The organism is Bacillus pacificus (assembly GCF_020861345.1).
GTDB classification, from domain to species: Bacteria; Bacillota; Bacilli; order Bacillales; family Bacillaceae_G; genus Bacillus_A; species Bacillus_A pacificus.
Window position 1 is genome coordinate 3,742,187 of record NZ_CP086328.1, and the last position, 57,240, is coordinate 3,799,426.

General features: G+C 34.7%; 67 protein-coding genes, 6 pseudogenes and 1 riboswitch (2 of these 74 only partly in view). Of the genes and pseudogenes, 21 read left to right on the forward strand and 52 right to left on the reverse strand.

All coding sequences use genetic code 11. The features are described 5' to 3' along the window. Positions 1–751, forward strand: partial view of a dicarboxylate/amino acid:cation symporter gene (locus LMD38_RS19400; RefSeq protein ID WP_061182641.1) — the 3' portion only. It extends 485 nt beyond the left edge of the window; 751 of the gene's 1,236 nt are visible here — the last part of the coding sequence; the start codon falls outside the window, past its left edge; the stop codon is at positions 749–751. Between the two features lie 22 nt (positions 752–773). Here the strand turns inward: LMD38_RS19400 and LMD38_RS19405 are convergent, their stop codons facing one another. Together LMD38_RS19405 and LMD38_RS19410 are read right to left on the reverse strand one after the other, a co-directional pair. Continuing rightward, positions 774–929 carry a hypothetical protein gene (locus tag LMD38_RS19405; protein WP_000184931.1) on the reverse strand — a complete coding sequence of 52 codons (156 nt, stop codon included), beginning with the start codon at positions 927–929 and terminating at the stop codon, positions 774–776. A 135-nt stretch (positions 930–1,064) separates the two neighbouring features. Further along, positions 1,065–1,484 carry a MarR family winged helix-turn-helix transcriptional regulator gene (locus LMD38_RS19410; protein ID WP_000081439.1) on the reverse strand — a complete coding sequence of 140 codons (420 nt, stop codon included), beginning with the start codon at positions 1,482–1,484 and terminating at the stop codon, positions 1,065–1,067. A 162-nt stretch (positions 1,485–1,646) separates the two neighbouring features. Between LMD38_RS19410 and LMD38_RS19415 the strand changes: the two genes are divergently transcribed. Next, on the forward strand, positions 1,647–2,078 hold the full coding sequence (locus LMD38_RS19415) for a YrvL family regulatory protein (protein WP_062821850.1): 432 nt from the start codon (positions 1,647–1,649) through the stop codon (positions 2,076–2,078). Between the two features lie 33 nt (positions 2,079–2,111). Further along, positions 2,112–2,699 carry a thioredoxin family protein gene (locus LMD38_RS19420; protein WP_153019373.1) on the forward strand — a complete coding sequence of 196 codons (588 nt, stop codon included), beginning with the start codon at positions 2,112–2,114 and terminating at the stop codon, positions 2,697–2,699. Positions 2,700–2,728: 29 nt separating this feature from the next. Here the strand turns inward: LMD38_RS19420 and uppP are convergent, their stop codons facing one another. Further along, a complete protein-coding gene (gene uppP, locus LMD38_RS19425; protein ID WP_000796248.1) occupies positions 2,729–3,520 on the reverse strand; it encodes a bacitracin resistance undecaprenyl-diphosphatase in 792 nt (263 codons plus the stop codon). Between the two features lie 187 nt (positions 3,521–3,707). Between uppP and LMD38_RS19430 the strand changes: the two genes are divergently transcribed. The 3 genes from LMD38_RS19430 (at position 3,708) to LMD38_RS19440 (ending at position 5,483) form a co-directional block, all read left to right on the forward strand. Beyond that, positions 3,708–5,072: an MATE family efflux transporter gene (locus tag LMD38_RS19430; RefSeq protein ID WP_062821852.1), complete on the forward strand. Its 1,365-nt coding sequence runs from the start codon at positions 3,708–3,710 to the stop codon at positions 5,070–5,072. Between the two features lie 69 nt (positions 5,073–5,141). Further along, positions 5,142–5,315, forward strand: coding sequence for a hypothetical protein (locus LMD38_RS19435; protein WP_000343559.1), 174 nt, complete (start codon positions 5,142–5,144; stop codon positions 5,313–5,315). 18 nt (positions 5,316–5,333) lie between these two features. After that, the gene (locus tag LMD38_RS19440; protein ID WP_000744619.1) at positions 5,334–5,483 is read left to right on the forward strand and encodes a hypothetical protein; all 150 of its coding nucleotides are present in this window, start codon (positions 5,334–5,336) and stop codon (positions 5,481–5,483) included. A 64-nt stretch (positions 5,484–5,547) separates the two neighbouring features. On the opposite strand, the gene LMD38_RS19445 is transcribed toward LMD38_RS19440, so the two are convergent. After that, positions 5,548–6,066 (reverse strand): hypothetical protein, encoded by a 519-nt coding sequence (locus tag LMD38_RS19445; protein ID WP_061182644.1) that lies wholly within the window; start codon positions 6,064–6,066, stop codon positions 5,548–5,550. A gap of 83 nt (positions 6,067–6,149) precedes the next feature. On the opposite strand from LMD38_RS19445, the gene LMD38_RS19450 reads away from it, so the two are divergent. Beyond that, positions 6,150–7,052 carry an aminoglycoside phosphotransferase family protein gene (locus LMD38_RS19450; protein ID WP_000379001.1) on the forward strand — a complete coding sequence of 301 codons (903 nt, stop codon included), beginning with the start codon at positions 6,150–6,152 and terminating at the stop codon, positions 7,050–7,052. Positions 7,053–7,054: 2 nt separating this feature from the next. On the opposite strand, the gene LMD38_RS19455 is transcribed toward LMD38_RS19450, so the two are convergent. The 5 genes from LMD38_RS19455 to LMD38_RS19475 form a co-directional block, all read right to left on the reverse strand. Further along, on the reverse strand, positions 7,055–7,216 hold the full coding sequence (locus tag LMD38_RS19455; protein ID WP_049110980.1) for a hypothetical protein: 162 nt from the start codon (positions 7,214–7,216) through the stop codon (positions 7,055–7,057). A 98-nt stretch (positions 7,217–7,314) separates the two neighbouring features. Beyond that, positions 7,315–8,088 (reverse strand): hypothetical protein, encoded by a 774-nt coding sequence (locus LMD38_RS19460; RefSeq protein WP_062821854.1) that lies wholly within the window; start codon positions 8,086–8,088, stop codon positions 7,315–7,317. A gap of 24 nt (positions 8,089–8,112) precedes the next feature. Beyond that, entirely contained in the window at positions 8,113–8,559 is a 447-nt protein-coding gene (locus LMD38_RS19465; protein ID WP_000041158.1) for a flavodoxin, read from the reverse strand. Next, entirely contained in the window at positions 8,552–8,728 is a 177-nt protein-coding gene (locus LMD38_RS19470) for a hypothetical protein (protein WP_000929013.1), read from the reverse strand. The genes LMD38_RS19465 and LMD38_RS19470 overlap by 8 nt, the downstream gene beginning before the upstream one ends. Before the next feature lie 275 nt (positions 8,729–9,003). After that, positions 9,004–10,173: an amidohydrolase gene (locus tag LMD38_RS19475; protein ID WP_062821855.1), complete on the reverse strand. Its 1,170-nt coding sequence runs from the start codon at positions 10,171–10,173 to the stop codon at positions 9,004–9,006. Positions 10,174–10,509: 336 nt separating this feature from the next. Between LMD38_RS19475 and LMD38_RS19480 the strand changes: the two genes are divergently transcribed. The 5 genes from LMD38_RS19480 (at position 10,510) to dltD (ending at position 14,826) form a co-directional block, all read left to right on the forward strand. Continuing rightward, complete coding sequence (locus LMD38_RS19480) at positions 10,510–10,656, forward strand: teichoic acid D-Ala incorporation-associated protein DltX (protein ID WP_000440293.1); 147 nt, start codon at positions 10,510–10,512, stop codon at positions 10,654–10,656. A 12-nt stretch (positions 10,657–10,668) separates the two neighbouring features. Then, a complete protein-coding gene (gene dltA / locus LMD38_RS19485) occupies positions 10,669–12,183 on the forward strand; it encodes a D-alanine--poly(phosphoribitol) ligase subunit DltA (RefSeq protein WP_000770525.1) in 1,515 nt (504 codons plus the stop codon). Then, positions 12,180–13,346 carry a D-alanyl-lipoteichoic acid biosynthesis protein DltB gene (dltB, locus tag LMD38_RS19490; RefSeq protein WP_000127924.1) on the forward strand — a complete coding sequence of 389 codons (1,167 nt, stop codon included), beginning with the start codon at positions 12,180–12,182 and terminating at the stop codon, positions 13,344–13,346. The genes dltA and dltB overlap by 4 nt, the downstream gene beginning before the upstream one ends. Positions 13,347–13,414: 68 nt before the next feature. Continuing rightward, complete coding sequence (gene dltC / locus LMD38_RS19495; RefSeq protein WP_000807310.1) at positions 13,415–13,654, forward strand: D-alanine--poly(phosphoribitol) ligase subunit DltC; 240 nt, start codon at positions 13,415–13,417, stop codon at positions 13,652–13,654. Then, positions 13,651–14,826 (forward strand): D-alanyl-lipoteichoic acid biosynthesis protein DltD, encoded by a 1,176-nt coding sequence (gene dltD / locus LMD38_RS19500; RefSeq protein WP_228919929.1) that lies wholly within the window; start codon positions 13,651–13,653, stop codon positions 14,824–14,826. The genes dltC and dltD overlap by 4 nt, the downstream gene beginning before the upstream one ends. A 17-nt stretch (positions 14,827–14,843) precedes the next feature. On the opposite strand, the gene LMD38_RS19505 is transcribed toward dltD, so the two are convergent. Next, positions 14,844–15,938, reverse strand: a complete 1,095-nt coding sequence (locus LMD38_RS19505) for an NAD(P)H-dependent flavin oxidoreductase (protein ID WP_000495255.1) — start codon at positions 15,936–15,938, stop codon at positions 14,844–14,846. A gap of 115 nt (positions 15,939–16,053) precedes the next feature. On the opposite strand from LMD38_RS19505, the gene LMD38_RS19510 reads away from it, so the two are divergent. Beyond that, on the forward strand, positions 16,054–16,974 hold the full coding sequence (locus tag LMD38_RS19510; RefSeq protein WP_062821856.1) for a S66 peptidase family protein: 921 nt from the start codon (positions 16,054–16,056) through the stop codon (positions 16,972–16,974). A gap of 179 nt (positions 16,975–17,153) precedes the next feature. On the opposite strand, the gene LMD38_RS19515 is transcribed toward LMD38_RS19510, so the two are convergent. Together LMD38_RS19515 and LMD38_RS19520 are read right to left on the reverse strand one after the other, a co-directional pair. Further along, positions 17,154–17,552 carry an SseB family protein gene (locus LMD38_RS19515; protein WP_000435209.1) on the reverse strand — a complete coding sequence of 133 codons (399 nt, stop codon included), beginning with the start codon at positions 17,550–17,552 and terminating at the stop codon, positions 17,154–17,156. A gap of 86 nt (positions 17,553–17,638) precedes the next feature. Continuing rightward, positions 17,639–18,130: a carboxymuconolactone decarboxylase family protein gene (locus LMD38_RS19520; RefSeq protein WP_153019374.1), complete on the reverse strand. Its 492-nt coding sequence runs from the start codon at positions 18,128–18,130 to the stop codon at positions 17,639–17,641. A 63-nt stretch (positions 18,131–18,193) separates the two neighbouring features. On the opposite strand from LMD38_RS19520, the gene LMD38_RS19525 reads away from it, so the two are divergent. Further along, positions 18,194–18,646, forward strand: coding sequence for an Lrp/AsnC family transcriptional regulator (locus LMD38_RS19525; RefSeq protein WP_001175495.1), 453 nt, complete (start codon positions 18,194–18,196; stop codon positions 18,644–18,646). Positions 18,647–18,746: 100 nt separating this feature from the next. Next, entirely contained in the window at positions 18,747–18,929 is a 183-nt protein-coding gene (locus tag LMD38_RS19530) for a DUF3913 family protein (RefSeq protein ID WP_000708112.1), read from the forward strand. A 29-nt stretch (positions 18,930–18,958) separates the two neighbouring features. On the opposite strand, the gene LMD38_RS19535 is transcribed toward LMD38_RS19530, so the two are convergent. From LMD38_RS19535 to LMD38_RS19610, 17 genes and pseudogenes are all read right to left on the reverse strand, one after another. After that, complete coding sequence (locus LMD38_RS19535) at positions 18,959–19,972, reverse strand: CPBP family intramembrane glutamic endopeptidase (protein WP_061182676.1); 1,014 nt, start codon at positions 19,970–19,972, stop codon at positions 18,959–18,961. A 195-nt stretch (positions 19,973–20,167) separates the two neighbouring features. After that, complete coding sequence (locus LMD38_RS19540) at positions 20,168–20,944, reverse strand: ABC transporter permease (RefSeq protein ID WP_000475446.1); 777 nt, start codon at positions 20,942–20,944, stop codon at positions 20,168–20,170. After that, entirely contained in the window at positions 20,944–21,846 is a 903-nt protein-coding gene (locus LMD38_RS19545; protein ID WP_062821858.1) for an ABC transporter ATP-binding protein, read from the reverse strand. Before LMD38_RS19545 ends, LMD38_RS19540 begins: the two co-directional genes overlap by 1 nt. A 14-nt stretch (positions 21,847–21,860) precedes the next feature. Further along, positions 21,861–22,649 carry an ABC transporter permease gene (locus tag LMD38_RS19550; RefSeq protein WP_000804802.1) on the reverse strand — a complete coding sequence of 263 codons (789 nt, stop codon included), beginning with the start codon at positions 22,647–22,649 and terminating at the stop codon, positions 21,861–21,863. Next, positions 22,646–23,344 (reverse strand): ABC transporter ATP-binding protein, encoded by a 699-nt coding sequence (locus LMD38_RS19555; RefSeq protein ID WP_062821859.1) that lies wholly within the window; start codon positions 23,342–23,344, stop codon positions 22,646–22,648. The genes LMD38_RS19550 and LMD38_RS19555 overlap by 4 nt, the downstream gene beginning before the upstream one ends. Then, on the reverse strand, positions 23,341–23,721 hold the full coding sequence (locus LMD38_RS19560; RefSeq protein WP_000687504.1) for a GntR family transcriptional regulator: 381 nt from the start codon (positions 23,719–23,721) through the stop codon (positions 23,341–23,343). Before LMD38_RS19560 ends, LMD38_RS19555 begins: the two co-directional genes overlap by 4 nt. Positions 23,722–23,938: 217 nt before the next feature. After that, a pseudogene (locus LMD38_RS19565) lies at positions 23,939–24,334 on the reverse strand (ribonucleotide-diphosphate reductase subunit beta); the annotation flags it as partial. Positions 24,335–24,469: 135 nt separating this feature from the next. Further along, positions 24,470–24,565, reverse strand: a pseudogene (locus tag LMD38_RS28740) (nuclease); the annotation flags it as partial. Between the two features lie 201 nt (positions 24,566–24,766). Then, positions 24,767–25,345: pseudogene (locus LMD38_RS19570) on the reverse strand (ribonucleotide-diphosphate reductase subunit beta); the annotation flags it as partial. A gap of 154 nt (positions 25,346–25,499) precedes the next feature. After that, complete coding sequence (locus tag LMD38_RS19575; RefSeq protein WP_311043283.1) at positions 25,500–26,396, reverse strand: ribonucleotide reductase large subunit; 897 nt, start codon at positions 26,394–26,396, stop codon at positions 25,500–25,502. A gap of 236 nt (positions 26,397–26,632) precedes the next feature. Next, the gene (locus tag LMD38_RS19580; RefSeq protein WP_062821860.1) at positions 26,633–27,376 is read right to left on the reverse strand and encodes an NUMOD1 domain-containing DNA-binding protein; all 744 of its coding nucleotides are present in this window, start codon (positions 27,374–27,376) and stop codon (positions 26,633–26,635) included. 162 nt (positions 27,377–27,538) lie between these two features. Then, positions 27,539–27,901 (reverse strand): annotated as a pseudogene (locus tag LMD38_RS19585) (ribonucleotide-diphosphate reductase subunit alpha); the annotation flags it as partial. A 163-nt stretch (positions 27,902–28,064) separates the two neighbouring features. After that, positions 28,065–28,136, reverse strand: a pseudogene (locus tag LMD38_RS19590) (GIY-YIG nuclease family protein); the annotation flags it as partial. Between the two features lie 243 nt (positions 28,137–28,379). After that, positions 28,380–29,144: pseudogene (locus LMD38_RS19595) on the reverse strand (ribonucleoside-diphosphate reductase subunit alpha); the annotation flags it as partial. Next, positions 29,131–29,490 carry a class Ib ribonucleoside-diphosphate reductase assembly flavoprotein NrdI gene (gene nrdI, locus LMD38_RS19600; protein WP_000959450.1) on the reverse strand — a complete coding sequence of 120 codons (360 nt, stop codon included), beginning with the start codon at positions 29,488–29,490 and terminating at the stop codon, positions 29,131–29,133. The pseudogene LMD38_RS19595 and the gene nrdI, both read right to left, overlap by 14 nt. Before the next feature lie 476 nt (positions 29,491–29,966). Further along, entirely contained in the window at positions 29,967–30,284 is a 318-nt protein-coding gene (locus tag LMD38_RS19605) for a hypothetical protein (RefSeq protein ID WP_016716954.1), read from the reverse strand. A 25-nt stretch (positions 30,285–30,309) separates the two neighbouring features. Then, on the reverse strand, positions 30,310–30,504 hold the full coding sequence (locus tag LMD38_RS19610) for a hypothetical protein (protein ID WP_000356683.1): 195 nt from the start codon (positions 30,502–30,504) through the stop codon (positions 30,310–30,312). Positions 30,505–30,749: 245 nt separating this feature from the next. Between LMD38_RS19610 and LMD38_RS19615 the strand changes: the two genes are divergently transcribed. After that, the gene (locus LMD38_RS19615; RefSeq protein ID WP_062821861.1) at positions 30,750–31,328 is read left to right on the forward strand and encodes a GNAT family N-acetyltransferase; all 579 of its coding nucleotides are present in this window, start codon (positions 30,750–30,752) and stop codon (positions 31,326–31,328) included. 33 nt (positions 31,329–31,361) lie between these two features. Here LMD38_RS19615 and LMD38_RS19620 read toward each other — a convergent pair whose 3' ends face one another. Beyond that, on the reverse strand, positions 31,362–31,964 hold the full coding sequence (locus LMD38_RS19620; protein ID WP_062821862.1) for a hypothetical protein: 603 nt from the start codon (positions 31,962–31,964) through the stop codon (positions 31,362–31,364). Between the two features lie 88 nt (positions 31,965–32,052). After that, positions 32,053–32,235, reverse strand: coding sequence for a hypothetical protein (locus tag LMD38_RS19625; protein ID WP_016716951.1), 183 nt, complete (start codon positions 32,233–32,235; stop codon positions 32,053–32,055). A gap of 233 nt (positions 32,236–32,468) precedes the next feature. Here LMD38_RS19625 and LMD38_RS19630 point away from each other — a divergent pair, with 233 nt between their 5' ends. Further along, the gene (locus LMD38_RS19630) at positions 32,469–32,654 is read left to right on the forward strand and encodes a YkvS family protein (RefSeq protein WP_001165081.1); all 186 of its coding nucleotides are present in this window, start codon (positions 32,469–32,471) and stop codon (positions 32,652–32,654) included. Positions 32,655–32,709: 55 nt separating this feature from the next. Here LMD38_RS19630 and queF read toward each other — a convergent pair whose 3' ends face one another. The 4 genes from queF to queC are packed head-to-tail and all read right to left on the reverse strand — an operon-like array spanning position 32,710 to position 35,088. Beyond that, entirely contained in the window at positions 32,710–33,207 is a 498-nt protein-coding gene (gene queF, locus LMD38_RS19635) for a preQ(1) synthase (protein WP_000918895.1), read from the reverse strand. 18 nt (positions 33,208–33,225) lie between these two features. After that, positions 33,226–33,942 carry a 7-carboxy-7-deazaguanine synthase QueE gene (queE, locus tag LMD38_RS19640; protein WP_000036279.1) on the reverse strand — a complete coding sequence of 239 codons (717 nt, stop codon included), beginning with the start codon at positions 33,940–33,942 and terminating at the stop codon, positions 33,226–33,228. Next, the gene (gene queD, locus LMD38_RS19645; protein WP_000368418.1) at positions 33,935–34,426 is read right to left on the reverse strand and encodes a 6-carboxytetrahydropterin synthase QueD; all 492 of its coding nucleotides are present in this window, start codon (positions 34,424–34,426) and stop codon (positions 33,935–33,937) included. The genes queE and queD overlap by 8 nt, the downstream gene beginning before the upstream one ends. Next, positions 34,426–35,088: a 7-cyano-7-deazaguanine synthase QueC gene (gene queC, locus LMD38_RS19650; RefSeq protein WP_000711596.1), complete on the reverse strand. Its 663-nt coding sequence runs from the start codon at positions 35,086–35,088 to the stop codon at positions 34,426–34,428. The genes queD and queC overlap by 1 nt, the downstream gene beginning before the upstream one ends. Before the next feature lie 93 nt (positions 35,089–35,181). Further along, positions 35,182–35,225, reverse strand: a riboswitch (PreQ1 riboswitch). A 207-nt stretch (positions 35,226–35,432) separates the two neighbouring features. Here queC and kinB point away from each other — a divergent pair. Further along, positions 35,433–36,641 carry a sporulation sensor histidine kinase KinB gene (gene kinB, locus LMD38_RS19655; protein WP_048553797.1) on the forward strand — a complete coding sequence of 403 codons (1,209 nt, stop codon included), beginning with the start codon at positions 35,433–35,435 and terminating at the stop codon, positions 36,639–36,641. Between the two features lie 11 nt (positions 36,642–36,652). On the opposite strand, the gene LMD38_RS19660 is transcribed toward kinB, so the two are convergent. The 4 genes from LMD38_RS19660 to LMD38_RS19675 all read right to left on the reverse strand — a co-directional run bounded on the left by LMD38_RS19660 (position 36,653) and on the right by LMD38_RS19675 (position 39,842). After that, positions 36,653–36,769: a DUF6254 family protein gene (locus tag LMD38_RS19660; protein WP_000038254.1), complete on the reverse strand. Its 117-nt coding sequence runs from the start codon at positions 36,767–36,769 to the stop codon at positions 36,653–36,655. A gap of 99 nt (positions 36,770–36,868) precedes the next feature. Further along, positions 36,869–37,402 carry a DinB family protein gene (locus LMD38_RS19665; RefSeq protein WP_228919932.1) on the reverse strand — a complete coding sequence of 178 codons (534 nt, stop codon included), beginning with the start codon at positions 37,400–37,402 and terminating at the stop codon, positions 36,869–36,871. A 138-nt stretch (positions 37,403–37,540) separates the two neighbouring features. After that, entirely contained in the window at positions 37,541–39,235 is a 1,695-nt protein-coding gene (locus tag LMD38_RS19670) for a M3 family oligoendopeptidase (protein WP_000008561.1), read from the reverse strand. A gap of 160 nt (positions 39,236–39,395) precedes the next feature. Then, positions 39,396–39,842 (reverse strand): MarR family winged helix-turn-helix transcriptional regulator, encoded by a 447-nt coding sequence (locus tag LMD38_RS19675; RefSeq protein ID WP_000203340.1) that lies wholly within the window; start codon positions 39,840–39,842, stop codon positions 39,396–39,398. A gap of 190 nt (positions 39,843–40,032) precedes the next feature. Between LMD38_RS19675 and LMD38_RS19680 the strand changes: the two genes are divergently transcribed. Then, positions 40,033–41,529 carry a DUF3149 domain-containing protein gene (locus LMD38_RS19680; RefSeq protein ID WP_062821865.1) on the forward strand — a complete coding sequence of 499 codons (1,497 nt, stop codon included), beginning with the start codon at positions 40,033–40,035 and terminating at the stop codon, positions 41,527–41,529. Between the two features lie 29 nt (positions 41,530–41,558). On the opposite strand, the gene LMD38_RS19685 is transcribed toward LMD38_RS19680, so the two are convergent. Further along, the gene (locus LMD38_RS19685) at positions 41,559–41,840 is read right to left on the reverse strand and encodes an aspartyl-phosphate phosphatase Spo0E family protein (protein ID WP_000495540.1); all 282 of its coding nucleotides are present in this window, start codon (positions 41,838–41,840) and stop codon (positions 41,559–41,561) included. 336 nt (positions 41,841–42,176) lie between these two features. Here LMD38_RS19685 and LMD38_RS19690 point away from each other — a divergent pair, with 336 nt between their 5' ends. Continuing rightward, on the forward strand, positions 42,177–42,947 hold the full coding sequence (locus LMD38_RS19690) for a divergent polysaccharide deacetylase family protein (RefSeq protein ID WP_016716945.1): 771 nt from the start codon (positions 42,177–42,179) through the stop codon (positions 42,945–42,947). Between the two features lie 67 nt (positions 42,948–43,014). On the opposite strand, the gene cbpA is transcribed toward LMD38_RS19690, so the two are convergent. The 11 genes from cbpA to LMD38_RS19745 form a co-directional block, all read right to left on the reverse strand. Then, positions 43,015–43,638 carry a cyclic di-AMP binding protein CbpA gene (gene cbpA, locus LMD38_RS19695; protein ID WP_001264217.1) on the reverse strand — a complete coding sequence of 208 codons (624 nt, stop codon included), beginning with the start codon at positions 43,636–43,638 and terminating at the stop codon, positions 43,015–43,017. A 125-nt stretch (positions 43,639–43,763) separates the two neighbouring features. Beyond that, positions 43,764–44,393, reverse strand: a complete 630-nt coding sequence (locus LMD38_RS19700) for a class II aldolase/adducin family protein (RefSeq protein ID WP_000895997.1) — start codon at positions 44,391–44,393, stop codon at positions 43,764–43,766. A 248-nt stretch (positions 44,394–44,641) separates the two neighbouring features. Then, a complete protein-coding gene (locus LMD38_RS19705; protein ID WP_073530359.1) occupies positions 44,642–46,942 on the reverse strand; it encodes an NEAT domain-containing leucine-rich repeat protein in 2,301 nt (766 codons plus the stop codon). 413 nt (positions 46,943–47,355) lie between these two features. Further along, positions 47,356–48,138: a DeoR/GlpR family DNA-binding transcription regulator gene (locus LMD38_RS19710; RefSeq protein WP_000117662.1), complete on the reverse strand. Its 783-nt coding sequence runs from the start codon at positions 48,136–48,138 to the stop codon at positions 47,356–47,358. 40 nt (positions 48,139–48,178) lie between these two features. Beyond that, a complete protein-coding gene (locus LMD38_RS19715) occupies positions 48,179–49,363 on the reverse strand; it encodes a saccharopine dehydrogenase family protein (RefSeq protein ID WP_000862150.1) in 1,185 nt (394 codons plus the stop codon). After that, positions 49,360–50,457 carry a 2-aminoethylphosphonate--pyruvate transaminase gene (gene phnW / locus LMD38_RS19720; protein WP_061183621.1) on the reverse strand — a complete coding sequence of 366 codons (1,098 nt, stop codon included), beginning with the start codon at positions 50,455–50,457 and terminating at the stop codon, positions 49,360–49,362. Before phnW ends, LMD38_RS19715 begins: the two co-directional genes overlap by 4 nt. A 15-nt stretch (positions 50,458–50,472) precedes the next feature. Further along, positions 50,473–51,267 (reverse strand): phosphonoacetaldehyde hydrolase, encoded by a 795-nt coding sequence (gene phnX, locus LMD38_RS19725; RefSeq protein ID WP_000687378.1) that lies wholly within the window; start codon positions 51,265–51,267, stop codon positions 50,473–50,475. A gap of 169 nt (positions 51,268–51,436) precedes the next feature. Next, positions 51,437–53,194, reverse strand: coding sequence for a putative 2-aminoethylphosphonate ABC transporter permease subunit (locus LMD38_RS19730; RefSeq protein ID WP_062821866.1), 1,758 nt, complete (start codon positions 53,192–53,194; stop codon positions 51,437–51,439). Then, a complete protein-coding gene (locus LMD38_RS19735; RefSeq protein WP_000006185.1) occupies positions 53,195–54,196 on the reverse strand; it encodes a putative 2-aminoethylphosphonate ABC transporter ATP-binding protein in 1,002 nt (333 codons plus the stop codon). It lies immediately after the preceding gene. 20 nt (positions 54,197–54,216) lie between these two features. Beyond that, complete coding sequence (locus LMD38_RS19740; RefSeq protein ID WP_000750887.1) at positions 54,217–55,293, reverse strand: putative 2-aminoethylphosphonate ABC transporter substrate-binding protein; 1,077 nt, start codon at positions 55,291–55,293, stop codon at positions 54,217–54,219. 228 nt (positions 55,294–55,521) lie between these two features. After that, on the reverse strand, positions 55,522–55,674 hold the full coding sequence (locus LMD38_RS19745) for a hypothetical protein (protein WP_000240799.1): 153 nt from the start codon (positions 55,672–55,674) through the stop codon (positions 55,522–55,524). Between the two features lie 148 nt (positions 55,675–55,822). Between LMD38_RS19745 and LMD38_RS19750 the strand changes: the two genes are divergently transcribed. Further along, the gene (locus LMD38_RS19750; RefSeq protein ID WP_000725962.1) at positions 55,823–56,158 is read left to right on the forward strand and encodes a DUF3905 domain-containing protein; all 336 of its coding nucleotides are present in this window, start codon (positions 55,823–55,825) and stop codon (positions 56,156–56,158) included. A gap of 38 nt (positions 56,159–56,196) precedes the next feature. On the opposite strand, the gene LMD38_RS19755 is transcribed toward LMD38_RS19750, so the two are convergent. Beyond that, positions 56,197–57,240, reverse strand: the 3' portion of a protein-coding gene (locus LMD38_RS19755) for a TrkH family potassium uptake protein (protein WP_001204696.1). 306 nt of this gene lie beyond the right edge of the window; the window shows 1,044 of its 1,350 coding nt (coding positions 307–1,350); the start codon falls outside the window, past its right edge; the stop codon is at positions 56,197–56,199.

Below are 57,240 nucleotides of genomic sequence, written 5' to 3' on the forward strand. Positions count from 1 at the left end.
TATTTTAGGAAAACGTGTCCAAAGTATTCATTCATTACTTGAACAGGGCAACGAATTAATGATGTATCTCGTTAATCTCGTTATGAAATTAGCTCCAATCGGAACATTTGGGTTGCTTGCTTCATCCGTCGGTAAAATGGGTCTTGCAGGCGTCGCTGCGATGTTCAAGTATATGATTGTCGTTATGCTAGTACTTATTATTCACGGTGTCTTCGTATATGGTGGCTTATTAAAAGTATTAGCAAAAGAAAGCATTCTCCGTTTCTTTAAACATTTCGGACCAGTAATGGCGATTGGATTTAGTACATCTAGCTCTAATGCATCTCTTCCATTTGCAATGAAAACCGCACAAGAGAAGCTTGGTGTTCCAAAAGCAATCAGCTCTTTTGTACAACCACTAGGTGCAACAATTAATATGGATGGTACTGCCATTATGCAAGGTGTAGCAACTGTATTTATCGCTCAAGTATACGGCGTTGAACTTACTATTTCCCAACTAGCTGTAGTCGTATTAACTGCTGTACTAGCTAGTATCGGCACTGCTGGTGTACCAGGTGTTGGGCTTGTAATGCTGACGATGGTTTTAAATCAAGTCAATCTACCGGTAGAAGGTATTGCCTTAATTATCGGTATTGACCGCATTCTAGATATGTCAAGAACAGCTGTAAATATTTCTGGTGATGCAATTTGCGCAATGATTGTCGCAAAATCAGAAGAAAAATATAATACAGATCAATCTGCCGCATCTTAAATCAAAAAAGGAGTGAAATGATTCACTCCTTTTTTGATTTACTCCCCTTTTTCGAACGATATTCTTTTCCTTTATTATCGTTACCAGTTTCAAATTCTGCACTAAACTCTTGTTGAAATTGCCCTGATTTCGGTGAGCCTTGATTTCCGCTCCCTTTACTACCATTTCGATTTGTCATATTTCTGCCCCTTCCTTTATTAGTAGTATGTTACATATTTTCTTTTTTATAATCTTTTACATACGAAAAAAGACCTTCCTCATATAAGGAAAGTCTTCTTTTTCGGAGTGTAAGCGTTTTCTTACTTATAATGACTTAAATAAGTTTTTTAGAAATAGATATCATTATATTCATTTCTTCTTCTGAGAGCGTAGAAAATCTTTCTTGCAAATATTGTTTTTTTGCACCTTCCATTTTTGCAACTAAATCTTTTCCTTGTTCAGTAATCTCCAAATATACAACTCGGCGATCTGACGTAGAACGTGAACGAGTTACAAAACCTTTATTAATTAATTTTTCTGTAACAGCTGTAATATGACTATTCGACACATTTAACTCATTCGCCACACGTGATACCATTTCTTTATTCGTACGATTCAATATTCTAAGAACGATGAACTCATTCCACGGTATGTAACCACCAAATATTTTTCCAATATCATTACGCAACGTGCGGAACATAGCAAAAACATTTGTCGATAGTTCTTCCATTAATTGCTCTCGATTTTGAGACAACTTTGACAGCCCCTTTTATTTCATTTGATTAAATAAAAACCTTATTAATAATTTTACATGAAATCTTACTTTTTGTCACCTTATTTTCCCATAATTCGTAGTTTTTTAATAGATATTTCATGATAAAATGAAGTTGAATTTCCAAAAAAAAGAGTTGGGATAGTGGGTGAAGAAGACAAATTTTCGAATTTCAATCTAAAAGATAAAACTTTGATTATTGGTTTTGTTATTCTGTTCCTCATTGTAATTTTTGCATTTATATTTTTTATATATGTAGGAATCTTTCATATTACTGGTGTAGAGTATCGGTCGCGCACTGCCTTACTTCTATTTTTTTTATTAATTACTTTCTTAGACGGTATGATATTTTTCATCTTCGGTTTCTTCAAGGCACTGCTATATCCAATGACACAAAACATGCCAAATTGGCTTTCTATTACTCTTTTCGCAATCATTGAAATTACGCTAGATTGGTTCGTCATTCATACCGCTGACGATTGGATAGAGAGCGTGCAACTATCCAACATAGCTGAATTATGTGTCGTACTATTCTTTTTCCTATTAAGTAAATTATTAAGTGACAAGAAAGAGTAAGAATACAAGCTTTTCTATATAAAAATTGGTACAATGAAAACAAATCATACGAAAGAGGTGTTACTTATGAACTTACAACAATGGGCTGATAAAGGTATGTCCTTTGATACATATGTGAATGAAATGAAAGTAAATCAATACGAGCTACTGCACATTTACAATAACTTTTTAATTCCAAATGAATTACTTCCTGTATTAGAAGAACGTCAAAATGATGGCTGGCGTGTTATCGTATTAACAGCTGATTGGTGTGGCGATGCTCTTTTATGCGTGCCTGTTATGAAACGAATTTCTGAAGTTGCAAATATTGAGATGTCATTATTAATTCGCGATGAAAACTTAGAATTAATGGATCAATATTTAACAAACGGAACAGCACGTGCGATTCCAATCTTTATTTTCATTGATAAAGATGGAAACGAACAAGCCGTTTGGGGACCACGTGCTCCAAAAGTACAAGAGTTAGTAACTTCAATGCGCGCTACATTGCCTGAAAAAGAAGATCCAACATTCGAAGAGAAACAAAAAGAAATGTACGCTAATTTCCGTGCCACATTAGCTGATGACACTTCTCTTTGGGAACATGTAATGGAAAGCATGATGGAAAAAGTAGTAAAATAAAAAAACTGCCGAACTCGGCAGTTTTTTTATTACATAATGAAGAAATAGAATACCGCAGCTAAAATGAAACGGTAGTAAGCAAACGGTGTTAATTTTACACGAGATAATAATTTTAAGAATGAAACAATTGCAAGCATTGCAACAACGAACGCCGTAATAAACCCTGTTGCAAATAGCGGTATATCAGCCGCACTTAATATATCCCAGCTTTTAATTAAATCTAAGCCACTTGCAGCTACCATCATTGGTACTGCTAAAATGAATGTATATTCAGCTGCCGCTGTATGTGACACGCGAGCTAATAAACCACCACTTATTGTAGAACCAGAACGAGAAAATCCTGGCCAAAGCGCTAAACATTGGAACATTCCGATTGTAAATGCTTGCTTATATGTGATTTCATCTAATGTTCTTGCTGTACTTGGTTTTGAAAACTTCTCAGCAACAATCATTAAAATACCACCAGCCACTAAGCTAATGACAACTGGGCCTGGCCCAAATAAAACTTCTTTAATCGCACTATGGAACAATACGCCAAGTACGCCGGCAGGAATCATTCCGATAATAATATGTAATAAATTTAACGATGGTCCGTCTGTTACTTTCCCTATACCTACTAAAGACCATAGACGCTTCCAAAATATAACTACAACTGCTAAAATCGATCCCAATTGAATAACAACTTCGAAAACTTTCGCTCTCTCATCGTCAAATCCAAGTAAATGACCTGTTAAAATCATATGCCCTGTTGATGAAACTGGTAAAAACTCTGTTAACCCTTCAACAGCACCCATGATTATTCCAATTAACCAATCAGCCACGAGTAGTGCCTCCTTAATAACTAATAATATGTAATTTTTTCATACCTTACCATAATACCTTATCCCCTTTCAAAGTGCATCCTTTTTTATAGTCAAACCGTAGTTTTAATAAGCTTATTCCTTTTCTATTTTTTGATTAAATTGTATGATAGTAAGAGTTTTCTTTTTTACGTAGAAAGGGGATTTTATGAAAGAAACTAGTACATTCTCACAAAAATTAAAGCAATTTGTATTACTATTTTTCCCGATTTTTGTTACGCAAATGTCATTATTTGCAATGAGCTTTTTTGATACAACAATGTCAGGACATGCAAGCCCTATTGATTTAGCCGGGGTTGCTATCGGAACGAGTATATGGATTCCAGTTAGTACGGGATTAACAGGTATTTTGATGGCTACAACTCCAATTGTTGCGCAACTCGTTGGATCCAAGAAAAAAGAAGATGTTCCCCAAGTCGTCATACAAGCAGTCTATTTAGCAATTTGCGCTAGCTTCGTCGTTATGCTTATTGGATTTTTCGCTGTTACACCCATTTTAAATGGCATGCGATTAGAAGAACCGGTAGAACGTATTGCAGCACAATTTTTAAGTATTATCGCAATCGGAATTATTCCTTTATTTACTTACACTGTTTTACGTGGATTTATTGATGCATTAGGAAAAACTCGCACAACGATGATTATTACGTTACTATCATTACCTATTAACGTAATATTAAATTATGTATTAATTTTTGGGCATTTCGGTTTTCCAAAACTAGGTGGTGTCGGAGCAGCAATTGCTTCTACAGCAACCTATTGGTGCATTTTAATTATTACCGTTATGATTATTCGTACGAAAGAGCCTTTTGCATCTTTCCATATTTTTAAACAGTTATATCGCCCTTCTCTTTCTAGTTGGAAAGAGTTCTTAAAACTTGGCGTCCCTATCGGATTTGCTATCTTTTTTGAAACGAGTATTTTCGCTGCAGTAACACTTATGATGAGTAATTTTAGTACGACAACAATCGCAGCTCATCAAGCAGCTATGAACTTCGCTTCCTTGCTATATATGACGCCTTTAAGTTTAGCAATGGCAATGACTATCGCTGTTGGATTCGAAGTTGGAGCGAAACGATATAATAACGCAAAACAATATGGGTTTATTGGGATTGGCTTAGCACTTGCATTCGCCCTATTATATTCCATTCTTCTTTACTTCTTTGATGATGAAATTGCTTCTATTTATACGACAGATATACAAGTTCATCATTTAGCAAAAGAATTTCTTATATTTGCGATTTTATTTCAAATTTCAGATGCAATTGCAACTCCTGTACAAGGGGCACTACGTGGTTATAAAGACGTAAACGTTTCCTTAATTATGACATTAATCGCTTATTGGGTAATCGGTCTCCCTCTCGGTTACATATTAGCAACGTATACGGACTGGGCAGCAAAAGGATATTGGATTGGTCTTATTATCGGTTTAGCATTTGGCGCCACCTTCCTTCTTATCCGTCTCTTTCAAGTTCAAAGAAAATATACAATAGAAAACCGCCGCTCACGATAGAGGGCGGTTTTCTTTATGCATATTTTTTCTTTAAACGTATAACATAATGAAAAAGAAAGGTGGATACATATGGACGAAAAAGAAAAAAAGCAATCATTCGACGAAGAATTCGCCCCTGAAATTTCACCTGGATATCGGCAAGATGTACATAAGCCACCTAAATATAAAAACACTTCGTTTTTAATGGGTATTACCATTTTTGCTGCTGTATTACTCGTGCTTATCATTTTCGTTTATTTTTGATGAAAGGTGGTTTATTATATGAAGAAACAAAATTCCAATCGTTCAAAAAGAATTGTGAAAACAGAAAAAGGGTATGCAGGTGATTCGGTTCTTACTCAGAAACAAGTCGAGCAAGGAAATTTATATATTGCTCAAAAAGAAATTGGTCAACAAAATGAAAACCTTTAGAATCCCTCGAAGAACTGGGGGATTTTTTTATACCGCTATTTATGGTACTGGTTCATATTTCTCTTTATTGTACGTACTGTTTTTGTTCTAACACTTTAAATATATGATTAACCTTTACAATTTTCATTTCATAATTCAATTTCATTTCGCTTCTCTTACCATTTTCAGTACCCGCCACGTACGCTACAGTTTGATAGAGAAAACTTTCATCCGTCACTTCACGTATCTCCTCGTTTGTAAATTTATACTCTAAATCCTGAAAACGATTTGGATAATAATTTTTTATTAATTGCTCATACCCTCTATTTACAAATATTTCTTCACCTTTTCGTTTCACATGTTCTTTATTATGAAATTCAAAAACTGATAGTTGTTCTGCCGCAAAATGTTCTCCTACCTTTTTCATTTCATTATGAGTTAAAACTTCTATGCTTTTGTTCTTTAATTCCTTATTTAATCCGTACTGATCAATCGGTTTATAGCTAGCAAAAACTTCTTCTTTATATGACCAAAACAGTCCAAAAACGATACATAGAGAAATGATTACTATTCTTTTCTTCGTAATTCTCCCGCCCTTCTTCATAATGATAGTTATATTTTAACGTATAGAAAGAAAATTCTGATATCATGAAGTGGAATAACTTAACTTAGAAACGAGGAACAATTATGGACTCTTACAAACAATATATTAAAGAAGCTCTACCTAATCTTTCTATACATTCCTATAAACAAAATGAGGAAGGATGGGATAATGTAGCGATTATAGTAAATGATGAGCTACTGTTTCGTTTCCCGCGAAAACAGGAATATGCAATGCGAATTCCATTAGAAAAAGAACTATGCACACTTCTCTCTTGTTCACTACATGAAATTGAAGTTCCAAAGTATCACCTATTCTATGAAAAGAATACTGATGCTATTCCGCTTTGTAGCTACTATACTCTCATTCATGGTGAACCTTTAAAAACAGAAATAGTTACTACACTAGAAAAACAAGAACGAAAAGCACTTATTACACAATTAGCAACTTTCCTTGCTGCTCTACATAGTATTCCTTTAAAAAGTGTTACAGCGTTAGGATTCCCTATTGAAAAAACACTTACCTACTGGAAAGAGCTACAAGCTAAATTAAATGAGTATGTTACTAACAGTCTAACTTCGTTCCAGAAATCAACCTTAAACCGTTTATTCGAGAATTTCTTTGCCTGTCTAGCTACATCTAAATTTCAAAATACAATCATTCACGCCGACTTTACACATCATCACATTTTATTTGATAAACAAAATAAAACCATTTCAGGGGTTATCGATTTTGGTGATGCTCAAATTGGAGATCCTGCCTTTGATTTTGCTGGGCTATATTATGATTTCGGACATGAATTTACTACATCAGTATATGAACAATACAGTACACTTACTTCACACCATGATCCATTACTCATTCACCGCATCACAAGTTTTTATCAATACAGTCCTTTACTACATAATATGATTTATAACTTTGAAACAAAGAATGAACTTGAATTTCTAGCAAGTATAGAACAACTGAAAGTAATACTGCAGGGATGAGATTACATTCTCTCCCTATATTCCCTCTCCTCATACATCATTAACTTTTTATCCATTTCAACAATGACTTTATATAGTTGAAATGCTTGTAAAATTTGCAGTTGAATCCCAAAAGGAGCATTCTGTTCTTTTAACCATTGAAATACTTGCGTTTCATCTTTCATTGATTATTCCTCCCTTTATTAAAATCTGCTACAAATATACGGTACATGATGAAAAGCTTTTCATGTCAATAACAAAAAAGAATGCAACATTGCATTCTTTAATGTACGATATTTTTCTTCTGTTTCGCTTCTTTCTTTACTTCTTCCCCTTGGCATTCACTACGAAATGCACAACTTATACACTCAGAACGAAAATGACGCTCTGTATAATGCTCAGGTTGCTGTAACATTTCTTTCATTCTAGATAAATGAGCCATTCCAGTTATAATATCTTCCTGTTTCGGAATGTAGTCATACTTAGTTCCTTCTATTAAATTAATAACTTCAATTTTCCCTGGAAGAATGCCGAAAGCTTTATAACTGAATACTGTCATTAACTTTTGACAAAGAGCAAGCATTTCCTCATCCGCATCGACAACATACTTTTTAATTACAAACGACTCAGTACTCCACTCACCAACTTCTAATGTCAATGACATGTGGACACCTAACTCTTCCATATATGTTTGAAATTTTTCATATAAAAATAACGGCGGTGTCTGACTATCATCTCTTTCAACAAACTGTAATAAGTGATCCGTTAGCTTCGCTAACACAATGTAATACTCCATCTTCGAAGCAAACATATTAATCCTTACTTTTTTCCAATACTTTTCTATTAATATTAAAAGTACAATTTTCGTTTGTTGGCCTGCCGGTAGTGTGTAATATTCGTTAATAATTCGATTCACAATCATTTGTGCGATTTGTTGCCATTCAAACGAAGAAGGTTCTCTTCTTTTTATATGACGAAAATAAAATTTATGCGGACAACGCATAAAATCATACAAATGATAATCTGTCATCGTTTTAATTGCGATTTTCTCATGCACTTGCTCTTCATCTCCCTTCTGCCATTAAGAAAGGTGTTTTACAAATTCAGCTCCAAACTGTAAACATTTCTCTACATCTTCATCTTCTGGCGTTAATTCTACTTTTAATCCTTCTAACACAACTTCTGCCCCGCGTTCTTTTAGCTTTTCTATTAAAATGTCAACTGCCACGCCATATTTTGGATAAGCCGAATCACATGATCCGAATACTGCCGCTTTTTTCCCAGTTAAATCAATAGAATCCATTGCGTCATAAAAATCTAAGAAATCATCAGGAAGGTCACCATCTCCCCAAGTGTATGCACCTAAAATAATTCCATCATACTGTTCTAACATAGAAGCTTCTGGTGAATCCATAATATCAATCACTTCAATTTCATTTTCAGTTTCACGAATCACGCCGGCAATATGATCAGCCATTTCCTCTGTATTTCCACTCATACTTGCAAAAATCATTACTAACTTACTCAACTGAACCTCTCCCTTTACTTTGTATCTCTTGTTCTGTTTGAATGCTCTTCTTCTCATCTACATATTCAGAACGAATTACATTTCGTTGCCATTCCATATGCTGATCAACTTCTTTATTTTTATCTTTTAATCCCCTCCGTAGAAGGTGAAATTTTTTTCTCATTAACATGTCGCATCCATCCTATTGATAATAATTATCAATTTCAACTACTTTTAGATTAATTGACATTGATTATCACTGTCAACAACTTTTTTAAAAAAATGATTAAAATGTACAAGCTTGTCCGTTAGCTATTCATATACTATAAATGAGCATAGTTCTTTCTCAGCCCTCTCTGACGGAAAGAAATAAAAGCAACTGCGATAGAGCGCAGTTGCCTTTTTTTTATCCCACTTTAATGGGCAGTAAAACCCCCACTGATTAAAGTTTCACTTTATACTTTTCTATGATTTCAATAATCTCATTGTTGTCTCTAAAAATAATTCCACTCCATAAATGAGAGCTGATTCATCTACATCAAATTTTGGATGATGATGCGGGTAGCAAGTATCTATCTTTTTATTACCAGTCCCTAATTTAATAAAACAACCAGGTGCTTTTCTTAAATATGCCGAAAAATCTTCTCCTCCCATAGAAGGTTCAAGCTTCACAACACGCTCACTTCCAAACAAATATAGTGCACTTTCTTCTACTACTTTCGTAATATATTCATCATTAATAACCGGATCATATCCATATCGATACGAATATGTATACGCCCCTCCATGTGCTTCTGTAATTCCTTTCACGATTTTCTCAATTTTCTCTTCGGCTTCTATCCTTAATGCTTGATTAAATGAACGAACAGTTCCCATTAAAGTTGCTGCACTAGGAATAATATTATCAGCCATTCCCCCATGAAACTGCGTAACCGAAACGACTCTTTGCATAAAAGCACTTGTATTTCTTGATACGATATGTTGTAAATTTGTAATAATCTGTGCTCCGATAGCAATAGGATCTATCGTTTCTTCTGGCCTCGCCGCGTGCCCTCCTTTCCCTTGAATTTCAACTGTAAATACGTCTGGTGCAGCCATCATCGGCCCATACGCAATGCCTATCTTCCCGCTCTCAAGTCCTGACATAACATGTAAACCTATTACATAATCAACACCATCCATTACGCCTGCTTCAACCATTTCTTGTCCCCCGCCAGGATACACCTCTTCTGCATGCTGAAAGAATAGACGAATCTCACCCGCAAAATTTTCCTTTATATTTGCTAGCACTTCTGCTGTACCCAACAAAATAGCCGCGTGAGCATCATGCCCACATGCATGCATTATACCTTTATTCACAGACGTATAAGATTTACTTGTTTCCTCTTGAATTGGCAACGCATCTATATCAGCTCGAATCGCAATCACTTTCCCTTGTTCGGTTCCTCTTTTAATTGCTAGTACACTATACTTCGTCGGTCTCGTTACTTCAAAAGAAGAAAATGAGCATACTGTATCATATATAAATTGCGAAGTTTCTTTTTCATGAAACGATAATTCTGGATACTTATGGAAATACCTTCTCCATTTCACGATATTTTCTTCCGAAATTAGATTCTTCCACACTCTATCCATGATAATTTCCTCCTTTTTAAAAGGGCTAAAAATGTAAAAGTTTACTTCGTCTCGAATGACTCATAAGCACAAATACTATATTTTACGTATTCTTCTAGTCCACTTTTATGTATTCACACAATCCACTTCCTATTTACATATCAAATCCATTACAAATTGATGCTGAATGTAATATAATTGCTAAGTTAGGGATTTTCTTTTTTAGTATTTAGTGCTAATATCAGAAAAGAGCCTTTTGACTTATTTTTACCTAAAATGTGGAATTTTGTTTTTTTCACAATAATGTAGGACATGATACCTACAAAGAGCTATTATTTCATTAAGAGAGGGAAAGACATGGAAAGATTAAAAGAGATATGGTCTCGACCACTCACACAATGGGTTGCAAAGACGGTTTATTACCTTGCAATTTTATTTGCATTACTTTGGTTGTATGGATTCCATGATACAAACACAAGTACATTTATTTACAATGAATTCTAGGGTGGGAACGTTATGAAGTTATTAGAACAAATTGAAAAGTGGGCTATTGAAACGCCTGATCAAACTGCTTTTGTTTGGCGAGATGCGAAAATTACGTACAAACAATTAAAGGAAGATTCTGATGCGTTAGCACATTGGATTTCTTCTGAGTATCCAGATGATCGTTCACCAATTATGGTGTATGGCCATATGCAACCTGAAATGATTATTAACTTTTTAGGATGTGTAAAAGCTGGACATGCTTATATTCCTGTAGATTTATCTATCCCAGCTGATCGTGTACAACGGATCGCTGAAAATTCTGGTGCGAAACTACTTTTATCAGGAACTGAAGTAACTGTAACTGATTTACCAGTTCGCATTGTAAGTGAGGACAACTTAAAAGATATTTTCTTTACTCATAAAGGGAACACTCCAAATCCTGAACATGCGGTAAAAGGTGATGAGAACTTCTACATTATTTACACATCAGGAAGCACAGGTAATCCGAAAGGGGTTCAGATTACTTATAACTGCCTTGTAAGTTTTACAAAATGGGCTGTAGAAGATTTCAACTTACAAACGGGGCAAGTATTCTTAAACCAAGCACCTTTCTCATTCGATTTATCTGTCATGGATATTTACCCATCATTAGTAACAGGTGGTACACTTTGGGCAATCGATAAAGATATGATTGCACGTCCAAAAGACTTGTTTGCTTCTTTAGAGCAATCGGATATACAAGTATGGACTTCCACACCATCTTTCGCAGAAATGTGTTTAATGGAAGCATCTTTCTCTGAGAGTATGCTACCGAACATGAAAACATTCTTATTCTGCGGTGAAGTGTTACCAAATGAAGTAGCTAGAAAATTAATTGAGCGTTTCCCAAAAGCAACAATTATGAATACGTACGGTCCAACAGAAGCTACTGTCGCTGTAACAGGTATTCACGTTACAGAAGAAGTGCTTGATCAATACAAATCACTTCCAGTTGGCTACTGTAAATCAGACTGCCGCCTTCTTATTATGAAAGAAGATGGAACGATTGCACCTGATGGTGAAAAAGGTGAAATCGTAATTGTCGGTCCAAGCGTAAGCGTTGGATATTTAGGAAGCCCTGAATTAACAGAAAAAGCATTTACTATGATTGACGGTGAGCGCGCCTATAAAACAGGCGATGCTGGCTATGTTGAAAATGGTCTTCTATTCTATAATGGTCGTCTTGATTTCCAAATTAAGCTGCATGGTTATCGAATGGAATTAGAAGAAATTGAGCATCATCTTCGTGCGTGTTCTTACGTAGAAGGAGCAGTTATCGTTCCAATTAAAAAAGGTGAGAAATACGATTATTTATTAGCGGTTGTTGTTCCTGGAGAACATTCATTTGAAAAAGAATTCAAATTAACATCTGCAATCAAAAAAGAACTCAATGAGCGATTACCAAACTACATGATTCCACGTAAATTCATGTATCAATCTTCTATTCCAATGACACCAAATGGAAAGGTAGATCGCAAAAAATTATTGAGTGAGGTTACAGCATGACCGCATATGGATCATTTTATTTTTTCGCTATAGTGGGCATTTTATTAATACCTACTATCATAGCTGGATTAAAAGGTAAAATGTTGCGTAAATATAATGCAGTATTAACATTAGTCATGATTGCTATTATCTTCTCAGATAAACCGAAGCAAGCGATTATGTTAGCCGCATTTATTATTTGGCAATATGCCCTAATTAAAGGCTATTTAATTTTAAGAAAACAAAATAATAGTACATTCATGTTTTGTATAGCTGTTATTTTATCGATTTTGCCACTTATTTTGGCGAAAATCGCACCATTTGTACCTGAATTGCATTTTATTGTTTTCGCAGGTATGTCTTATGTAACATTTAGAGCTGTACAAATGGTCTTTGAAGTTCGTGATAATTTAATTAAAGAACTTTCCTTCTTTAATTTCTGGGAATTCGTTTTATTCTTCCCTGCGATTTCAAGTGGACCTATCGATCGTTATCGTAGATTCCAAAAAGATATCCAAAAGCCACCTAGTGCTGAGGAATATCAAAATTTACTATATACAGGGCTTAATCGTATTTTCCAAGGTTTTCTGTATAAGTTTATAATCGCGCACTTGATAACAACATACCTTGTAAAGGCAGTATTCGCCAATCAAGATACACTTTTATCTAATGTGATTTTTATGTACGCTACTAGCATGCAGTTATTCTTTGACTTTGCAGGTTATAGTGCGTTCGTAATTGGTATCAGTTATATGATGGGAATTAAAACTCCTGAAAACTTTAATAAACCATTCCTTAGTCGTAATATTAAAGACTTCTGGAACCGCTGGCACATGAGTTTATCATTCTGGTTCCGTGATTTTATTTACATGCGTTTCGTCTTTTTTGCAACGAAGAAAAAGTTAATTAAGAACCGTTACACTATTTCGTATATCGGGGCATTTTTAAACTTCTTCATTATGGGAATTTGGCACATCCAAGGAAGCGCTGTTGCGCAGTATGTTATTTATGGTCTATATCATGCCGCACTGTTTATTTTATTCGATATTTTTGAACGAAAAAACAAGAAGCATAAGTTTTGGCCAAACAATAAATTTACACACGTCCTTGCGATTGTAATTACGTTCCACGTTGTATGTTTCGGTTTCCTCATTTTCTCTGGACACCTTAACAGATACTTTTAATGCACCCTTCTTATACCATTAAGAAGTTGCACATATAATATATTTCGGATATAAAGGAGATTTTAAAAATGGCAGAATTCAAAGAGCAAGTATTAGATATTTTAGAAGAAGTATGTGAAAACGATATTGTAAAAGAAAACTTAGATGTTCAATTATTTGAAGAAGGTATTCTTGATTCTTTCGCTGTAGTATCTTTATTAGTTGAATTCCAAGAGCGTTTAGATATTGAAGTTTCTATTTCTGATTTTGACCGTGACGAGTGGGCTACTCCAAACATGGTTATTAAGAAGTTGGAAGAAATCCGATGAACAAAGCAAAATTTGGTCCGATGCTTTTAGCATTGGCCCTTTTTGCTGTATTCTTACTTATTCCAACGCGCTTCCTACTTCCACTTTTAAGTGATGAAAAAGTAGAACAAGCTGCCACTTCTTTAAAAGAAGAAAAGATTCAAAGTATGATTTTACAGCAAAAGATGTTAGCAGACTCGAAATACCTTCCGATGTATGGTTCATCGGAATTCGCACGTATGGATGCTTACCATCCATCAAATTATTTCAAAGTAAAGCCTGAAGGATTCACACCATTCCTACTTGGACGTGGCGGAACACAAGACCTTGTACATGTATTAAACTTTGCATCTACGATGGATCAATTGAAGGATAAGAAAATGGTATTCGTTCTTTCTCCGCAATGGTTTGTGCCACAAGGTATTGATGAAACACACTTTGCACCTAACTTTTCAAAACAACAAGGTTACCACTTCATTTTCAACGATGATGTAAAACCTGAAATGAAAAAGCAAATTGCAAAGCGTTTATTAAACTTTGAGATCGTTAAGAAAGAAACTTTACTTGAAATTTCGCTTGAAGGTATCGTTTACGATGATACAAAGCATAAAATAAAAGCACTTGCTGCTAAACCTTTCGCTTATATTTATCGTAACATTTTAGATCGTAAAGATTTATTTACAGCTATGTTTAATATTAAACCGCATAAAGAAAAACTTGACCCGTCATTAAAACAAATGAGCTGGGAAGAGGCTCGTAAACATGCAGATCAAACAGGTGCAGCAGAATCTGGATCTAACAATTACGGTATTGAAGATGGTTACTTCAACAGCAAAATCAAGAAGAAATTAAAGCAACGTGAAGGTTACTTAAAAAATGATGCTTATGATCAATCGCCAGAATATGAAGATTTACAAATTGCACTTGATTTATTAAAACAATCTGGTGCAAAACCACTCTTCATTTCTGTTCCTGTAAAAGGTCCTTGGTACGATTACGCTGGCTTCCCGAAAGAACGCCGAGAATTGTACTATAAGAAAGTTCATGAGCAAATTGAGAAAGCTGGCTATCCAATTGCCGACTTCTCAAATCATGAGTATGATAAATACTTCTTAAAAGATCACATGCACTTAGGTTGGAAAGGCTGGGTTTATATTGATGAAGCCATCCAACAATTTTATAAAGCAAACTAAAGAAAAGACCGCTTGAATTATTCAAGTGGTCTTTTTCTATATACATTTTGCAATTGTTCAATTACGTTATCTGCTTCTTTCATCACTCGCTCCACTACATGCTGAGCTGATTCTATTCTTGCTAATGATGACGCTTGTCCTGCCCAAAGTGACATATATTCTCCATTATTTTGCTTTGCTGCTTGTTGGCGTATTTTAGAGGTTAATACATTTTGCACCGGATACATCGGAAGGTCTTCTTCTTTCCCTTCATGCTTCTCTATAAATTCATTACGAATACCTCGTGCATATTTCCCGGAAAACGCACGAGTCACAGTTGTACTCGTATCTGTACTACGTAAAACCGCTTTTTTATACACGTCATGCGTAATACTCTCTTCACTCGTTAAAAAGGCTGATCCCATTTGAACAGCTTCTGCTCCCAGTGTAAATGCCGCAACAAGCCCTTGCCCGTTCATTACACCACCTGCTGCAACAATCGGGATATGCGGAACTGCTGCTACTAACTGCGGAATTAATGCGAACGTCCCAATCATAGCGTCCTGTTCTTTCCCGATAAACGTTCCTCTATGGCCCCCTGCCTCACTACCTTGACCGACAATAATATCTACTCCTAATTCAGCAAGTACTTTCGCCTCTGCCACATGAGTAGCTGTTCCGATGACTTTTATTCCGCTTCTTTTCAAGTCATTTATTTCTTCTTTTTCTAACGTTTGAAATGCAAAACTAACGACTGGCACGTTTTCTTCTACTAACACTTGTAATTGTTCTTTATAACTTTTTGGAAGCTTTAACTGTTCTTCTTCCTCTATACCGAATTCTCTATTCACTCCGCTAAGTAATCCCTTGGCCAAGTTTATCTTCTCTTCTTCTATTTGTATCTCTTTCGTTAATAGTAAATTAACACCGAAAGGCTTATCTGTTCGTTCCCGTATTTTATAAATCGCTTCACGAATTTGTTCTGGGCTCATATAGCCTGCTCCAAGCGTTCCTAATCCTCCGCTATTACTCACAGCTGCAACGAGTTCTGGCGTTGTAATCGCACCCGCCATACCGGCTTGAATGATGGGATACTTAATTTGTAATGTATCTATAACTCGACTTGTAAACATCATTTCTCCTCCTATTCCCTTTATATCTTCTTTATTTGACAAACTTTCCCCTTCTTTTACAAGGGTTGAACTTCCTATGAAGCGAATATATTGAAAGTGAAGGAGGCTGAAAACAATGATATATCCAAATGCATTACAACAAGGTGATACAGTAATGATTATTGCACCATCCGGGCCACCAACAATTGAAAATGTATTAAAAGGTGTAAAGGTATTACAAGAAATGGGTTTATCTGTAGTAATCGGGAAGAGTGTCTATGAGAAATATGGATATTTAGCTGGAAGGGATCAAGTCCGGCTCAATGACATACATGAAGCATTTTCAAATCCTGAAGTAAAGGCTGTTTTCTGTGCACGAGGTGGTTACGGTAGCGCTCGTCTCCTCCCTCACATTCAATATGAAATCATTCGGCAAAATCCAAAAATCTTTTGGGGATATAGCGATATTACAGCTTTACATACTGCCTTTTCACGTTATGCAAAGCTTGTTACTTTTCATGGCCCAATGGTAGAAGAATTAGGTAAAGGTGTAGATTCTCTTTCTTTATCTTCTTTCAACCAACTATTTCACCCATATTCAACCATCTTATCTGCTTCAGAATGTATCGTACCTAGCTCTTCCCGTACAGTTACAGGCCAGTTAGTTGGAGGCAATTTAGCGGTGTTAACGAGTATCATTGGCTCCTCCTACGAGATAAATACAGCCAATAAACTTTTATTGCTTGAAGACATTGGGGAAGAACCATATCGCATTGACCGTATGTTAAATCAGCTACTTTTATCTGGAAAGTTTCATGAATGTAGTGGTGTTATTTTTACAAGTTGTCATGACTGCACTCCTTCTAAACCATCTCAATCATTGCAAACAATACTATATGAATATTTCACTTCATATGCTATACCTGTCCTATTCGGTTTACCGATTGGACATATAAGCCCAAACATTGGGATTCCTCTTGGAGCTACAGCGACAATAAATACAAATAATAAAACACTCTCTATTTCTTCTGGCGTAGCCACTCCGTGTTCAAATTAAAAAGGAAAAGCGATTATGCTTTTCCTTTCATCCCACTTTAATGGGCAGTAAGACCCCCACCTCAAAATGCAGCGAAAGCAAAGAAGTTAGGTGGGGGTCGGGCTGCCCATTAAAGCCCGATTGGTTCAACTAATAATCAGTGGGGGATGAAGAAAACCCCCACTGATTAAAGTTTCACTTTATTTATAATAGTTAAAAATTCGTCCAGATGCGATATCTGCAATTTCTTCTGGAATAAATGTTTTACTTATATCAGTACCGACATTTAATACTGCTGTAGCATCTTTCTCAATACTACTAAATAATTCTTTCCCACGTATCGTAATAAGGGGTGTTCCTTCTGGCAACACGTCTTTTACAAATTCCATTTGTGTAAAGAACGGAACGATCCATCTACCCTCTCCTTGGAAATGACGCAAGCGAAGTATTCCTTCTGTTGCCCCTTCCTCTGCTTCTAGTGAGCCAGCAACATAAAACTCAGTAGATAAGAGCAATTCATAAAATTCCTTTTGCTTTTGTTTGTCATCCCCTGCTACAACAAGTACTTCTTCTATTCTCTTTACCGGAATTTGCTCCATATGATGCCACCCCTATTTTCAAAATGATTATACTTAAATTATACGAAATATTCTTATTTTTTTCTACATAATTCGCAATTATTTTCTTAAAATAATTTTAATGCTTCGTTTGGCTGTAATTGAAATAGAAAACCAAGTTGTTGCGATGCAGTAATAAAACAAATATAAGCGCAAAGCTCTACAATTTCTTTTTCCGTCCAATATTGTTTCAATACATGAAACATATTATCATCTATCGCCTTTTTGTCATGAATAAATGTATGCGCAAAAGTTACTGCTACACCAATTTCTTCTACCTTTTGCATATCATCAGGCCTTCCCTTTGCCATACAGTACGGGCATTCATTCCCGTACGCTAATGTTCTTCTCACTTGTTCCTTCAGCTCTGCTGAAAGAGTTCCTTTATTGTACAGTGTATTTTCTAATGTACTCCACGAATGTAATATTTCCGGATTATGACCTAATAACTTTTGAAACTTTGTATCTCCTACATTTGATAATGAAATTCTCTCCATCATTTCCCCTCCTATTTCCTTCTGTTTTATTGTAAAATAAATAAAGCTCATTTTACATTTCATATGAATCTTAATTTATATTTTTTCTTTACAAAAATTATTATTTTACTGGAGGTATATTTACAAATGCAACTAGACCGTGTTGACCGAAAAATTTTAAATGAATTATATAATGATAGTCGCCTTTCCATGCGTGAATTGGCGAAACGAGTAAACTTATCTGCTCCGTCTACTGCAGAGCGTGTTCGTAAACTCGAAAGTGAAGGCGTGATCCAAAAATACACAATCGATATCGATTATAAAAAAGCAGGACTTGTTTTAGACTGTATTTTAGAAATCACTTTAAAAAACGGGGATACAACACGTATGCAACAGTTTATTCAGTCCTATCCATCTGCAAGTTTTTGTTACCGCGTAACAGGAAGCTTATGCTACATTGTAAAAATTTCTGTTCCTTCACTCGTTGAACTTGAAGAATTTATTAATGATGTTTCTTCATATGCAACGACTGTTTCTCATATCGTATTATCAGAAATATCTCTTACCCCTGATATTGAACATATCTTCCCAGAAGATTAATTAATTTTTATTCATAAAATATATAAAAACCTCTTACAATAAGAATAAAAATAATATATTATGTATTAAAATACATAAAGTTCGAGAAAGGGGCTTTACATTGAAAATCTGGTTTTATGAAAAAACGGGACAATTAGATGACTTGCTTGGCATTTGGGATAATGTTCCGACTATCCCTCGAATTGGTGAAAAAGTTGAGATTTTAAAAGCAGTTCGTACTGTTACAGATATTAAATATGTAAAGAACGGCAATAATTTTCGTGTAGAAATTATTACAAAGTAAAAAGTAGCTCACAAAGAGCTACTTTTTACTTATCTATTATGTGCTTTCTTTATAACGATTTTATCGTCTTCTACAGATACTGTTACATAATCATTTTCTTCTAATCGGAGCTTATTTACAGCCTCATCTGGTAGCTCTACAGCCATCAATCTATCTGTTACAATCACTTGACTATACACTTCATTTCCTTCTGATGCACTCACTACTTTTTCCTCATGTATGAAGCGCACTGGTGGCACACCCACTTCTTTTACCATACGCCATTGTTTCCAAACATAAGGAATTAACCAAAGTAATCCAACGACTGTAAGACCGATACCGATCCATAAATTACTTTGCGCTTGTAATTCAGGAATTGAAATGGCGCTGCTCTCTTCTCCGCCGACAAATTGCATACTTGTTGCAATGAAATTATTTAGAGCGTGCACAGCAATATTCGTCCATATATTTTTTGTCTTTATGTATAAAAGACACATAACAACACCAAACATAAACGCACCAATAACATCAAAATGTCCTAAGCCAAAAATAATGGAAGATATAATGACAGCTTTTTTAATTCCCCATTTATAAGCCATTCGCTGTAAAAAGAAGCCTCTAAAAATAACCTCTTCCATAATTGGTGCTAATACACATGCTGAAATGAAAGTAAATATCGTCATATATATGTTACTCGTATTAATAACAGTTCCGTCTTCTAACATAGTAACTAAGAAATTCGGTAACGTATGTGCTAATATATAAAATTGAATATGAGATATACCAACGGAAAAAATCATTCCCATTATCGTTGCTAACACAATTAATCCCCACGGTAAACGTCCTGGTTTATCAAAAAAACTGTTAAATATAACATTATTTTTATTGGTTTTTACGTATAACCAAAATAACGGAAATACAAAAAACACAGTTATTTGTGAAATAACCTCCGTCGTATTCTCAGAAACATTTGATAGACCTAATGGGATCATCGTAAGGAACAGCCCTATAATCATCCATCCAAAAAAACTGCGTAGTCTTATGCGTGAAAATGCATCGTGCATATCGAACACCTCCAAAGATAGTAAAAGTACATGTTCAGATAACTAAATTATAATATGAATATAGTTGAAATTCTTCCTATTTTTCTCAAATACTTTTGAACACCATATATAGTAATCATTCTTTTCTTTCGGTTGAAATATACGAGAAAGTTATGTAATAAAAATCCCCGTTTTTACAAGCGGGGATTTCTTTTATTATAATACGTCACGTTTTTGGAATAATGCACTTGATGCTACAAGTAATACAACAAAGTATGCAGCTACAAGTAATAATGAAGTTGTAAATGTAAACTCTGTAAATGTTGGTTCTATTCCGCCACTTACTAGCTTATTGCTATCGTACACACTTAAATTTAAATGGAAGAACACTACAAACTTCGCTACACCTTTTGCAAACATCATCAGTACCATATTAATTGGTCCTTGTAAAAAGAAGAGGAACATCGTAATAATTAATGGTAAGACAGACTTTCTAAATACGTTTGCTAAGAAAAATGCAAGCGTCGCAAAGAAGAACGGTGAAAGTACTTGATATAAAGTAGATTTCATTACGATTCCTATCGTTAATTCTGTTTTACTACCATCCATTGCAATTCCGCCAATAATCATTGAAATAATCGTGTTAGCAAATATGATAAATACTATAGTAAGTAACACTGTAATATATTTAGAGAATAAAACTGTCATTCGTTTTCTTGGACGAATTAATAACTGCTTAATTGTACCTTTTTGGAATTCATCCGTAATTATACGAGAAGCAATCGTAATGCCAAAAATCGTTGCAAACAAAGTAATTAAACCAATCTCTGAACTTGCAAAATCTAAATATGATCCTTTAAATTCAGTTCCATCTCCCCATTTCAGCATCGCTAAAACTCCCAAAATTTCCAATACTGCAATAACACCAATTAAAATATACATACCTTTTTTCGCATGCAACTTTAAAAATTCATTTTGAATTAATTTAAACATTACGCTTTCACTCCCCCTGTAATCGCTAAGAACTCATCCTCTAACGTTTTATTTTGAACGGTAACTCCGTATACAAGCACATCTTCATTCACAAGTTTCTTTACAAGTTGTGGAATTTCTTCTTTCTTTACAGATACGACAATGACATTTCCTTGCGCCTTACCTGTAATGATTTCATTTGCTTTCTGAACTTCATCTACTTCAAACGCTACAACTACTGTCTCATCATGTTTTGCTTGTTCATGTAAGTTGTATTCTTGTACAAACTCACCTTGCTTAATAATAACGACGCGATCACACATAAGTTCAATTTCACTTAATAAGTGACTTGATACGATTACAGCAATATTCTCTTCTTTCGCTAAACGTTGTAAATAATCACGAATTTGGCGAATACCAGCTGGATCTAATCCATTTGTCGGCTCATCTAAAATTAAAATTTTCGGCTGATGCAGTAATGCCTGTGCAATTCCTAAACGTTGTTTCATACCAAGTGAATATGTTTTCACCTTTTTATGAATTGCATGCTCTAATTCAACCAGTTTTACAATTTCAGCAATGCGCTCTTTACTAATTGGTGTAATTGCCATGTTCGCAAAATGCTTCAAGTTTTGCATTCCTGTCATATAATCATATAGTTCAGGATTTTCTACAATCGCTCCAATTTGCTCTAGCGCCTTTTCACGCTCCGTGCGAATACTCTGACCACAAATTGTAATATCGCCCTCTGTCATTGAAATAAGACCTGTCATCATACGAATCGTTGTTGTCTTACCGCTACCGTTTGGTCCAAGGAACCCGTATACTTCCCCTTCACAAACTTCAAATGATAAACCACGAATAATTTCCGTTCCACCAATCCTTTTTCGAACATTCTCTAACTTTACTACTACGTTTCCCAATGCTGATTCCTCCTTTAGACTTCTAGTTTTTTATCGATTATGCGACCTGTTATATAAACAAGTAGAATAAATATTCCTATAGAAAAACTAAGGCTATATAAATTCATAAGTTTTTCCGGATAGAGAAACACATCCGCTCCTGATGATTCATCTATATATACTAATTTTTTTATTAGAGGTGCAGCAGGTGCAAGACCGCCCAACATTCCATATATAGTACCTAATAATTTTGTTACTAGTAAAAATAAGAAAAATACCATTGGATATTTTAACTTCTTCTTTTTCAAAGAAAACACTTTAACGCTTGCTACTGAAAAAAGTAATACTAGCAATATGCTAGATAAATTAAATACATATAACATAGTACTAAAGAGGTGCTTTAGTGGATTGAATACACTTTGAGTAAATAATACTTCATAGAGCTCTGTACCTTTTATTATTTTCATAGAAATACCATATAAAAAAATAGAGCCTATTAATTCAAAAATAAGTAAATAAATTACAGCGTATAACAATATTGCTAAAACAATCTTTTTACCGGATATCGATGTTAACCGAAATAATGTGCTTTCAGTCATTTTTCCAAATGCAGACACCGCCTGAATAACTATCATTGCTAAAAAAGTTATATATACTAGAATAACGAAAGCAACTATAATTGTTTGTCTTACTTCTCCTGATTCTTGTTTAATATAATTTCCCAAACTTACGAAAGCTACAGCGACAACGAATATAAATGATAACAAAGAAATAATTATTTGTTTTTTATTTATATTGTACATATATATTAAGCTCGGCTTCATCTACTAAACACCTCCTTAAACACATCTGTGACCGCTTTCCCTCTTTGAAAACGTAATTCTTCTACATTTTCATACAATACAATTTCCCCATCTTTTAAAAAGATTACTTCATCAAAAATATTTTCAACTTCATTTATTAAGTGCGTCGAAATTAGTATCGTACAATCTTCGCGATAAAACTGTAAAATAAGTTCCAGTACGTGTTCCCTAGAAACGAGATCAATTCCGCCCAGTGGTTCATCTAGTACGTATAACTTCGCTTTCCGAGAAAACGTTAAAATAATTTGTAGCTTTTCAACCATCCCTTTTGATAAAGCTGTAACTTTTTCTTCTAACGGTATTTTAAACTCCGCAATCGTATCTACCGCTTTTTGCATATCAAAGTCCTTATAAAAATCACGATAGAAAAATATAGAATCTTTTACTGTCATCCAATCATCAAATACTGGCTTATCAGACATAAAAGAAACAATTTCTTTCGTTTCTAATCCTACTTTTTTACCAGTGATTGTAATACTCCCTTCGGAAGGATGCTGCAAACCAGCAATCATTTTCAATAACGTCGTTTTCCCGCTCCCGTTATCTCCAACGAGTCCAACAATTTTCCCTTCCGTAATCTCAATGCTTAATTCGCGGATTACTGCTTTTAACCCGTATCTCTTCCATAAGTTTTCTATTTTTAATAGCTCTGTCATTCGCTCTCCTCCCTTTTCTCATGTAATGAAGAACGAAGGATTGTAAGAATTTCTTCTTCTGAAAACCCTAAATTGTCCATTCCATCTATAAAAGAATGAAGTAATTCTTTCGCCATCTCTTTTCGCAGCTCCATAATTTTCTCCCCTTCATTCGTTACATATCTTCCCATTCCTCTACGTGTTACAACAACCCCATCTCGTTCGAGCTCTTGAAATGTACGCTGGATCGTATTTGGATTTACTTGTAATTCACTCGCTAATTCACGCACAGAGGGAATTTTATCACCAGGCAATAAATGTCCCGTTACGATTTCTTTTTTTATGTATTCCATTACCTGAATGTAAATTGGTATATTTGGAGAAAACTCTATTTTCATTTCTTCCCTCCTTTTGTATTGGTGTACTAGTTAAATAATACACCGATACAAAAAGATTGTAAATACCCATTTACTTACAAAAAAAATTCTATCCATTAACCGGATAGAATTTTTCAAACGAAAATCGTTATACAAAAATAATAGTGTTATGTAAACAAAATTATAAAGAAAAGCTGTCTTATTCATTGATAAGACAGCTTTTCTTTATGATCATATATTAAAAATTAAACACGAAGTCATCATCAGATAACTTTTCAACGTTCGTTGCTTTTACGTAACCATTTCCCTTTACAGAGAAGAAATCATGGTTTTTCGTATCTGTACGTAAACCATTTAAAACGATTGGGTTAATTTCTTCTTCTTCAAACTTCGGCTCTAGTCCTAAGTTCATAAGTCCTTTATTCGCATTGTAACGAACGAAACGATTTACATCTTCTACAAGACCGATAGAAGTATAAATTTCTTCTGTGTATGCCATTTCAATTTCATATAGTTCCATTAATAACTCTTGCGTTTCTTTTTGCACTTCTTGTTGATCTTCTGCAGAAAGTTCCGCGAAGATTTGTTGTGCTAAAATACCGACGAATACGCCGTGAATTGACTCATCCTTTACCTTCACATAGATTCGCTACTCCTATGCCGTTTACACAGCTTACAGTTTCCTGCAAGAAGAGACTATATCATCTACCTTCTCAGGTAGCCCTCCATTTCGATTTAAGGGATTCTCACCCACCGCTTGGCCCTACTCCTATTGCGGAATTTCACCGCCATTGGGATAGTCGTTGAACGTTCCTTTATCTACGTATCGCACCCACCACTGTTTATACAGTTTTCGGTGTCTAATACTTCCGTACATGTTATCGCTAGATAAAGGCTTCGCTGCTGATTGCCCTATCAGCTATTCTCCTTTCCATCTATTGATAGTTAGAGAATAACCCGAATGTATATATTCATCAATAATAAAACAGATAAATTTACAATAGGGGTTCCCAGCAATTAAAAGGGTTTTTCAATTGGTATCTCTACCAAAAGCCGCTATTAGTTAACGGATAATAAGGTTAATAATCTCACCACTTGCTGTTAGTTTTCCTTGACCAGCTAAGTAAAGTGGATAGAAGAATCCACTATAGAATAGGTAACTTTCTAAGAATACACTTGCTACCATTGCCATATATAACTCTTTTTTCGTTACTTCAGGCTTTAATAAACGACGATAGTAACTTGTAATAATACCAGCCTTTTTCTCAAGTAACGGATGATTGTCTACCCAGTCAAAAATCTCATCGATTTCTTCTTCAGTAGCTAATGTTGTAAAGATATGACTGTAGCTCTTCGCATGTACTTCTTCCATAGCACCCATGAAAGCTAATACACTTTTCGCTTGTAAATTTTCAAGATGAACAAGTACAAGTGGCATCCCTTCGCCGCCTTGTTTCGTATCTAAAAGTGTTAAACCACCTAATACACGCTTATAAGCAATTTGCTCTTCTTTCGATAATTGCACCCAAGTATTTTTGTCAGACGAAACCGCAATTTCTTCTTCTGTCCAAAACTGAGCGATGTTTTGCTTCCAAAACATTAAACTGAAATCGTCTTCTTTTTTATTCCAGTTAACAGCGCGCATTGAATCACCCCTATATCTATTATTGTTCTACTGAACGGTTAAATTTCCATCTAATAATGAAAAGCTAACCGTTTAGTAGAACAAACCAAGTATGAGCAGGGTTCATAACCCTGCTCATACTGTTGGGTTATTCATTTAGTATGGCAATATGCCATTAAACAGTACAAGCCACACACTCTTCCACGCTTAATTTACGTGTTCTCGTATAATACAGACTCTTTAAGCCTTTTTTATGTGCATAGATGTAATAACGTGCTAATTCACGTGTTGAAATATCACTATTAACGTAAAGAATTGTACTAATTCCCTGGTCAATATGTTCTTGAATTTCTGCGATTAAATCAATTAATTTAAACTGATTCATATCGTAAGAAGATTTATAGTACCAGAACGTATCTTTTGATAAATACGGCATTGGATAATATGTTGTCGCATTCGCATACGTTCTTGATTCAATTTGACTTACAATCGGCATTACGCTTGAAGTTGCATTTTGAACGTAACTGATCGATTGCGTAGGAGCGATGGCAAGACGATATGAGTTGTATAAACCATTCTTCTGCACTTGCTCTTTTAAACTTGTCCAATCTTCTTTTGTCGGAATATGAATTCCTTCAAATAATTGCTGAACTTTTTCAGTTACTGGGCTATAATCTGTCGTTTCATACTTTTCAAAGTATGTGCCGCTTGCATAATCAGACTTATCAAAGTCTTTAAATGTTTCGCCTTTTTCTTTAGCGATTTCCATACTTTTCTCAATAGAGTAGTAATTTAACATCATAAAGAATGTACGAGCGAACTCTTTCGCTTCTGCACTTTCATAAGCGATTTTATTTTTTGCTAAATATCCGTGCAAGTTCATTGCGCCAAGCCCTACTGAATGAAGCTCATCATTTGCTTTTTTCACAGTTGGTGCATTCGGAATGATTGTCATATCAGAAACAGCTGTTAAAGCTTCCATTCCCGCATGAACTGCTTCACGAATTTCTTTATTTTCCATTACATTTACGATATTTAACGATCCTAAGTTACAGTTAATATCACGACGGATAATGTCATCTGTACCATAATCATTTATTTCAGAAGTTTCTTGAAGCTGGAAGATTTCTGTCTCGAATGTTCAACCGAGTTCGCTATTCCTCAGTCCGTTGCTCATGCAACTGCTGTATGTCACCATACAGGACAGACTATATCATCACCTACAGCATTACCTGATTAGGTGCTCCGCTTTTCGAACGCCAATCGCTTGCGCTCTACTCCCATAAGGGATAGTCGTTAGGCTTTTACTTATCTTAATCTTTCAGAAAGTCTCTTATAACTAGGATGTTTCTCACTATCTAAACGTCTTATTACAGTAGGGGATGATATACCTAAGGACCTAGCTGCATCTTTAATGCTCTCATACACTATCCCATCGACAATTAGCTTACACGTAGGATTATTAGACTGTTTTTGAATATTGTTTTTCTCTTTAATCCTTAGCCACTCTGGAAAGTTATCACTATTCAACCGATAGTTCACAGTAGTTATTCCTAAATTTAATACTTTAGCCGCCTCTGTTTGACTTTTATAATAAATCCCTTCAACAATAACAGCTCTAGAATTTGCTTGTTTTACTGCTTCTATCATTTTGATAGTCTTAGCTTTCCCATATTGATGATTTCCTTTTCCACTCATCTGCTTTCTTCTTATTTCACGTATTTCCTCTTTACGAGGATTGTTTGTGAAAATATCTCCGCCAATTGCAGTGAGTTTCACATTATAAAATTTTTGAGAGTTTACAGCATCAAATTTTAGGATATATTCTTCCTCTAGATTGTTTAATTCTTCTTCAGAAAAAGCTTCTATCAGTATGTGCTTTTCAAAATTTTCTTTCCCATACTTTTTGATAGCTCTTTGAAGGTATAATCCAGATCCTAGATAGTTACACCAATTATTTTGTCTTTTATAAATACATTTTCCAATGTATTTCATCCCATTTAACTTATTTACTGTCATATAAATAAAACCATAAGAGACTTTCTGATTCATTTTACCTCGCCATCCTCTGTACTTTAATTCCCAAAATACATTTTACAGAAAGCGACTCATTCTAAGATAAGATTTAGCACGGTAGGTTACCTCAAATTTGAGGCTTTCCCCGTTTAACGGAGTTTTCGACTAGCATTTCTACTAGAAGGTGCTACATATTTAACACAAGTTGGACATCTTCACAGTTCCAATATCCTTCAATGGATGTTGGTTATTTGCATTTGATTTAAACATTAAGTACGGATAACCAGACTCAAGCTGAATCATAGCAATTTTAATAAGCATATCACGTGCACTAATATCTAGCGGCTTCTTCTTCACTTTCGGATTGCTCATTAATTCATCGTACATTTCATCGATATCAATATCATCTAAATGCTTTCCGTATTCTTTATACACTGTATAAGGCGCGAAAACATGGAAAGGTTCGTTTTTCTCAGCAAGCTCAAAGAACTTACTTGGAACGATAATTCCGATTGATAGAGACTGAATACGGCTCTTCTCATCGGCATTTATTTTTTTGGTCAACTCGTCTTCATATTTCTATGAAGGTTGGACTATATCATCAACCTGCAACTGGTTGCCTTGCACTTCGACTGGTACCTATTTCCAGCCTACTCTACTAGCTTTCGTCTAATGACGTGCGTTCGATAGTCTCTACACCTTCTTGAAAGTATTGATAATTAGGAAAGTTATTAGAACTACCAATATAAAACTTCCTGTTTTCCTTATTAATTATCAAATAAATTCCACAGTTCATGGAATCTCGCCTCCGGTGAATATAAGATTCCACTTCACCCAAGTAATATTTCTTTCAAGCTTGGCACGGTATTACCTGCTATCCACGTACATGGACCGTAGGCTCTCTTAGTCAGCTTCTTCGCGGGTTCTTTTTCTTTTACCCCTTATTCAACTGATACCGTTAGCCGCTAATGCGACACCCTATTGGTTAGGTTCACAAGGTTTTCTCATACACATTACTGTATAGAGGGACTACCAATTAATCCAAGAATTCAATAATATCCCAATGGAAAATGTTTAAATATACTGCGCCAGCACCTTTTCGTTGGCCAAGCTGATTCGCATATGAAAACGAATCTTCAAGTAATTTCATAACAGGTACTACACCACTTGCAGCGTTGTCGATACCTTTAATTTGCTCACCGCGTGCGCGTAGCTTAGATAAGTTTAAAGCTACTCCACCACCGATTTTTGATAATTGCATTGCAGTATTAATGTTAAAGCCGATTGAATTTAAACTATCATCCATCTCTAACAAGAAACAAGACACCATTTCTCCTCTTCTGCTTCTTCCCGCATTTAAAAAGGTTGGTGTCGCTGGTTGGTAGTTTTGTTTGACAATCATGCTTGCGAATTGTTTTGCCTTCGCAACATCACCGCGTCCTAAGTATAATGACACAATTGCTACACGATCTTCATAGCTTTCTAAGTATTGTTTTTGATCATTTGTTTTTAACGCATAATCTTTGTAGAACTTAGATGCTGCCATATAAGATTGGAACTCGAAGTTTTCACCATAAGCGATGTTATATACCTCTTCTACTTCCTCCAAGTTATACTCGTCCAGAACGTTGTAATAGTAATCATGTTCTTTCATATACTCCATTCGCTCTGCCACGCTATTAAAATGAACGGTATTCTCTCTAGCTTCTTCCATAAAGACTTCTAATGCCTCTTTATCTTTATGAAGCTGATAAAAACCGTCCTGCATTTGCGTGATTTCATTATTCAGTTCAATGTGTCGCAATCTCCCGCACCCTTTCCTTAAAATATTCTACATCGTTATTTGTTCCTGATAACTCAAATTTTGATACAATAGGCACTTCATATTTAGCAGAAATTTTGTCAGCACTTGCACCGAACATGTCTCCCCAGTTACGATTGCCGCTTGCAGATACGCCTTTTAATTTTTCATTATTGCGCTCTAAAAATTCTAAAACACGTTCTGGTACATTGCCAAAACCTGTTGTATACGTAATTAAAATAAAGTCTTCATCTATTACTAGATCTTCACCAATTTGAACGGCCGGCATATTTAATTTGTGGATGAAACGCTTCACGTTTCCTGTCATAGAATCATATGCAACTAACATTTCCGACCCTCCCTTTTCAATCTATACTCTCTGTATGTTGTTTCTTGATTTCTCTATATATTGTATTACGTTTCAAAATAAGACACAAGATATATGTATAAATTCTTTCTTTTTTTAACTTTTACTTTTCGACAAGACCGTCGATTTTTTTCAATACAATGACTATGAAACAACATTCTAAAACTCATGTCAATAAAGTGCTTTTCAAAAAAGTTGTCAACGAATTTAACCTTATTTTAAAAAAAGTTAACAATATATTTTGTCATAAAACGGCAAATGCTGGAGGAATATATTTCTCCAGCATCACGCAAAAAAGAACAGACATGAAACGATAATCTGTTCTAAAAAACGATTACATTTATCAACTTTGCTTTATTCAATATTATACATATACTTTCAGTTCGCGTTACATACTAAAAGATAACTATTATAGAAAAAGATTATCATTATGGAAATTCAACTTATTTATGAAAAGATTATTCAGAGTGCTCAATACGCAAAATATCTTTTACAAATATATGATGTGGATTTTCATCTTTATCAATCATTGTACATACAGGAGCTTCTTCATCAAAGTACACAATCATTCCTTCAACGTACTGATATGTATGTTGAACTTGTACAGTTACTTTAATTTCTACAGCCTCTTCATATGCTCTTTTTATTTTCTGAAGCATTTTTGCCGAACACTTTCGTTTCTCTGGATATATGACCATCCCCATAAATCGATTTCCGGCTCTATCTTTCCACATATAATCCCAATGCGGTAATATGCCTTGTTTAAAATCGCCCATAAGTCTCCTCCCTATATTCTTTTAGTTACGAACGTGGCGTTTCTGAATATGTATAAATGACCTGTCCGCCGCGCTGTGCGTTACCAATGAAATGTTTAAAGTCTTCTCGATTTACTAAAACTTCTCTGAACGTATAAAATACATCTTTCGTAACAACATACTCCTTTATTTCACCATTTTTCAGCTGATCCAAAATTGTATTTGCTAATTCTTTATCCATGTATTTCACCTCTATGCAATATTTTATTTTATCTTATATTCTATAGGTCAACAACTGTAAAATTATCCAGATGCTATACCTTCATTTCATTTTCATTATTTTTCAAAAAAGATATCGTTAGTAGATGTCCACTAAATATCATATACTAACATAGCTACTTCTCTATATCAATCATTTCATCATTCCATTATGCAAAGTTCCATACCACTATGCTACAATATATAAATAGAACTAGGAGGGATACTATGATTCGGAAAGCAAAAAAGACAGATGCGAAACTGGTAGCACCTTTATTGTATAACGCTCTGCACGAAATTGCTGAAAAAATCACAGGTAGCACAGTTGAGACAGAAGTATTACTAGGACTTGAAACATGGTTCTCAAAAGAGAGAAATCGACTGAGCTATGAAAACTGTTTTGTATATGAGCAAGACGGGGGTGCAGTTGGAGTTATTGTCGCTTATCATGGTAGTGAAGCAACAAAGCTTGATGCACCAATTGTACATCACTTAAGAGAATTACATAAAGATGAATCGATTACGTTAGAAAAAGAAGCCGAGCTTGATGAATATTACATTGATACTTTATCCGTTTCAAGTGCATATGGCGGAAAAGGAATTGGTTCTAAATTAATTGAAGCTGCTGAAATACATGCAACTGAAAAGGAGTATGAAAAAATCGCATTACTTGTTAATTTAGAAAACAAACGCGCTTATTCACTATACGAAAAACTAGGTTATAAAAAAGATCAAATCGTCATGCTTGTAGGCGAACCTTATGCACATCTCATAAAGCCATTAAACATCAAAATTTCTATATCTTAAAAAAAGCACACGATTTATATAAATCGTGTGCTTTTATGTTAAATTCGTATTCAATACATTTCCATTCATCGCCTCATGAAACGTATATGTTGTACATCCCCATGGCTCTCTGTGCAAAATAGGAGAACCAGACCATCCCATCGCTCTCAGTTCGGCACCAATCATTACATTCACATAATTATGACCTACAAGAGCAATACTTCCATGTACGAGAGCATAACGATGTAATAAGTAAGCCGCTTGTCTTGCCCTCTCTCTTACTTCCTTATAAGACTCCACATCTTTATGGTAACCAAGTATCCATACTGTTCGTCCGATAAACATCCATACGTTAGGTTTACACTTCAACCATTTTGGAGCATAAAAACTCGTCGGAACTTCTGCTTCCCTAAATAGAGTATTTTGCATAAAAGATAAAGAATCCGTTAATTCAGCTGCTGACTGTACAGCACACCTTTGATCACTCGTTACAATCAATTTTGCCGCTTCAACCGCTTCCCTTGTTTCCGTTGGTATAGGTGCTTTTTCTGTTATAGTATGTAAGTCATATCCTTTCATCCATTCACGAAAGAATGTAACCGTCATTGGTTCTATAGTACGGTCTAAGCGACCATGACGAATAAAAGAAATCTTCATTCTTTCCACTCTCCATTCATCACTTACGAACTCTATTATGTACTATTTTTACATATCATACCACGCAAAAAAAGAAAGTTATACACCTTTACATATCCACGCCACTCTCATTTGTGACCCCAGCATGTATCCCATCCATCCCATCAAAATATGTAGTCGTTTCATGATGACGGATCTTTTTTAAATGTATATAAGAAAATACAAATAAAATTAATGCTATAACACTCCCCACAAATTCAAACATCATTTTACCGCCTCTAATTTCTCCCACTTTAGTAGGTTATTGTATATTTTTATTATACCCCTATATAAAGATATCTGCATTTAAACCCTTCTTTTTTTCTAATAACATGACATTCTTGCATATTTTCTTACAAAAAGTGAATGTTTTTCGAATTTTTACTTTGGAAACATTTACAAAATGGACAATATGGTTCAAAATAGGAAGAAATAAAAAACCAAAATTATTCTTTTTTGGGAAAACTGTAACAAGGAGAGTTGCTTATGCAGATCGCAGAAACTGGAGATATCATTGAATTTAAAGGTGGAATGCAAGGCCGTGTTCAAAAAGTAAATCAAAACTCCGTTATTGTAGATATAACAATTATGGAGAATTTTAGAGAACTAGATATGGAACCTCTTACAGTTGTTAGTCATAAAAACTATACTGTCATTAATCAAAATGCATAATATAATAGAAAGAAAGGATCTGTATGTTATACAGATCCTTTCTTTCTATTATATATTAACGATTATCAATTGTTTCTGGATATAAATCATGGTTCATCATGCGGTAGTCAGCCATTTGTTCATACTTCGTTCCTGGGCGACCGTAGTTGCAGTAAGGATCAATGGAAATCCCTCCACGTGGTGTGAATTTACCCCATACCTCGATGTAACGTGGATCCATTAATTTAATTAAGTCATTCATAATAACGTTCATACAATCTTCGTGGAAGTCACCATGATTTCGGAAACTAAATAAATATAGTTTTAAAGATTTACTCTCTACCATTCTTTGTTCTGGAATGTAGCTAATATAAATTGTTGCAAAATCCGGTTGGCCTGTTTTCGGACATAAGCTTGTAAATTCAGGGCAATTGAATTTAACAAAGTAATCACGGTTTGGATGATTATTATCAAAAACCTCTAAAATTTCTGGGCTATATTCAAATAAATATTTTGTATTTTGATTTCCTAACAATGTTACATCTTTTAAATCTTCATCTAATCTTCCTGCCATTTTAAACATCCCTTCTCATTATACTCCGCGTTTATTTCCCCATACTAACGCATGAAGCTGCGGCAATACTTTTGCATTATTCATTTCTTTACGATTAACTGCTTTTTCAATTAACCACTCATACTTATCTAATAGCTTTTTAATCAACATCGCATCATCCACAGTTTTTGTATCATCATTTCCTACTTGTAAGAAAAATGGTACATGTGGATAACGTTCGTGCATCTTAACTGCATACTCGAAATCATAATCGTCAAATACTACTACCTTTAAACTAATATCTTTTCCTGCTAGTTTCTGAATCATAGCATCTAACTTCTGAAAATCAGTTTTCATTGTCGAACTTGGTGGTTTTGGAGAAATCGTTATCTCATCAATTTGAAGTAACCAATCTTGCCATTTACTCCCTTGCGTTTCGATTGCTGTTCGCATTCCATTCTCTTTTAATATAGAAAGAAGAAACTCAATATTTTTCAGCAATGCCGGATTTCCACCTGAAATCGTAACATGAGAAAAATTTTCGCCGCCAATTTCTACAAGCTCATTCCAAACGTCTTCCGCTGTCATCTGTCTAATTTGATCTTTAGCAGATCCATCCCACGTAAAAGCTGAATCACACCAAGCACAGCTATAATCACAGCCAGCTGTACGGATAAACATCGTCTTTTGTCCTACAACCATTCCTTCACCTTGAATAGTCGGACCAAATATTTCTAAGACAGGGATTTTACTCATCTAGCATCCACTCCCGTCTTACTTCCGCATAACTAGTTGGAGTCTCAAACAGCCGAACAAATTCAACACGAGCTCCTTTATATTCGTTCGCACGATTATCTTTTGTTAACGCTTCTGCCATCTTTTCATAAATCCAAACGACCATATTTTCAGCAGTTGTATTCATCGCTGGTAACGTTTCGTTTAAATAACGATGGTCTAAATAAATTTCTATTTCATTCTTCCAAATTTCTTTTATATCTCCAAAGTCAATTGCAAGACCGATTTCATTTACATATCCACTAATCCCAAATACAACTTTATATGTGTGACCATGTAAGTTTTTACATTTCCCTTCATAACAGTGTAAATGGTGTGCTGCATCAAATGTAAATTCCTTGCTGACCATTACTCTTTTATTATGATATTTAAGCTGTTTACGCTGAATATCCTTGTCCATTTTTTGCAAACTTTCTACAATGCGAAATCCAAAGAAATTATCCATTAGTTACTCGCCCCTTCGCGTTCTTGTAGGTACGTATCTAATCCTGCTTTACGAAGTTGACATGCTGGACATTCACCGCAACCATCACCAATGATTCCGTTATAACATGTTAATGTTTTTTCTCGAACAAACTCGAATGCTCCAAGTTCATCTGATAATTTCCATGTTTCCGCTTTATCAATCCACATAAGTGGTGTATGAATCACAAACGGATAATCCATGGATAAATTTAAAGTAACGTTTAACGATTTCACAAACACGTCACGGCAATCTGGATAACCACTAAAATCAGTTTCACATACACCCGTTACAATATGACGTGCTCCAACTTGTTTTGCTAATACAGCAGCAAATGACAAGAATAGTAAATTTCGTCCATCTACAAACGTTGATGGTAATTCACCTTCTTCATGTGTAATCTCCATATCCGTTCTCGTTAACGCATTTGGAGCAAGTTGATTTAATAGACTCATATCTAGTACCGTATGTTTAATTCCTAGCTCTTTTGCAATTTCCGCTGCACAATCAATTTCTAGCTTATGACGTTGATTGTAATTAAACGTTACAGCCTCTACTTCTGCAAACTGCTCTATTGCCCAAAATAAACATGTCGTACTATCTTGTCCTCCACTAAAAACAACAACTGCCTTTTCTTTTTTCATTTCACTCATTCTCCTTCTCTACTACGAATAAGAAGAAAGAACGTTCTTGAACTGTCACAATAAAAAAACAAAACAATACCTAAAGATATTGTTGTTTCCATAGTTTTTTATAGAGGGAGTTCGCGAACCTCTCCCGTGCATTACACGGAATTCCTTCTTTCATTGACAAAGCTTATTGTAACATATTGTATACTACCAGAAAAAATTTCTGATTTTTCCGCTATTTCTCATTTCATTTCTTTCATTTTATAGTATGATTAATCTAATGTGAGAAGAGAGGAGGCACTCCGCTGAAACCCTTTATTATTTATCTCTTTTTAAATATATTATTCATCCTTGTTACAATGCTCGTATACCATTTATTTTGGAATCAAAAAGGGAAACGTTCTCCTAAATTAAATTCAACTATATTTATTACATTATGTTGCCTCGCTACCATACTATGTATTACTTTCGGAGCAAAAACAAATTATGGATTTCAATTTGATATGCGTCATATCGTATTAATTGTCGGTACATTAACAGGAGGTCCTATTGCCGGTGGATCTATATTAGTTGTACTAAATATATACCGCTTCTTATTAGGAGGAATAGGTGTTTTCCCATCGCTTATCGGTTCTATCCTTCTATTTATTGTCCTACTATTTACATATAAAGTTTTCAATCGAACCTCTAATCGTATAAAAGTAGCACTTGCTATTATCTACAGTCTCACATACGGATTGAGTTGGATACCTTTCTTCCTTTCAAAGGTTACAAATAAGACTGATTATATACCACATATTATTGTGTATGAGTTATGTACGATACTTGGCACGATACTTATTTTATATTTACTACACATATTACAAACTCAAGTTCGTCTTCAAAACGAACTTATGAATGCTGAAAAGTTTCATTTAATTGGCGAAATGGCAGCATCCATCTCTCATGAGATTCGCAATCCGTTAACTTCAACAAAAGGATTTTTACAACTTTTGCAGTCAGATACATGCACTGAGCAAGAGCGAAAATTATATATTGACATAGCCATCAACGGAATCGAACAAGCAAATCACGTTCTTACAGATTATTTAACCTTTGCAAAACCAAGTATTGAAAAAGAACAAACATTACAGTTAGAAGAAGAACTACTGCATGCATTATCGTTAATTACACCGCTTGCTAATTTAACAAATGTGCGTACACATTATATAAAGCAAAGTACTTCTTTTTTTATCGCGGGAGAAAAGCAAAAACTAAATCAATGTTTGTTAAATATTTTAAAAAACTGCATTGAGGCCATGCCAAAAGGCGGTGATCTTTATTTCACATTAGTTCCTGATCATAAGCATATTCAATTATATATAAAAGATACAGGAGTTGGCATGGATCAAGAACAAGTAAAACGCCTTGGATCCCCTTTCTACTCAACAAAAGAAAAAGGCACTGGTCTTGGAATGATGGTCGTATTCAGTGTTGTGCAAGCTATGAACGGAAAAATTGATATTATAAGTGAAAAAGGTACAGGTACAACTTTCTTATTAACTTTTCCACTCATACAAAAAACGTGATGAAATACTCATCACGTTTTTTCTGTTCCTTCAACTAATTCAGCAAAAGCTTTCACTTTGCCATGTGGTTTTTGATTTTCTTTACGTGCTTTCCATGCGCGCTCTTCTTCTTTCTTTTTCTTGGACATACTTTTCAACTCCTTCTTATCTTTCTTTCTGTAGTATTCCAAAATAAGAAGAAAAACTATGCACATACGAAAAAGAAGTGGTCTCCCACTTCCTTCTAATTATCGCTGTAAAATTGCGTGTTTCGCCTCTTTTAACTGCGTAAGATGTCTTTGTTCATGCAAATCAAGAAATTGAACCCACTGATACAAATTCAAATCATTAAAAACAGGATGCTTTAATCCATTTTCAAATAGATCTTTTTCATCTAAAACACTATGAAGCGTGTGTAATAGTTCTTGTCGTGAATGTTCTAGTAATTGAATTCCTTGCTGTTTTTTCATTAGCGTTTCTGTTGGTTTCATTTGCTGAGGAGCTTCTCGTTTATATGTGCGATCCAGCGTAAGTTGGAGGTCTTTAAATGGAGTCGTGTTTCTTTCGTTTTTTTGTAAAGCATATGCAAGGGCAGACGTGACAGATTGTTCAACTAAATGCAAGTGATGCAAAATTTGAATAATACTCCATTTATCACGACGTGGCTTTACATTCACTTCTGTATCATTTAACATTTCAATTTCTGATAATAGCGTGCTTCGGGTAGACTGTAATGAGTTCACCAAACTTTCTAAACTCACATCCATATTAGATTGAAGCATACTTCTTTCCCCCCTTTTGTTGGTGAAAAGAGGTGCTCCTTATTAGAAACACCTCTTTAGTATTCTGAATTTTCTTTTATTATCTCATCATTTTCTCGTTATGTCGATGTTAAACATGTGAAAAAAAGCGCATGTTTTTTACAATTTTGTGTCGTCAATTGCTTGTAGCCATGCTTCAATTTCTGTAATAACACTTTTCACACAGCCTTCAGCAAATGGTGATGTTAAATTTGCAACTTCTACTAGTTCCAAGAATGATTTACTTCCACCTTGTTGGCACAGATTCACATAATCTTCCCACGCCTCTTGTCTATTATCTCTTGCACGTTTCCAAAATTGCAGTGCGCAAATTTGTGCTAACGTGTAGTCAATATAGTAGAACGGGGAGCTATAAATATGCCCTTGACGTTGCCAGAATCCACCGCGCTCTAAATAATCATTATCTTCATAATCACGATGCGGTAAATACTTTTTCTCTATATTACGCCATGCTGTCTTGCGCTCTTCTGGTGATGCTTCAGGATTTTCATATACATAATGTTGATATTCATCAACAGATACACCATACGGTAAAAACAGAAGTGCTGAACTTAAGTGAGAGAAATAATATTTATCTGCATCTTCTTCAAAGAATAACTTCATCCATGGCCATGTGAAGAATTCCATACTCATAGAGTGAATTTCACACGCTTCATATGTTGGCCAATTATATTCTGGAATTTCAAATTTACGACTTTCATATACTTGAAAAGCATGGCCTGCTTCATGTGTTAATACGTCAATATCACCAGACGTTCCGTTAAAATTCGAGAAGATAAACGGCGCTTTATAATTCTCAATATATGTACAATATCCACCGCCAGCTTTTCCTTTTTTCGCAACTAAATCTAATAAATCATTATCTAACATGAAATTGAAAAATTCATCTGTTTCAGCCGATAACTCTTTATACATCGTTTTTCCATGATTAACAATCCAATCCGCATCTCCTTTTGGAGTTGGGTTACCTGTTGGAAATTCAAAGTTTTCGTCGTAGTACGCTAACTTCTCTACACCGATACGCGCTTGTTGACGTTTTCTTAATTCCGTTGTAACGGGAACGATATAATCTAGCACTTGCTGACGATAATTCGCTACCATTTCCGCATTATAATCTGTACGGTACATTCTTGCATATCCAAGTTCAACAAAGTTTTTGAAACCTAAAGATTTGGCGATTTTCGTTCTCACTTTAACAAGCTCGTCATAAATACGATCTAACTCTTCTTCATTCTCAGCTAAAAATCCGTAATACGCCTCACTTGCTGCTTTACGTTCACTTCTCTCTTTCCCTTGCATAAATGGAATAAGCTGTGATAACGTTCTTTCTTCTCCTGCAAAATCAATTTTTGCAGATGCTAATAACTGTGTATATTGTGAAGACAATTTATTCTCTAATTGTAAATCCTTCACGACTTCATCAGAATATGTTTTTAAATCACACTCCGCAAGAGCAAATAATTGCTTCCCATAATACGCTTCTAATTCTTCACGGAATGGAGAATGAATTAACGCATTATAATACTTTGTACCATATCCTTGTACAACTGGAGAGAATTCATCAAAGAAATCTTGCTCTTCCTTATAAAAAGCATCTGTTGTATCAACAGAATGACGAATGTAACAAAGATTCCCCATTGTACCAAAATCGTTACGAATTTCGTTAATTGAATGAATGACTTGTTTTTGTTCCTCTACAGTTTTTGCGTTATCAAACTTCTCTAAAGCAGCTGTAAACTTCTCTTTTAATTCTTCAATATTTGGCCTTTTATATTCATAGTCTTTAAATGACATGAACGAGCCTCCTCTCCATTATATGCATCCTTACTATAATTCAATGCTTACTTCCAAATCTCCTCTTATTCTTCAACAAAATATGGCATATACTGCCATCATTACATGTAAACAAAAAAGCTTTGGATTTCTTTATCCAAAGCTCCTTTGGAACATATTATTACTTTTCATACTTTCCAATCTTTTTTAATAGATCAAGTAATTCGTCCTTTTCCTCTTTCGTTAACATTTCAAAAGACTGATGAATAACTTGCTCATGCCCTGGAAAAATAGAAGCAATAAAGTTCTCTCCAGATTCAGTTAATTGTGCATAAATAACACGTCTGTCATTCGGACACGGAATTCTTTTTACTAGTCCCTTTTTCTCTAACTTATCTACAACATATGTAATGCTGCCACTAGCTATTAAAATACGCTCACCAATTTGCTGAAGTGGTTGACCGCCTTTATGATATAGCAGTTCTAATACAGCAAACTCAGTTGGATTTAAACCGTTACTTTGTATAGACTTATTTGTAGTATCCATAACAGAACGATGTACACGAGATAATGCAATAAATACTTTTAAAGATTGAGAAATATCTTCTCGTTCATTATTTGATGTCATACAACTTTCAACCCTTCACTTAAATTCTCAGTAATAAAAAGAACAAAATAGTACTTCATATAAATTCCGAATGAGTATTCACTCATTCATTACCTCTCCCCAAATATATTATGAATGATTCTTGAATAAAAACATGACAATTTTAACATAGTTTATATATAATGATAATAAAAAAGAAGGAGTACCAAATTTGAAATTCAAATTCCACAGCATAGTTATATATATATTGCTTGTTATCCTACCAACAATAGGGATTGGTGCTACATTTTATTCATATCATTCGTATAAAATGAAACAAGAAAATAAACAAGTTGCCCATACGGTTCTCTTTTTATATAGAGACTATTTAGATCACCACCTTGGCGAAGCAATTTCTGCCCTAGAAATGCTCGCAAAGGTCGTAGGAACCGAGACTGGAAATATTAATGGAATGAAAGAAATTGTACATGATACGGATGGAAACGATGCACATTTTTCTGGTCTATATTACGCTACACCAGAAGGTATCATTACAATCGCATCGGAAGGTGACCGACCACCTGTTGATGTCTCAGATCGTAAATATATTCAAAACGCATTACAAACTAAGAAAACAACTGTATCATCCGTCATTACAGATCGTGTTCTTGGCCATCAAGCTATTATGATTGCTTCCCCCATTTTCAATAAACAGAAGGAGCTCTCAGGCTTATTGTTAGCAAGTTTACGCTTTGACTACATTTCATCATCTTTAAATGCCATTAAGCCACAATACCATTTTGAAGTAACTGATAAGTATAATGTAGTTTTTCTAAACGATGATAATAACGAAACAAGTGATGCTCATTCTAATATGCTTACTACTCCACTCCAAAGATTAGATTGGAAAGTCTCTGTTTCTCCGTTACCTATTCATCAAAAAACTTTAAACCAGTGGGTTGCCATAGAATGTATAGCTACTTTATTTTTAATGTCAATTTTATTTTTACTCGCTCAATATATGTTGTTAAAACGACAAACAAAACTGGAAAGACAACAAAATGAACTACAAAAAATTGAATTAGTTGGAACTTTTGCAGCTAGTACAGCCCACGAAATCCGTAATCCACTTACCGGAATTAAAGGGCTCGTCGCTCTATTAAAAGAGAAATATAAAGCTGAACAAGATCAGTTCTATTTTTCCATCATCGAACAAGAAATAGAACGAATTAATGAAATTGTAAGTGAATTTCTTATTCTTGGAAAGCCAACTGCAATCATCGAACAAACATATGATGTGAGAACCATTCTAAATGAGGTAGCATTAATTATTCAATCTGAGGCGAATCTACATAATATTGTATTCCATTTACATTTGCCAGACCGTCCTGTTCATATCCGGTGCTCAAAAGACCATATGAAACAAGTGGTTTTAAACATTACAAAAAATGCAATTGAAGCTATGACTTCTGGCGATACACTAACTATTTTCGTAACAAACAATGAAACACACGCACAATTGCAAATTATAGATACTGGAAAAGGGATTCCAAAACATATTCAAAAACACCTCTTTCATCCGTTCTTTACTAATAAAGATACTGGAACAGGTCTTGGACTTGTCATATGTAAACGAATTATAGAGATGTACAACGGGCATATTTTTATTAACAGTATAGAAAACGAAGGAACGACAGTTCATATCGAAATTCCGTTACACATAGTATAATTATCCTTATCCCTAAAGGGTAATTATACTTATTTCATAAAACCAGCCACAAGCATTCGCCAAAAATTACTTGATTTCCCTTCATACCCAATTTGAAAAATAGGTACCTTTATAATTGATAACCATTTTGGTGTTTGTTTTTCTTTATAACACTGGTACTGTAAAATAAGCTTGTCCAATTCTTGACTCACTTGAATCGTCTCCGTACTATTTAACCCACTCGTTAAACCTAATTGAATCATCTCTTCACGTTTCATATGAATATCACGTGAAAGCTTTTCTAATGTGTACTTCCTTTTTACAGTAAACATTCATATCCCCCTTATTATACTTCCATGCTCTCTACTTCACTTCTCCATTGAACTTTTAACTGCTTATCATATTTGAATTTGAAGAATCAGAAAATTCAACATTTTCTCCCTGTAATTTACAAATCTTTACCCTCACTTTGAGAATTATTACAAATTATTCTATCTTTGTAAATACATTCGCAATAATAGACAATTTTTTCATCTTCTTTTTTTACAAACACCAATTAAATAGCGGATTCCCTATTTTCCATATACTTTTCTTCGACATTTTTTGTTTAATTTATATAAAAACGCAAACCATAATGGTGATTGATAATATAGAAAGGAAATAGTTATATGCGCAAATATACGATTGCATTGCTTATTTTGACTATGTTTTTACCATCTTTCTTGTTTCCTGTTGAGACCAAGGCTCATACAAATAAAGTAGCTATTGTCATTGATGACTTCGGCAATAATATGAAAGGAACTGATAAAATGTTATCACTTCCTATTCCACTAACTGTTGCTGTTATGCCTTTTCTTCCTTCCACAAAGGAAGATGCGATAGCGGCTCATAAGAAAGGACACGAAGTTATTATACATATGCCAATGGAACCGATTAAAGGTAAAAAAGAATGGCTTGGACCAAAAGCAATTACAACTGATTTAAGCGACGAAGAAATAAATAATCGACTCGAACAAGCGATTCAAGAAGTGCCACATGCAATTGGGATGAATAATCATATGGGATCAAAAGTGACTGCAGACGAAAGAATTGTACGACTTATACTTGCAGCTTGTAAAAAACACGGTTTATTTTATTTAGATAGCAAAACAAATCCTAAGAGTGTCGTCCCAAAAATCGGGAAAGAATTAGGAGTGCCAATTATTGAAAATCAATTATTTTTTGATGACGTGTACACAGCGGCACATATTTCAAAACAAGCCCAATTACTCATTAAAAAACTTCAAGAAAAACCGATTATGGTAGCTATCGGACATGTTGGGCCTCCAGGTGAAATTACATCACGTGTTATAGAAACCTCTATTCCTAAAATTCGTGAACATGCAGATTTTATTTTTTTATCCGATTTAGCATTATCTCCGCCTCCTGTTTCAAAATAAGATTCATGACTCAAACTAAAAAAGAGAGCAATCTGCATATAGCAAATTGCTCCCTTTCCTTTTCATCTTAAATATAATCTACATGACTCACCCTGAATCCTTTTTTCTCTATTTTTTCGATTAATTGCTTTAATCTTTTTTCATTTAACTCATCTGTTATATTGACAATAACGCGGCGAATATATTGATCGCCGTTATCTAGCGTAAATAGTCCACCGATATGAAATGCTTTCAACAATGTCCCAAGTTCTTTAATCGTTCCCTTACAATCTTGTGTTGCAATCGTTAATATATAACCACCCGTCCGCATACCAAATGAATCCTCAATAACATCAAATATATTGGAATGAGTTAAGATGCCAACAAATTCATTATAATCATTTAGTACCGCTAAAAACGGCAAACGACGAATAACATAAAATGCTCTGAAAAAAGAGTCCTTTTCAAAAATAAATGCAGCGGAATCTTCTAGCATATGTTCCGTACTTAATTCCTCTAATCCACCATTACACTTCTTTTCTAAAAGATCCACTTTATAAATAATCCCCATGAATTTCTTTTCATCTTCTGCTAATACAGGGATTGCTCGAAATCCCGTTTCATTCATAATTTGCAGAGCCTTCTTACCTGAATCGTTCATTTTGCAAAATGTTACTTGCTGTTTTGGCAGAAAATGATATTTAACTCGCAAAATATGTTCCTCCTTACATGTCAACATGTAATCTATATATAATAAGGAGACCTATATTTTATGAGTAAAATTATTTTTAAAACGCTTTCATTCGTTTGTGGATTTGTAACGAAATCACAAACATTTCATATAACAGAACTCTTTGCGCCTTTTATCATTAACAATTTTACATGGTAGTTCATTAAATATTCTATACCCTCCAACCATTTTTTCGCGTATTCTGGAGTTTTTCCCCACACAATCATGCCATAATTATGAACGAGAACTACTCCTCCACCTTCACTAAAATTCGGCACATTATTTTCTAATAAATCAGCGAATTTTTTCTCATCTTCTACAATGGGAATTGTCATTTCTGTTATACCTTCTTTTCCAAAAACACGTTCCACGCTACGTTTATCGAATGTTACTTCCCCTTTTTCTCCATACAACTCTGATATTAAATGACTATCTACAGTCTGTACTTGTAAAATACATTCTGCACTACTTTTTTTATAAATATCTGCATGCATAAATGATTCCGCAGCTGGTTTTTCTTCATTTTCAAATACTGGTTCACACATACAGTTTACAACAATAAAATCTTCTTCTGAAAATAACCCTTTATCTCTTCCTTCAACGTTTACTAAAAAAGTTAACGGCTCTTTTGACGTACAAAGTGATAAGCTAATTTTTGTACCATAAAACCAATCACGAAGTGCTAGTTCAGATTTCACATCTTTTAATTCATTCCATTTCTTTAGAAAAAATAACATTTCGTCACCCCCGGCGTAATATTCATATAATGTTCGAATCCTTTCTATGTAAAAGGAGTATTTTTTGATTATTCTAAAAATTTAATTGAATTATCACATGAGAACGCCTTTTTGTCAATATAGTTTCACGTCTCTTCTTTAAAAAGGGCTATTCATATGTCTATACTCCTGTATATTGACTATTTCATTTTATACATAAAAAATACGTTATTCTTTTTCAATCAAAGAATAACGTATTTTCTCATCTTTTATTTCATTATTGCGTTATATAAGAACTGTGCATATTGTTCACGTGTTACAAAATCATCACCTAAAAAGTTTCCTTTTCCATCACCTTTTGATATGTTATTGTCCGCTAACGCTTTCACATATTCTTCTGCCCAATGACCAGTTGGTACATCATTAAAGTTCACTTTATTATTTTCATCTTCTTTTAGCTGAAATACTTTATATAATACTACAGACATTTCGTATCGAGTTAATACTCCATCTGGACGAAACTCCCCAGTACCATCTCCTTGCATAATTCCAGCTTGCGCAACTGTAGCAATATCTTGCTCAAACATATGTCCTTTCGTATCTGTAAATCTCTCTTTCTGCTCTACTTTATTTTCTAATTTCAAATACCTTTGTACTAAAGACGCAACTTGTCCACGAGTAATACGATCCCCAAATCCAAATTGTCCATTTCCATATCCCTTGAAAATATTTTCTTTCGCTAAATAATGAATTGCTTCCTCTGACCAATGTCCTTTTGGTACATCTTTAAATTCTACTACTTCTACTTTTTCATCTTCTTTAGAATTATTGTCTTCTTTACTTTCTACCACATTTTGAATCACAGATCCTGTGAAGAAGATTCCTGTATCCGCAAATGGATCTTTTACACCAAATTCATATACTTTCTCACCTGGTTTACTCCACTTAACTGCATCATTACTATACGTACCACCTTCGCTCTTTAAACGAATTTTTGTAGAGATTTTACCATCTTTCTCGTATATAGGTACTTTTACTTCTTTATTTACTTCTGTTTCCTCTAAAAATACTTTTTGATTTTGAACATTGATATAGGCTGTTTTACTTAGTTCTATAACTGGTCGAACATCACGAATTTCATTTGCAACAAAACTTAAGAATACTAACTTTTTCAAATTGCTAGCTGGTGTTAAGTCTGAAATATAATTCGCTTCTAAATCAAGCTTTTGTAAGTTTACTAGACTTGATAATGGAGTAATATCCTTTAACTCATTGTTAGGTAAGTGTAATTGTTTTAACTGTGTTATCTTACTTAGAGGAGTAACATCTTTTATTTCATTTTTCCCGATCCACAATTCTTCTAATGTCTTCATTTGCTCAATACCAGATAAATCTTTTACTTTATTACGTGTTAATACTAAGTCTTTTAAAGGTAATGAATATAACGGTTTAATATCTTCAATTTGATTACCTGCTAAAGTTAAGTATGTTACATTTTTCAACGCGCTTAATGGCGCAACATTCGTAATTTTATTATTTGCTAAATTCAAGTAATCTAGTTGTTCCATTTTCGCTAATGCTGTTACATCTTCTATTTGGTTGCCTGATAAATATAAACTTTTTACATTTTTCATTTCAATTAGTGGTGCAACGTTCGTAATTTTATTATTACTTAAATCAAGAGAATCTAAATTATCCATCTTAACAATTGGTGTTACATCTGAAAATTCATTACCACGTAAAGCTAAATGTTTCAATTGTTTTAAGCTCGTAAAGAATGATGGATCTTTTATCTTCGCATTCGCAACTGTTAAAGATTTTAAATTTGGCATATATTTTAATGCACTATAATCCAGTATCTCATTCGTATTTAAAAACAAATCCTTTACTTGTAATAACTCTTCTTTCGTGATTGGTGTATTTAAATCTTTTCTATTAAATACCTTTTTATTAACAAGTTCTCTTAATTTATTATCTGTTATCATATTTTGATTATCAACTGGATGATCCGTCTCCGTATTGCCGGAATTAGAGTTATCATCTGGTTTCTCTGTTTCTTTGTCACCTACAGTTGGATCTTTAATTTCAAATTGAACTTGATATTTGTGATCATATCCAATAGCCGGAATAAGTATATGCATTTGCATATTGTGCTTCTTCTCAAACTCGCCAATTTCAAATTGAACCACTTTCGTTCCATTCTTCCTCTTATCTTCTGACAAAACTTTTACATCATGAAATACGCCAGGTTGGTTTTTATCCTCTATTCTAAGGTATTGAAAATAATCGCTATCTTGCATTGTTACAGTTACAATTTTTTTCCCGTCCGCAATCGTTACTTTAGGATCTTTTATATATTGAGAAACCATAGATGGCTCATCTTTTTGATCCTTATATATTTTAATCTCAGTATCGTATGTACGTTCACTAGCTGCCGCTACCGATTGGTTTGCTTCAATTTTTATTGCTGCTAACGTTGGAGTAGAGTATGCAGCAAATGGAATTGCTAATGTTGTCGCTACTACTAGCGCCTTCATATAATTTTTTTTCAAAATAATATCCCCTATCATATATAATCTTTATAATTGATAAGCATTATCAATTAATCATAAATAAATGATAATGAATATCATTATCGATGTCAACGAGAATATTACATTAAATTTATATTTTTAAAGGTAAAAAATATAAAAGCCCTTTATTCAAAGAGCTTTTTTACCTATCGTATGAAGAATTTCATTTTTTTCCTTCTCATTGATGACACCAATTTTTTGCAAAATGTTTGCATACAAGACAAGTTTATTATATATCCGTTCTGACATACTTCCCCTTCTTTCCTTCGACCAACTTTTTTTGTATTGGTAAATTATATGAAAGAGATGGGAAAATGTGTCCACTTTTTTTGCATAAATACAAATCTTTTATCCCGCTATTTGCAGGCAATAAAACCCCCACCTCACAATCAGGTGGGGGTTCTACGTATTTAACAAATTGTCCATTGAATATTATGCCTTTTAACTTCCTCTTCAAAACTATAGGGCATTTTCTTATCACAAATTACATGTTGAATGCGCGAAAACGCTGCTATTCGGTAATTTCCTTTTACGCCTACCTTTGTATGATCACATAAAATATATGTTTTCTCTGCTAATTTCATCATCGCTTCTGACAGTTTCGCCTTTTCTAATTCAAAACTAGAAACTCCAAAACCAGGTAATAATCCATCAATCGAAACAAATGCTTTATGAAAATGAAATTGCTGGATAACTTGCTGCGAAATAGATCCTGATACGCGTGAATGTTTTGGAGATACTTTTCCACCAATAAATAAAACTTCACCGTGAAACATCTTTTTATTAATAGAAGAAATTAATTGTGTCGCTACTGGAAATGAACTTGTTACAATCGTTAAATTTTTGCGATGTACAAGATATGGTACCATTTGAAGTGGTGTACTTCCGTCATCAATCGCAATAACATCTCCATCTTCTACAAATGTTGCTGCTTTATACCCAATTCGCTTCTTCTCTTCTATATGTAGCATCTCTCGTTCTAACATTGGTGCCTCTATTCCAGCTCCCGGAAGTTGGACGGCTCCACCATACACTTTCTTCAACTTCTTTTCACGATCCAATTCTTCTAAATAACGACGAATCGTCTCTGTTGATACAGCAAACTCTCTCGCTAATTCTGAAACTTTTACCTTCCCTTTAAACTCTACCTTCTCAAGAATGGTTCGCTTTCTTTCTTCACCTACTACAGACATAACCTCACCCCATTGATTTCTACCTCATACACTGCCTTACTTATACAAAGTTATAACTTTCCTTTTCAACGAAAACTTCCTCGTGAATATGAATACCACGCTTTTTTAGTTCATCAAAAATAATTTGTGGTTTGACAAAAGCTTCCTCGGGTGTCACAACACCAACTTTATTTACATTCCCTTTTGCGATTAGCTCTGTAGCAATCCCAAATGGAATACCGACGTTTCTCGTATAAGCTCTTAATTTTTCCCATCCTACAACAGATCCATCAGATAACGGGTGTGTATGATATAATACACGTCTTTGTTTCTCATTATTTTTCATACCTATTACTTCTACATGAAGTGCATAACCGTAAATCTCTGTTTCTTGTCCTTCTTTCGATTGCAATAAATACTTCGCAATACAATCCATTATGCCGATTTCTTTTCCATTTATTTCAACTTGATCATTACGCAATATACCGTAATCATACAATGCACGTACGAGCTGCATATTTTGCTTTGGCCAAGTTCCTCTCGTCTCTATTAGTTTAACGCCTTTATTTTCTAATGCTTTTGCTAACGTAATCGTTTCAGAATGCGGTATGATATACTGCGTTGTCTTACCATAAGGCGCCGGTAATTCAATTTCTCTTGGTCGCGCAAACGGAGGCACTTGCTTAAACTCACCATCTTCATACACTGTACGCGATGGCAAATGTGGATCATATTCATATGTCGTTGTTTCTGTAATGGATGCAGAAAAAGCAATGGGACGATACGAACCATGACTTACACGAACTGACTCTACAGTATGTAACTGATTTGCCGCATACATCGCCATCATTTGCGTTACACCTGGCGTCATACCAAACCCAGGTAAACATGTTTTTCCGTTTTGAACAAATATAGAATGCGAATCATTTTCTTCACCAAATCCATTTAAATTCACACCGTGACAACCTGCTTCTGCAATACATCGAGTAGATAATCCATTTAACTTAATTGTTGTACCATCCATTACAATGTCATAGCCCTTCATTTTTGCAACCGTATCCTCATGATTCGTTACATCTACTTTCACAAAATCAACGCGAGGATCGTTGAGCCATTCTACTACTTTAAGCCCCTCTTCTTCGTTAAAATCTGCTACTGTAATCGTCTCAAAAGATGAAAATTGCACTAAATCTAAAATTGCTTCACGACAAATTTTACCTGCTCCACCTAAGCAAAATACTTTCAACCTATAACAACTCCTTTAGCGATACTATCAACTAAGCGATTAATATCTGCCTCATGTACATCACCGATATTTCCAATGCGGAATGTATCTACTTTTGAAATTTTACCTGGATATATAACAAATCCATCACGCTTTAATTCATTGTATAATTGCTCAAAATCAAACCATTCTTCTGGATAAATGAAAGATGTAATAATAGGCGATTGATATTTTTCATCTACTAGTGGCTTAAATCCGATTTCTCTCATTCGATTCACTAATACTTTTTGATTGTTATCATATCGATTGTAACGTGCTTTTACTCCGCCCTCTTTTTCTAATTCAAGTAGTGCTTGATAAAAAGCGTGTACAACATGTGTAGGTGATGTAAAACGCCATTTTCCATTTTGATTTTCCATCGTTTCCCATTGATCGTATAAATCTAAAGATAATGAACGTGCCTGCCCTTTACATTTCAACAATTCATCGCGCTTTGCAATAACAAATCCGAACCCTGGAACCCCTTGAATACATTTATTCGCACTACTAATTAGAAAGTCAATTTGCAACTCAGCGATATCTATTTCAATACCACCAAAACTACTCATTGCATCAACTAGTGTTACTTTTCCGTATTTCTTCCCTAATTTACATACGTCTACAATTGGATTAATAATACCTGTCGTTGTTTCACAATGGACAATTGCAATATGTGTAATCTCTTTATCTTGTTGTAATATCTTTTCTACTTCTACAACATTAGTAGGCTCCCACTCTTCTGTTTGACTTACCACCACATCTATATGTAACATCTCTGCCATTTGTACAATTCGCTTACCGTACGCACCATTTGTACAAACAAGCAACTTTCCATTTTTAGGAATAACAGAACCAATTACTGCTTCAACTGAAAACGTACCGCTTCCTTGCATAAGAACAGTCGTATATTTCTCTTCTTCCTTCGTTGCTAACGATACAAGTTTAGCTCTTACATCTTGCACCATCGTGTTATATTCAACATCCCACGTACACCAATCGTATAGCATAACTTCTTTTACTGTTTTTGTTGTCGTTAATGGTCCTGGCGTTAATAATAAGTAGTGATTTTCAGTCATGATCCTCTTCCCCTTTTATGAAATAATAAGTTGTTGTTTCTCAATATGTTCCATTACGGTTTCAAGTTCTTGCATCGTTTCAATCGTAAAGTGCGCTCCATTTTCAACAAAGCGATTACGAACTACTTCTATTTTTTCTCGAAGCTCTACTGGATCCATATTCTCCACTTCCTCTTCACTTAAGCCGAGTTCGCTACTACCAAGAATTACACCAACTGTCCACATACCAGCATTTCTTCCCTCTTTCATATCTGATACCGTGTCTCCAATTTTTATCATATGATTCATCGGGTATACACCAAGTTCCATCGCATTTTTATAGCACATCCACGGATATGGACGCCCAGCAGGAACATCATCTGGTGTTACAAGAAAATCAGGTTTATATCCTTGTAGCGCTGCTTCTTTTGCTACAATGTCCATCATCTCTCTCGTATAACCAGTCGTTGAACCAATTTTAATTCCTCTTTCACGCAAAGAAGCAATCACTTCCTTTACCCCATGAATTGGCGACGCATAGCGCGGTAAAATAGTGAAGAGAATCTCTTCAAATTCTTCATACATCTCCTGAATGTCTGTTTCTGTTGGTAATTGTCCAAAAACGCGATTCCACTCACTCGCAATACGAGGCATTTCTGTTAGCGCCCTTACATGATCAATTTTTAATAATCCCATTGGTTTACGGGCTTCTTCTGCTGTAATTACCACACCGCGTTTATGGAAAATCTCCATAAATACTTCCAGTGGTGCAAAACATCCGTAATCAACTGTCGTACCTGCCCAATCAAAAATAACTGCTTCTATTTTCATACAATCCATCACCCTTCTTATTTATCCCGCGTTAACGGGCAGTAAGATTTCCCCCTCAAAATTCGGCTGGAGCAAAAAAGTTAAGTGGGAGATCAACTGCCCGTAAACGCCCGATTGGTTCAACTAATAATCAGTGGGGGAGGAACCCCCCACTGATTAAAGTTTCACTTTATCTTTTTTGCCATTGTGAAGTTCGGTCGCGAAGTGCTTTCGTTCCCCATTCATATACAACTCTTACTACAATATTTGTAACAACAATAAGTACACTCATTGCAGCTGCTGGCGCTACATTTCCTGCATCATCCATATTTACGATTGATACGGCCGCTAGTTTAAAATCAGCTGCGTATAAGAATACAACCGCTGACACAGTTACCATCGAATTTACAAAATAGTACATGACCATTTCTAAAATTGCTGGTAAGCACATTGGTACCGTTACTCTAAAGAATGTTTTATAAAACGGAATGCCCATCGACTGCGAAACAAGCTCAAACTCTCGGTCTAATTTCTTTAAAGCAGTCGTTGCCGTAACGAATGTTACAGAATAAAAATGAATGATATTGACTAGTACTAACACAGCGATTGTTCCATATAAAGAATGAAACGGATTCGTTACTGATAATCCAAGTATTTGAATCGTTGGTTGACTAAAGAAAAAGACGTATCCCAATCCAAGTACTAGACCTGGGATTGCTAAAGGTACAATTGAGAAAAAATAGCCTGTTTTTCGGAAAAACTTTAGCTGATTTATTTTTTCAATCGCATATGCGAACATAAATGTTAAAATTGCCCCAATAACTGCTGTTACCGCTGATACAATTACACTATTTTTAAACGCTTCAAGTCCATCTCCTGTTAAACTCGAAAAATTAAAATGTTCAAATGTAAAACTCATATTATATGGCCATACTTTCACACTTGCCGCAATACCAACTGCCACAAATAAAAGAATAATCATAAATGTAATCACACTACAATATATGAACGAGGCTACATCTCTTTTCTTATTAGCCGTTATTCTATATGGCACTGCTTTTGAAGATAAGAAATTTGCCTGCTTTCTTTGCGTAATACGATCAACTGCAAACGCAAATATAGCTGGGATTAATAAAATCATTCCGACAGTTGCACCCATCGGCATATTTTGTTGTCCAATTACTTGTTTGTATACATCAGTAGCAAGTACATTATATTGCCCACCAACAATTTTTGGTGCACCAAAATCAGTAAAACTAAGTGTAAACACAACAAACATCGCACTAATTAATCCATACTTTACACTAGGTAAAGTAACAGTGAGAAATTGCTTTGTTTTACTCGCTCCCAACATATTAGAAGCTTCGTATAAACGATAATCAGAACCTTGGAAAGCAATTAATAATATAAGAAATGCTTGCGGAAATGTATACATGACTTCAGCCATTACAATTCCTACTGGTCCATATAAAGGGATTTGTATGCCTTCAAATAAACCAAACATCCCTTTCGTTACTAATCCTTGATTACCAAATAAATATGTAAGTGCGATACCATGCATCATCGTTGGTGCGAATAATGGTAACAACGCGACATATTGAAATACACGCTTTCCAAATACATTCGTACGAGCGATTGCATAGGCGTAAGCGAAAGCAAGTGCCACTGCAATAATTGTTGTCACGCCCGAAATCCATATCGTATTTTGTAATGATTGAACTAATGTTGGGGTTGTGAAATATTTACTGAAATTCGCAACACCAATGAAAGCTCCATCTTTATCATAAAACGCTTGTGTAAACAATTGTAATAGTGGCAATACAAGCATAATCAAAAAGGCAAGAATCATACCAATAATTAATAGTCTTTGTATCCATTCTTCTTTACCGATACGTCTCTTAATCTTTTTTTTCGTACTTTCTACCTTTAAATTTTCTAACATCTCCATCTATACAACAACCTTCTTTCCATATGACAACATATGATTTTCTGAGAAAGAGATTTGAATCGGCTTTCCTTTCCTAATAGCTGTTTTTTCTACTTCTGATGCCAATATATCTACAACGATTTTCTCATTATATAGATGCGTTTCCTCATCTATAACGCGCACTTCTGTCCGGTATACAGATCCGCGAAACTCCATGCTTTCTACAATTGTTTTCATACCATTATTTTGTACGACTGTTACATGTTCCGGACGAATTGCATGTTCTTCGTTATTTTTCGAAAAGAAATTAATAGAACCAATAAAATCTGCCACAAATGGATTGGCTGGCCTTTGGTAAATCTCCTCTGGTGTGCCAATCTGCATAATTTCCGCATGATTCATTACAACAATTTTATCAGCCATCGTTAATGCCTCTTCTTGATCATGCGTGACCATAATAGTTGTCACTCCTACTTTTTCTTGCAAATCACGCATTTCTCTACGTAACTTTTCACGTACTTTTGCATCTAAAGCAGATAACGGCTCATCGAGTAACAAAATATCCGGAGACAGAGCGAGTGCACGTGCAAGTGCTACTCGCTGCTGTTGTCCACCAGACATTTGAGCAGGATATTTATCTTTTACATTCAGTAAATCAACTAGTTCTAACGCCGATAGCGCCTTCTCTTTTACTTCTGCTTTTCCATACTTTTTTGTCTTTAAGCCGTATTCAATGTTTTCAAGTGCTGTTAAATTCGGAAATAACGCATAGGATTGAAACACCATTCCGAAATTCCTCTTTCCAGGAGGTAATGCTGTAATATCTTTTCCATTCACAGCTATACTACCTGTTGTCGCCTCTTCTAGCCCTGCTAAAATTCGAAGCAATGTTGTTTTCCCACAACCACTTGGGCCTAATAAACATACAAACTCATTTTTTTTCACAGTAAAAGAAATATCTTTTAACGCTGTAAATGCATCAAACTGTTTTTGAATGTGTTGAATTGATAAATATTCGCTCATTTTTTCTCTCTCCCACTCACTTACTTTTTCGGTTCTGCTTTTTGGCCAAACTCTTTTTCCCATTTTTCTAAAATTTTGTCACGATTTTCTGCTGCCCACTTAAAGTCGTTCTTTTTGTATAACTTTTCCGTCACATCTTTAGGGAATCCGTCTGGAAGTTTATAATCATTTTTAATTGTCGCAAATCCATTTTTCTCGAAGTATAACTTCATTACATCATCAGTAATTGCCCAATCTAAAAATGCTTGCGCTAATTTTTCATTTTTTGCATTATCTTTTTTAATAAGTGCGTTCGCTTCTACTTCCCAACCTAATCCTTCTTTTGGCAATACAACTTCAACTGGTGCACCTTTTTGTTTCTCTTTCAAAGCACTATAAACCATCGATACACCAACTGGATATTCACCCGCACCCGCTAATTTCGCTGGTTTTGAACCTGAATGAGTATAAGTTGCCATATTATCATGAAGTTTCTTCATGTAATCCCAGCCTTTATCTTCACCCATAATTTGTAACCATGCAGAAACTGTTAAAAATCCTGTTCCAGAAGATGCTGGATGTGGCATAACAAGCGTTCCTTTATACTCTGGTTTCGTTAAGTCTTCGTATGATTCTGGCATCGGTAAATTTTTCTTCTTTAATTCTTCTTTATTTATAGCAATCCCCGTCATAAATGCAGTATTTCCTACCCATTTTTCTGGTTGTTTATCATCTTTAAATTGCGGTAAAACGCGATCCGCTCCTTTTGGAGAGTATCCTTTTAACATATCTTTTTTATCTAAAGCTAATAGACTTGAAGCTGCAGTTCCCCATACAACATCTGCTTGTGTATTTTTTCCTTCAGCTAGCAATTTCGCTGTAATAACTCCAGTTGAATCACGAACAATATTCAGCTTCACATCTGGATATTTCTTTTTAAAAGAATCAAGATAAATTGGTACAAGTTCTTCTTCAATTGCTGTGTAAACAGTTAATGATCCAGATAATTTATCATCTTTTACTTTTGCCCCAGCACTTTCTTCTTTCTTTGCACCACACCCCATTAATAACGAAAATACCATTCCAGTTGCTACAGCTTTAAAGATTGTTTTTTTCACTGTCTCTCTCTCCTTTTACAAATCTTATGTACAACTCAAATATAAACAACTAGTGTAAAAGCAGTATTAAACCAACATTAATCTTTTGTTTGTTGTTTGTTTTTGTGTAATACGTTGCTACTTCTATGTTTTTTCGCATTTTTCTGCTAATAATGAACACTAAATTTACAAATAATTAAAAAAACCTTTATAATCCCACAAAAAAGTGAGGCGTTTGTAAAAAACGCCTCACTTTTGTTTACCTTTTTTTGAATTACGATTTGCATACTTCGCGCTATTTTCTCCTTCATACTCTAATGCAAATTCTGCATCTGGTAAGCTTTCTTTCGGAGTTTTATTATTGTTGATTGCCGCATTTTGTTTCACTTTTCTTTTTACCAATACATTCACCTGCTCTCAAAAATTCACTTTCTACTCTAGTTTGAAGCAAGCTAAAATAATTATTACTGGCAAGTGTTAACAAGTACATAAGAACTGCTAGATGGAAATACTACATATGAAGAAATCATAATAAAAAGGAGCTCTTATTTTGAAGAAGAAAGATAAAATCCAGTCACCCATTTTAGATGAAACGCTCCCGCATCAAATGAATTTCCCATCTTTTAAAGGAACAGGAAAGAAGATGCAACAACCTTTCATAAATCAATATGACGTCGTAATCGGGGATAGTAAATATGATTCCGAGAACAGTCCACTTCACAATTGGAGTGATGATGTAGACCCTGCCATTATGGCTGGAGAAGAATGGATCCATCCTACAAATGATATTGGGTGGATTTCAGAAGAAAATCAAGAGTTACTAAAAAAAGAAGGAGATAATAAGAAGGATACTTTTATGCATCCGCAATTTGGCATTAACGACTAAAAAACCATTCTACCTAACATAGGTAGAATGGTTTCATACTATCCAATAATAATTCTCTCTTTCGGGTATTTATAGCGAGGTGGCTGTTCTCTTCCACCACTAGCTAGTATAAATGTTAAAATACCTACACGCCCGATAAACATAAGTACAATGAGTACAAGTTTACCAACAGTTGTTAAATCTGGCGTAATACCTGTCGATAGTCCTGTCGTCCCGAAAGCAGAACAGACTTCAACAATTAAACTCATAAGCGGTACATTTTCCGTAATAGATAAAATAAATAGTGCTGTGGCACATAATAAAATCCCCATTGTCATAACGACAGATGCTTTCAGCACGTCCTCTTCATGTAGCTGACGTTTGAAGACTCTAACCGTTCTCCCGCCTCTTGCAAAAGTGTATAGTGACAATATACTAACAGCAAATGTTGTTGTACGTATCCCGCCCCCAACCGAACTTGGAGATGCTCCTATAAACATTAATATACTCATAAATAAAAGCGTCGGTTGTGACAATTCAAGTATATCCATTGTAGCAAGTCCCCCACTTCGCGTCGTCACAGATTGGAATAGTGTATAGAAAACTGTTTCATGCCATGACTTTCCTGCTAAAAAATGATTTCGTTCTAGTAAAAAAATCATAATCGTTCCAACGACCACGAGCGCAAAAAATGTTGTTGTCGTCAATTTTGTAAATAACGAAAAACGAAATAGTTGCTGTCTCCTTTTACTAAGGAATTGTTTCACTTCCATTAATACAGGGAAGCCGATTGCTCCTAAAATAATAAGTAACATATGAATCATTTGAACAATGTAATCTTTTTTATACGGAATTAGCGATTGTCCTGTTAAATCAAATCCGCCGTTCGTAGTTGCACTAACAGCTGCAAAAAAACCGTGAAAATAAGCTTCTTGCCAAGTTGGAAAGTAAAGTAAGAATCTTGTACCTAATAATATTGCTCCAATAAGCTCTATTGAAATAATTACAATTAAAATAGAACGCATCAATTCTACAAGACCTGATAAATTCCCTTGGTTATGGTCTGCCATAATCAGTCTTCTTCTCTGCAAACCAATCTTTTT

Coding starts and splice junctions, on each gene's coding strand:
- LMD38_RS19550 (WP_000804802.1), bottom strand. CDS start 22,649: ATGAAGCCGAGCTTAATATATATGTACAATATAAATAAAAAACAAATA.
- LMD38_RS19450 (WP_000379001.1), top strand. CDS start 6,150: ATGGACTCTTACAAACAATATATTAAAGAAGCTCTACCTAATCTTTCT.
- dltA (WP_000770525.1), top strand. CDS start 10,669: ATGAAGTTATTAGAACAAATTGAAAAGTGGGCTATTGAAACGCCTGAT.
- queE (WP_000036279.1), bottom strand. CDS start 33,942: ATGAGTAAAATCCCTGTCTTAGAAATATTTGGTCCGACTATTCAAGGT.
- LMD38_RS19540 (WP_000475446.1), bottom strand. CDS start 20,944: ATGTTTAAATTAATTCAAAATGAATTTTTAAAGTTGCATGCGAAAAAA.
- LMD38_RS19730 (WP_062821866.1), bottom strand. CDS start 53,194: ATGGAGATGTTAGAAAATTTAAAGGTAGAAAGTACGAAAAAAAAGATT.
- LMD38_RS19505 (WP_000495255.1), bottom strand. CDS start 15,938: ATGTTTACAAGTCGAGTTATAGATACATTACAAATTAAGTATCCCATC.
- LMD38_RS19510 (WP_062821856.1), top strand. CDS start 16,054: ATGATATATCCAAATGCATTACAACAAGGTGATACAGTAATGATTATT.
- LMD38_RS19685 (WP_000495540.1), bottom strand. CDS start 41,840: ATGTTTACTGTAAAAAGGAAGTACACATTAGAAAAGCTTTCACGTGAT.
- dltD (WP_228919929.1), top strand. CDS start 13,651: ATGAACAAAGCAAAATTTGGTCCGATGCTTTTAGCATTGGCCCTTTTT.
- LMD38_RS19675 (WP_000203340.1), bottom strand. CDS start 39,842: ATGACATCAAATAATGAACGAGAAGATATTTCTCAATCTTTAAAAGTA.
- LMD38_RS19630 (WP_001165081.1), top strand. CDS start 32,469: ATGCAGATCGCAGAAACTGGAGATATCATTGAATTTAAAGGTGGAATG.
- LMD38_RS19665 (WP_228919932.1), bottom strand. CDS start 37,402: ATGCTTCAATCTAATATGGATGTGAGTTTAGAAAGTTTGGTGAACTCA.
- phnW (WP_061183621.1), bottom strand. CDS start 50,457: ATGACTGAAAATCACTACTTATTATTAACGCCAGGACCATTAACGACA.
- LMD38_RS19710 (WP_000117662.1), bottom strand. CDS start 48,138: ATGTCTGTAGTAGGTGAAGAAAGAAAGCGAACCATTCTTGAGAAGGTA.
- LMD38_RS19580 (WP_062821860.1), bottom strand. CDS start 27,376: ATGAATCAGAAAGTCTCTTATGGTTTTATTTATATGACAGTAAATAAG.
- LMD38_RS19455 (WP_049110980.1), bottom strand. CDS start 7,216: ATGAAAGATGAAACGCAAGTATTTCAATGGTTAAAAGAACAGAATGCT.
- nrdI (WP_000959450.1), bottom strand. CDS start 29,490: ATGTTAGTTGCATATGATTCTATGACAGGAAACGTGAAGCGTTTCATC.
- LMD38_RS19445 (WP_061182644.1), bottom strand. CDS start 6,066: ATGAAGAAGGGCGGGAGAATTACGAAGAAAAGAATAGTAATCATTTCT.
- LMD38_RS19515 (WP_000435209.1), bottom strand. CDS start 17,552: ATGGAGCAAATTCCGGTAAAGAGAATAGAAGAAGTACTTGTTGTAGCA.
- LMD38_RS19520 (WP_153019374.1), bottom strand. CDS start 18,130: ATGAAATGTAAAATGAGCTTTATTTATTTTACAATAAAACAGAAGGAA.
- queD (WP_000368418.1), bottom strand. CDS start 34,426: ATGGATAATTTCTTTGGATTTCGCATTGTAGAAAGTTTGCAAAAAATG.
- queF (WP_000918895.1), bottom strand. CDS start 33,207: ATGGCAGGAAGATTAGATGAAGATTTAAAAGATGTAACATTGTTAGGA.
- LMD38_RS19670 (WP_000008561.1), bottom strand. CDS start 39,235: ATGTCATTTAAAGACTATGAATATAAAAGGCCAAATATTGAAGAATTA.
- LMD38_RS19405 (WP_000184931.1), bottom strand. CDS start 929: ATGACAAATCGAAATGGTAGTAAAGGGAGCGGAAATCAAGGCTCACCG.
- LMD38_RS19690 (WP_016716945.1), top strand. CDS start 42,177: ATGCGCAAATATACGATTGCATTGCTTATTTTGACTATGTTTTTACCA.
- dltC (WP_000807310.1), top strand. CDS start 13,415: ATGGCAGAATTCAAAGAGCAAGTATTAGATATTTTAGAAGAAGTATGT.
- LMD38_RS19560 (WP_000687504.1), bottom strand. CDS start 23,721: ATGAAAATAGAGTTTTCTCCAAATATACCAATTTACATTCAGGTAATG.
- LMD38_RS19470 (WP_000929013.1), bottom strand. CDS start 8,728: ATGTTAATGAGAAAAAAATTTCACCTTCTACGGAGGGGATTAAAAGAT.
- LMD38_RS19435 (WP_000343559.1), top strand. CDS start 5,142: ATGGACGAAAAAGAAAAAAAGCAATCATTCGACGAAGAATTCGCCCCT.
- LMD38_RS19535 (WP_061182676.1), bottom strand. CDS start 19,972: ATGCACGATGCATTTTCACGCATAAGACTACGCAGTTTTTTTGGATGG.
- LMD38_RS19555 (WP_062821859.1), bottom strand. CDS start 23,344: ATGACAGAGCTATTAAAAATAGAAAACTTATGGAAGAGATACGGGTTA.
- LMD38_RS19705 (WP_073530359.1), bottom strand. CDS start 46,942: ATGATAGGGGATATTATTTTGAAAAAAAATTATATGAAGGCGCTAGTA.
- LMD38_RS19440 (WP_000744619.1), top strand. CDS start 5,334: ATGAAGAAACAAAATTCCAATCGTTCAAAAAGAATTGTGAAAACAGAA.
- queC (WP_000711596.1), bottom strand. CDS start 35,088: ATGAAAAAAGAAAAGGCAGTTGTTGTTTTTAGTGGAGGACAAGATAGT.
- LMD38_RS19700 (WP_000895997.1), bottom strand. CDS start 44,393: ATGTTATTTTTTCTAAAGAAATGGAATGAATTAAAAGATGTGAAATCT.
- LMD38_RS19660 (WP_000038254.1), bottom strand. CDS start 36,769: ATGTCCAAGAAAAAGAAAGAAGAAGAGCGCGCATGGAAAGCACGTAAA.
- LMD38_RS19620 (WP_062821862.1), bottom strand. CDS start 31,964: ATGAAGATTTCTTTTATTCGTCATGGTCGCTTAGACCGTACTATAGAA.
- LMD38_RS19430 (WP_062821852.1), top strand. CDS start 3,708: ATGAAAGAAACTAGTACATTCTCACAAAAATTAAAGCAATTTGTATTA.
- dltB (WP_000127924.1), top strand. CDS start 12,180: ATGACCGCATATGGATCATTTTATTTTTTCGCTATAGTGGGCATTTTA.
- LMD38_RS19735 (WP_000006185.1), bottom strand. CDS start 54,196: ATGAGCGAATATTTATCAATTCAACACATTCAAAAACAGTTTGATGCA.
- LMD38_RS19475 (WP_062821855.1), bottom strand. CDS start 10,173: ATGGATAGAGTGTGGAAGAATCTAATTTCGGAAGAAAATATCGTGAAA.
- LMD38_RS19480 (WP_000440293.1), top strand. CDS start 10,510: ATGGAAAGATTAAAAGAGATATGGTCTCGACCACTCACACAATGGGTT.
- LMD38_RS19605 (WP_016716954.1), bottom strand. CDS start 30,284: ATGGGCGATTTTAAACAAGGCATATTACCGCATTGGGATTATATGTGG.
- LMD38_RS19420 (WP_153019373.1), top strand. CDS start 2,112: ATGAAAACAAATCATACGAAAGAGGTGTTACTTATGAACTTACAACAA.
- kinB (WP_048553797.1), top strand. CDS start 35,433: ATGCTCGTATACCATTTATTTTGGAATCAAAAAGGGAAACGTTCTCCT.
- LMD38_RS19525 (WP_001175495.1), top strand. CDS start 18,194: ATGCAACTAGACCGTGTTGACCGAAAAATTTTAAATGAATTATATAAT.
- LMD38_RS19615 (WP_062821861.1), top strand. CDS start 30,750: ATGATTCGGAAAGCAAAAAAGACAGATGCGAAACTGGTAGCACCTTTA.
- phnX (WP_000687378.1), bottom strand. CDS start 51,267: ATGAAAATAGAAGCAGTTATTTTTGATTGGGCAGGTACGACAGTTGAT.
- LMD38_RS19610 (WP_000356683.1), bottom strand. CDS start 30,504: ATGGATAAAGAATTAGCAAATACAATTTTGGATCAGCTGAAAAATGGT.